Source organism: Actinomycetospora chlora, assembly GCF_039542135.1.
In the GTDB taxonomy this organism is placed as follows: Bacteria; Actinomycetota; Actinomycetes; order Mycobacteriales; family Pseudonocardiaceae; genus Actinomycetospora; species Actinomycetospora chlora.
This window is the reverse complement of record NZ_BAABHO010000010.1, coordinates 1-56,447: the sequence shown is the minus strand read 5'-3', so window position 1 is coordinate 56,447 and position 56,447 is coordinate 1. Positions and strand designations below refer to the sequence as shown.

General features: G+C 75.3%; 55 protein-coding genes (1 of these 55 running past the window's edge). 34 read left to right on the top strand and 21 right to left on the bottom strand.

The window, feature by feature from the left end; translation table 11 throughout:
* Positions 1–2,244, bottom strand: the 5' portion of a protein-coding gene (locus ABD994_RS08460) for an ATP-binding protein (RefSeq protein ID WP_345412911.1). The gene continues 432 nt to the left of window position 1, outside the view; the window shows 2,244 of its 2,676 coding nt (coding positions 1–2,244); its start codon is at positions 2,242–2,244; the stop codon falls past the left edge of the window.
* 127 nt (positions 2,245–2,371) lie between these two features.
* On the opposite strand from ABD994_RS08460, the gene ABD994_RS08455 reads away from it, so the two are divergent.
* The 3 genes from ABD994_RS08455 to ABD994_RS08445 are packed head-to-tail and all read left to right on the top strand — an operon-like array spanning position 2,372 to position 5,157.
* Positions 2,372–3,313 carry a TIGR01777 family oxidoreductase gene (locus tag ABD994_RS08455; RefSeq protein ID WP_345412908.1) on the top strand — a complete coding sequence of 314 codons (942 nt, stop codon included), beginning with the start codon at positions 2,372–2,374 and terminating at the stop codon, positions 3,311–3,313.
* Positions 3,301–4,059 (top strand): SDR family NAD(P)-dependent oxidoreductase, encoded by a 759-nt coding sequence (locus ABD994_RS08450; protein ID WP_345412906.1) that lies wholly within the window; start codon positions 3,301–3,303, stop codon positions 4,057–4,059. The genes ABD994_RS08455 and ABD994_RS08450 overlap by 13 nt, the downstream gene beginning before the upstream one ends.
* Before the next feature lie 21 nt (positions 4,060–4,080).
* Positions 4,081–5,157, top strand: a complete 1,077-nt coding sequence (locus tag ABD994_RS08445) for a glycoside hydrolase family 172 protein (protein ID WP_345412903.1) — start codon at positions 4,081–4,083, stop codon at positions 5,155–5,157.
* A 5-nt stretch (positions 5,158–5,162) separates the two neighbouring features.
* On the opposite strand, the gene ABD994_RS08440 is transcribed toward ABD994_RS08445, so the two are convergent.
* Positions 5,163–5,882: a DUF4253 domain-containing protein gene (locus ABD994_RS08440; protein WP_345412901.1), complete on the bottom strand. Its 720-nt coding sequence runs from the start codon at positions 5,880–5,882 to the stop codon at positions 5,163–5,165.
* 169 nt (positions 5,883–6,051) lie between these two features.
* On the opposite strand from ABD994_RS08440, the gene ABD994_RS08435 reads away from it, so the two are divergent.
* Positions 6,052–6,414, top strand: a complete 363-nt coding sequence (locus ABD994_RS08435; RefSeq protein WP_345412898.1) for a hypothetical protein — start codon at positions 6,052–6,054, stop codon at positions 6,412–6,414.
* Positions 6,415–6,417: 3 nt separating this feature from the next.
* Here ABD994_RS08435 and ABD994_RS08430 read toward each other — a convergent pair whose 3' ends face one another.
* Positions 6,418–6,741, bottom strand: a complete 324-nt coding sequence (locus tag ABD994_RS08430; protein WP_345412896.1) for a hypothetical protein — start codon at positions 6,739–6,741, stop codon at positions 6,418–6,420.
* A 157-nt stretch (positions 6,742–6,898) separates the two neighbouring features.
* On the opposite strand from ABD994_RS08430, the gene ABD994_RS08425 reads away from it, so the two are divergent.
* From ABD994_RS08425 to ABD994_RS08415, 3 genes are read left to right on the top strand one after another with little or no spacing between them, the layout of a single operon-like run.
* Positions 6,899–7,222: a hypothetical protein gene (locus tag ABD994_RS08425; protein WP_345412894.1), complete on the top strand. Its 324-nt coding sequence runs from the start codon at positions 6,899–6,901 to the stop codon at positions 7,220–7,222.
* Positions 7,222–8,325 carry a WXG100 family type VII secretion target gene (locus ABD994_RS08420; protein WP_345412892.1) on the top strand — a complete coding sequence of 368 codons (1,104 nt, stop codon included), beginning with the start codon at positions 7,222–7,224 and terminating at the stop codon, positions 8,323–8,325. The genes ABD994_RS08425 and ABD994_RS08420 overlap by 1 nt, the downstream gene beginning before the upstream one ends.
* Before the next feature lie 2 nt (positions 8,326–8,327).
* A complete protein-coding gene (locus ABD994_RS08415) occupies positions 8,328–8,705 on the top strand; it encodes a DUF7674 family protein (protein WP_345412890.1) in 378 nt (125 codons plus the stop codon).
* Between the two features lie 90 nt (positions 8,706–8,795).
* Here the strand turns inward: ABD994_RS08415 and ABD994_RS08410 are convergent, their stop codons facing one another.
* A complete protein-coding gene (locus ABD994_RS08410; protein WP_345412888.1) occupies positions 8,796–11,843 on the bottom strand; it encodes a DEAD/DEAH box helicase in 3,048 nt (1,015 codons plus the stop codon).
* An 86-nt stretch (positions 11,844–11,929) separates the two neighbouring features.
* The gene (locus ABD994_RS08405; protein WP_345412886.1) at positions 11,930–12,835 is read right to left on the bottom strand and encodes an HNH endonuclease; all 906 of its coding nucleotides are present in this window, start codon (positions 12,833–12,835) and stop codon (positions 11,930–11,932) included.
* A 125-nt stretch (positions 12,836–12,960) separates the two neighbouring features.
* Here ABD994_RS08405 and ABD994_RS08400 point away from each other — a divergent pair, with 125 nt between their 5' ends.
* From ABD994_RS08400 to ABD994_RS08380, 5 genes are all read left to right on the top strand, one after another.
* A complete protein-coding gene (locus ABD994_RS08400; protein WP_345412884.1) occupies positions 12,961–13,464 on the top strand; it encodes a hypothetical protein in 504 nt (167 codons plus the stop codon).
* Positions 13,465–13,474: 10 nt separating this feature from the next.
* Positions 13,475–13,840, top strand: a complete 366-nt coding sequence (locus ABD994_RS08395; protein WP_345412881.1) for a hypothetical protein — start codon at positions 13,475–13,477, stop codon at positions 13,838–13,840.
* 121 nt (positions 13,841–13,961) lie between these two features.
* Positions 13,962–14,603: a hypothetical protein gene (locus tag ABD994_RS08390; RefSeq protein ID WP_345412879.1), complete on the top strand. Its 642-nt coding sequence runs from the start codon at positions 13,962–13,964 to the stop codon at positions 14,601–14,603.
* 70 nt (positions 14,604–14,673) lie between these two features.
* Positions 14,674–15,216, top strand: a complete 543-nt coding sequence (locus tag ABD994_RS08385) for a YbhB/YbcL family Raf kinase inhibitor-like protein (RefSeq protein WP_345412877.1) — start codon at positions 14,674–14,676, stop codon at positions 15,214–15,216.
* 14 nt (positions 15,217–15,230) lie between these two features.
* Complete coding sequence (locus ABD994_RS08380; protein WP_345412874.1) at positions 15,231–15,842, top strand: TMEM175 family protein; 612 nt, start codon at positions 15,231–15,233, stop codon at positions 15,840–15,842.
* Between the two features lie 3 nt (positions 15,843–15,845).
* Here ABD994_RS08380 and ABD994_RS08375 read toward each other — a convergent pair whose 3' ends face one another.
* The gene (locus ABD994_RS08375; protein WP_345412871.1) at positions 15,846–16,049 is read right to left on the bottom strand and encodes a hypothetical protein; all 204 of its coding nucleotides are present in this window, start codon (positions 16,047–16,049) and stop codon (positions 15,846–15,848) included.
* A gap of 45 nt (positions 16,050–16,094) precedes the next feature.
* Here ABD994_RS08375 and ABD994_RS08370 point away from each other — a divergent pair, with 45 nt between their 5' ends.
* Positions 16,095–16,670 (top strand): YdeI/OmpD-associated family protein, encoded by a 576-nt coding sequence (locus tag ABD994_RS08370; protein WP_345412869.1) that lies wholly within the window; start codon positions 16,095–16,097, stop codon positions 16,668–16,670.
* Here the strand turns inward: ABD994_RS08370 and ABD994_RS08365 are convergent.
* From ABD994_RS08365 to ABD994_RS08355, 3 genes are read right to left on the bottom strand one after another with little or no spacing between them, the layout of a single operon-like run.
* Positions 16,664–18,289 (bottom strand): thiamine pyrophosphate-binding protein, encoded by a 1,626-nt coding sequence (locus ABD994_RS08365; RefSeq protein WP_345412867.1) that lies wholly within the window; start codon positions 18,287–18,289, stop codon positions 16,664–16,666. The genes ABD994_RS08370 and ABD994_RS08365 overlap by 7 nt on opposite strands.
* The gene (locus tag ABD994_RS08360) at positions 18,286–19,062 is read right to left on the bottom strand and encodes a cyclase family protein (RefSeq protein ID WP_345412865.1); all 777 of its coding nucleotides are present in this window, start codon (positions 19,060–19,062) and stop codon (positions 18,286–18,288) included. The genes ABD994_RS08365 and ABD994_RS08360 overlap by 4 nt, the downstream gene beginning before the upstream one ends.
* 28 nt (positions 19,063–19,090) lie before the next feature.
* Positions 19,091–21,358 carry a M20/M25/M40 family metallo-hydrolase gene (locus ABD994_RS08355; RefSeq protein ID WP_345412863.1) on the bottom strand — a complete coding sequence of 756 codons (2,268 nt, stop codon included), beginning with the start codon at positions 21,356–21,358 and terminating at the stop codon, positions 19,091–19,093.
* Positions 21,359–21,531: 173 nt separating this feature from the next.
* Here ABD994_RS08355 and ABD994_RS08350 point away from each other — a divergent pair, with 173 nt between their 5' ends.
* Entirely contained in the window at positions 21,532–22,632 is a 1,101-nt protein-coding gene (locus ABD994_RS08350; protein ID WP_345412861.1) for a DUF6777 domain-containing protein, read from the top strand.
* A 71-nt stretch (positions 22,633–22,703) separates the two neighbouring features.
* Here the strand turns inward: ABD994_RS08350 and ABD994_RS08345 are convergent, their stop codons facing one another.
* Entirely contained in the window at positions 22,704–23,915 is a 1,212-nt protein-coding gene (locus tag ABD994_RS08345; protein WP_345412859.1) for a DUF998 domain-containing protein, read from the bottom strand.
* 58 nt (positions 23,916–23,973) lie between these two features.
* Positions 23,974–24,945, bottom strand: a complete 972-nt coding sequence (locus ABD994_RS08340) for an AraC family transcriptional regulator (protein ID WP_345412857.1) — start codon at positions 24,943–24,945, stop codon at positions 23,974–23,976.
* Between the two features lie 171 nt (positions 24,946–25,116).
* Here ABD994_RS08340 and ABD994_RS08335 point away from each other — a divergent pair, with 171 nt between their 5' ends.
* The 6 genes from ABD994_RS08335 to ABD994_RS08310 all read left to right on the top strand — a co-directional run bounded on the left by ABD994_RS08335 (position 25,117) and on the right by ABD994_RS08310 (position 32,165).
* On the top strand, positions 25,117–26,862 hold the full coding sequence (locus tag ABD994_RS08335) for a PEP-utilizing enzyme (RefSeq protein ID WP_345412855.1): 1,746 nt from the start codon (positions 25,117–25,119) through the stop codon (positions 26,860–26,862).
* Complete coding sequence (locus ABD994_RS08330) at positions 26,859–27,674, top strand: inositol monophosphatase family protein (protein WP_345412853.1); 816 nt, start codon at positions 26,859–26,861, stop codon at positions 27,672–27,674. The genes ABD994_RS08335 and ABD994_RS08330 overlap by 4 nt, the downstream gene beginning before the upstream one ends.
* Positions 27,671–28,702: a cobalamin-independent methionine synthase II family protein gene (locus ABD994_RS08325; protein ID WP_345412851.1), complete on the top strand. Its 1,032-nt coding sequence runs from the start codon at positions 27,671–27,673 to the stop codon at positions 28,700–28,702. The genes ABD994_RS08330 and ABD994_RS08325 overlap by 4 nt, the downstream gene beginning before the upstream one ends.
* A gap of 1 nt (position 28,703) precedes the next feature.
* Positions 28,704–29,759: a cobalamin-independent methionine synthase II family protein gene (locus ABD994_RS08320; protein ID WP_345412849.1), complete on the top strand. Its 1,056-nt coding sequence runs from the start codon at positions 28,704–28,706 to the stop codon at positions 29,757–29,759.
* 127 nt (positions 29,760–29,886) lie between these two features.
* Positions 29,887–30,747 carry a coiled-coil domain-containing protein gene (locus ABD994_RS08315; RefSeq protein ID WP_345412846.1) on the top strand — a complete coding sequence of 287 codons (861 nt, stop codon included), beginning with the start codon at positions 29,887–29,889 and terminating at the stop codon, positions 30,745–30,747.
* Positions 30,748–30,860: 113 nt separating this feature from the next.
* Positions 30,861–32,165, top strand: a complete 1,305-nt coding sequence (locus ABD994_RS08310; RefSeq protein ID WP_345412843.1) for a hypothetical protein — start codon at positions 30,861–30,863, stop codon at positions 32,163–32,165.
* Between the two features lie 7 nt (positions 32,166–32,172).
* On the opposite strand, the gene ABD994_RS08305 is transcribed toward ABD994_RS08310, so the two are convergent.
* Positions 32,173–32,850 carry a hypothetical protein gene (locus ABD994_RS08305; protein WP_345412842.1) on the bottom strand — a complete coding sequence of 226 codons (678 nt, stop codon included), beginning with the start codon at positions 32,848–32,850 and terminating at the stop codon, positions 32,173–32,175.
* 102 nt (positions 32,851–32,952) lie between these two features.
* On the opposite strand from ABD994_RS08305, the gene ABD994_RS08300 reads away from it, so the two are divergent.
* The 8 genes from ABD994_RS08300 to ABD994_RS08265 all read left to right on the top strand — a co-directional run bounded on the left by ABD994_RS08300 (position 32,953) and on the right by ABD994_RS08265 (position 38,610).
* Positions 32,953–33,393: a DUF3293 domain-containing protein gene (locus ABD994_RS08300; RefSeq protein WP_345412841.1), complete on the top strand. Its 441-nt coding sequence runs from the start codon at positions 32,953–32,955 to the stop codon at positions 33,391–33,393.
* Positions 33,390–34,706, top strand: coding sequence for a serine/threonine-protein kinase (locus ABD994_RS08295; protein ID WP_345412840.1), 1,317 nt, complete (start codon positions 33,390–33,392; stop codon positions 34,704–34,706). Before ABD994_RS08300 ends, ABD994_RS08295 begins: the two co-directional genes overlap by 4 nt.
* 24 nt (positions 34,707–34,730) lie before the next feature.
* Positions 34,731–35,144 carry a nitroreductase family deazaflavin-dependent oxidoreductase gene (locus ABD994_RS08290; protein ID WP_345412839.1) on the top strand — a complete coding sequence of 138 codons (414 nt, stop codon included), beginning with the start codon at positions 34,731–34,733 and terminating at the stop codon, positions 35,142–35,144.
* Positions 35,144–35,875 (top strand): uracil-DNA glycosylase family protein, encoded by a 732-nt coding sequence (locus tag ABD994_RS08285; protein ID WP_345412836.1) that lies wholly within the window; start codon positions 35,144–35,146, stop codon positions 35,873–35,875. Before ABD994_RS08290 ends, ABD994_RS08285 begins: the two co-directional genes overlap by 1 nt.
* Positions 35,876–35,958: 83 nt before the next feature.
* Positions 35,959–36,363 carry a hypothetical protein gene (locus ABD994_RS08280; protein WP_345412834.1) on the top strand — a complete coding sequence of 135 codons (405 nt, stop codon included), beginning with the start codon at positions 35,959–35,961 and terminating at the stop codon, positions 36,361–36,363.
* A 2-nt stretch (positions 36,364–36,365) separates the two neighbouring features.
* Positions 36,366–36,932 carry a DUF3558 domain-containing protein gene (locus ABD994_RS08275; protein ID WP_345413105.1) on the top strand — a complete coding sequence of 189 codons (567 nt, stop codon included), beginning with the start codon at positions 36,366–36,368 and terminating at the stop codon, positions 36,930–36,932.
* Entirely contained in the window at positions 36,929–37,510 is a 582-nt protein-coding gene (locus ABD994_RS08270) for a uridine kinase family protein (protein ID WP_345412832.1), read from the top strand. The genes ABD994_RS08275 and ABD994_RS08270 overlap by 4 nt, the downstream gene beginning before the upstream one ends.
* A gap of 35 nt (positions 37,511–37,545) precedes the next feature.
* The gene (locus ABD994_RS08265; RefSeq protein ID WP_345412830.1) at positions 37,546–38,610 is read left to right on the top strand and encodes an EcsC family protein; all 1,065 of its coding nucleotides are present in this window, start codon (positions 37,546–37,548) and stop codon (positions 38,608–38,610) included.
* 135 nt (positions 38,611–38,745) lie between these two features.
* On the opposite strand, the gene ABD994_RS08260 is transcribed toward ABD994_RS08265, so the two are convergent.
* Complete coding sequence (locus ABD994_RS08260) at positions 38,746–43,281, bottom strand: AAA domain-containing protein (RefSeq protein ID WP_345412828.1); 4,536 nt, start codon at positions 43,279–43,281, stop codon at positions 38,746–38,748.
* A 125-nt stretch (positions 43,282–43,406) separates the two neighbouring features.
* On the opposite strand from ABD994_RS08260, the gene ABD994_RS08255 reads away from it, so the two are divergent.
* The 4 genes from ABD994_RS08255 to soxR are packed head-to-tail and all read left to right on the top strand — an operon-like array spanning position 43,407 to position 46,035.
* A complete protein-coding gene (locus ABD994_RS08255; RefSeq protein WP_345412826.1) occupies positions 43,407–44,579 on the top strand; it encodes a DUF2786 domain-containing protein in 1,173 nt (390 codons plus the stop codon).
* Positions 44,580–44,604: 25 nt separating this feature from the next.
* Positions 44,605–45,000 (top strand): hypothetical protein, encoded by a 396-nt coding sequence (locus ABD994_RS08250; RefSeq protein ID WP_345412824.1) that lies wholly within the window; start codon positions 44,605–44,607, stop codon positions 44,998–45,000.
* Between the two features lie 34 nt (positions 45,001–45,034).
* Entirely contained in the window at positions 45,035–45,577 is a 543-nt protein-coding gene (locus ABD994_RS08245) for an NADPH-dependent FMN reductase (protein ID WP_345412822.1), read from the top strand.
* Positions 45,574–46,035, top strand: coding sequence for a redox-sensitive transcriptional activator SoxR (gene soxR / locus ABD994_RS08240; protein ID WP_345412820.1), 462 nt, complete (start codon positions 45,574–45,576; stop codon positions 46,033–46,035). Before ABD994_RS08245 ends, soxR begins: the two co-directional genes overlap by 4 nt.
* Here the strand turns inward: soxR and ABD994_RS08235 are convergent.
* Together ABD994_RS08235 and ABD994_RS08230 are read right to left on the bottom strand one after the other, a co-directional pair.
* A complete protein-coding gene (locus tag ABD994_RS08235) occupies positions 46,032–46,922 on the bottom strand; it encodes an ABC transporter substrate-binding protein (protein WP_345412817.1) in 891 nt (296 codons plus the stop codon). The two genes, soxR and ABD994_RS08235, sit on opposite strands and share 4 nt — an antisense overlap.
* A gap of 50 nt (positions 46,923–46,972) precedes the next feature.
* The gene (locus ABD994_RS08230; protein ID WP_345412815.1) at positions 46,973–47,320 is read right to left on the bottom strand and encodes a nuclear transport factor 2 family protein; all 348 of its coding nucleotides are present in this window, start codon (positions 47,318–47,320) and stop codon (positions 46,973–46,975) included.
* A gap of 70 nt (positions 47,321–47,390) precedes the next feature.
* On the opposite strand from ABD994_RS08230, the gene ABD994_RS08225 reads away from it, so the two are divergent.
* Both ABD994_RS08225 and ABD994_RS08220 read left to right on the top strand, forming a co-directional pair.
* Positions 47,391–48,257, top strand: a complete 867-nt coding sequence (locus ABD994_RS08225; RefSeq protein WP_345412813.1) for a LysR family transcriptional regulator — start codon at positions 47,391–47,393, stop codon at positions 48,255–48,257.
* A 16-nt stretch (positions 48,258–48,273) separates the two neighbouring features.
* Positions 48,274–49,029 carry an EI24 domain-containing protein gene (locus ABD994_RS08220; RefSeq protein WP_345412811.1) on the top strand — a complete coding sequence of 252 codons (756 nt, stop codon included), beginning with the start codon at positions 48,274–48,276 and terminating at the stop codon, positions 49,027–49,029.
* On the opposite strand, the gene ABD994_RS08215 is transcribed toward ABD994_RS08220, so the two are convergent.
* From ABD994_RS08215 to ABD994_RS08190, 6 genes are all read right to left on the bottom strand, one after another.
* A complete protein-coding gene (locus ABD994_RS08215) occupies positions 49,002–50,225 on the bottom strand; it encodes a DUF2399 domain-containing protein (protein WP_345412809.1) in 1,224 nt (407 codons plus the stop codon). The genes ABD994_RS08220 and ABD994_RS08215 overlap by 28 nt on opposite strands.
* A gap of 92 nt (positions 50,226–50,317) precedes the next feature.
* Entirely contained in the window at positions 50,318–50,803 is a 486-nt protein-coding gene (locus tag ABD994_RS08210) for an SRPBCC domain-containing protein (protein ID WP_345412807.1), read from the bottom strand.
* Complete coding sequence (locus ABD994_RS08205; protein WP_345412805.1) at positions 50,784–51,146, bottom strand: ArsR/SmtB family transcription factor; 363 nt, start codon at positions 51,144–51,146, stop codon at positions 50,784–50,786. Before ABD994_RS08205 ends, ABD994_RS08210 begins: the two co-directional genes overlap by 20 nt.
* A gap of 38 nt (positions 51,147–51,184) precedes the next feature.
* The gene (locus ABD994_RS08200) at positions 51,185–52,345 is read right to left on the bottom strand and encodes a TIGR02678 family protein (protein ID WP_345412803.1); all 1,161 of its coding nucleotides are present in this window, start codon (positions 52,343–52,345) and stop codon (positions 51,185–51,187) included.
* Positions 52,342–53,823, bottom strand: coding sequence for a TIGR02677 family protein (locus tag ABD994_RS08195; protein WP_345412801.1), 1,482 nt, complete (start codon positions 53,821–53,823; stop codon positions 52,342–52,344). Before ABD994_RS08195 ends, ABD994_RS08200 begins: the two co-directional genes overlap by 4 nt.
* Positions 53,820–56,447: SbcC/MukB-like Walker B domain-containing protein (locus ABD994_RS08190; protein ID WP_345412798.1), on the bottom strand; the 2,628-nt coding region annotated here is incomplete at its 5' end. The genes ABD994_RS08190 and ABD994_RS08195, both read right to left, overlap by 4 nt.

The following is a 56,447-nucleotide window of genomic DNA, read 5'->3' as shown; positions in this document are numbered from 1 at the left end:
CGTCGCCGCGTGCTCCGCGTGCCCGAGACGGGCGGCGCTCTCGGCGAGGATCCCGATGCTCCCCAGCCACAGCGAGTCCCGGCGGAGGACCGCACAGCGGTCCGCCACGAGGCCGTCGAGCGCCGCGTGCGCCTCCGCCGTACGGCCGGTCTCGGCGAGCAGGAGCGCGAGCTGGCAGCGGAAGGTGACCAGGACCGGCCACCGGGCGACCTGCTCCCGCACGGCGTCCTCGACCTCGGCGATGCGGCCCGCCTGGCGCAGCAGCAGGAAGCGCTGCGCGGCGGCGTAGAGGCCCGCCGGCTGGACCCCGAGACGCCGGCCCTCGCCCTCCGCCCGCCCGACCTCGTCGAGGGCGCCGTCGAGGTCGCCGTCCATCGCCGCGCGGGTGGCGCGGAAGACCTGCCGGTACCAGCGGACCAGGGGGCGGTTGCTGCGCCGCGCCAGCGCCGCGAGCCCGTCGATCTCGGCGTCCGCGGCCGCGAGGTCGTGCTGGAGGCGGTCGGGCACGAGCATCCGGCGGGCGCCGAGCTCGAGGTCCTCGTCGTCGAGTGACCGCGCGAGGTCGAGCAGTTCCCGCCCGACGGCGAGCCGTTCGTGGAGGTCGTCGGGACCGCGCATGACGTACTGCCGCGCCGCCAGGGCGCCGGCGAGGCAGTGCGGGTCGCCCAGGGTGCGGGCGTCGTCGACGGCCTGGCGGGCCAGCGCGCGGGAACGCTCGAGGGCCGGGCTCCAGTAGAGCTCCGCGGCCAGCCGGGCCCGCAGCTCGACGTCGGTGACGGTGACGGCGTCGTCGGGTCGCCGGGCGAGGGTCCGCTCGAAGGTCCGCACGAGCGCGACGTCGACCGTGCCGGCCGAGAGGACCTGGTCACCGAGCTCGAGCGCCGCGGCGGCCATCGCGGCGTCCGAGCCGGCCCGGGCGGCGAGCTCCCACGCCTCGTCCAGGGCGCGGCGGGCCTCGGTCAGGTCCCCCGCGCGGCCGGACGCCCGGCCCAGCTTGATCAGCAGGCCGCCCCGGGCGGGGTCCCCGGGCTCGACCAGGGCGAGGGCCTGCCGGGCCCAGTCGGCGGCCGTCCCGTGGGCCGTCGTCGCCGCGGCCCGGTCGGACGCGCGCTCGGCGAGGTCGCGGGCCCGGGCGCGCGCCGCGGGTGAATCGATCGCCTGCACGGCGTGGTGGGCGATCACCGCGGCGTAGGCGGGCTCGTCCGCGAACGGGGCGAGCGCGGCGAGGGCGCGGGCGTGCAGGACCACCCGCTGCGCGGGCGGGATCTGCTGGTAGAGCGCCTGCTGCACAAGGACGTGCCCGAAGCGGTAGTACGCGGTCCGGCCGGCCGGCGGGGTCAGCAGGCCCCCGCGGACCGCCGGGGCGAGGGCGGCGGCGACGTCCTCGGTCCCGGTCCCCCGCATCGCGGCGAGCAGGGACGGCACCACCTCGCGCCCGAGCACCGCGGCCTCGCCCAGCGCCTCACGGGTGTCGGCGGGCAGGCGCTCCACGTGTGTGCGGATCGCCGCCTCGGCCGACACCGGGACGGCCTCGGCGTCGCCGAGCCGCAGGACCTCGCCGAGGAAGAACGGGTTGCCGCCGGTCCGGTCGTGCAGCAGGTCCACGTCGAGGTCGGTGGCGCGGTCGGCGACGGCCCGCACGAAGGCCGCCGTCCCCTCCCGCGACAGACCCGCGAGCCGGAGCACGTCGGCGCCCGCCTCGCCCACGAGGGCGGCCACGGGGTGGTCGGCGGGCACCTCGCCGTCGCGGTAGGTGCCGACGCACAGGACGGGCTGGTCGAGCGTGGTGGTCACGGCGAAGCGCAGCAGCGCGAGGGACGCCTCGTCCGCACGGTGCAGGTCGTCGAACACGAGCACGGCAGGGCGGGCCGCCGCGGCGTCGGCGAGCAGCTCGGTGACCGTGTCGAACAGGCGGAAGCGGTCGCCGTCCGGCGCCGCGCCGGTCAGGGCCTCGAGCGCCGTCGTCCAGCGCTCGCTGCCCGCCGTCCGCGCGAACGACCGGAACACCTGGATCCACGGCCAGAACGGGGGTGCACCGTCGGTCTCCAGGCACCGGCCCCACGCGGCGACGTGACCGGACGCCCGGGCGTGCTCGACGGCGATCCGGGCCAGCGAGCTCTTCCCCACCCCGGGCTCGCCGGCGAGCAGGACGAGGCGGCCGTGACCGTCGGCGGCCTCGTCGACGCGCTGCCGCAGGCGGGCCTCCTCCCGGTCCCGTCCGATGAGCGCCCCGGCGGCCAGCACCTGCCTCAGCGTAGGTACTCCGACCCCGTCGACCCAGCCTCCTGCGCTGCGCGACGACACCGCTACCGCCCGCCACTACATGGTTTCCGGGATGTCGCGCCGCTCCCGCCGCGACCACGCTCGCACCATGACCGACCAGGTGGTGGTGACCGGGGCGAGCGGGTGGGTCGGCGGGCACGTGTGCCGGGTGCTCCACCGGCTCGGGTGGGACGTCGTCGGCGTCTCCCGCACGCCCGACCGGGCCCGCGCGGCGCACCCGTCGTGGCGGTGGATCGGCGTCGGTGACGAGCTCGAGTCGGCCGTCACCGAGGCCGGCCGCGTGATCAACCTGGCCGGTCGCAACGTCTTCGAACAGCCGTGGACCCCGGAGTTCGTCGCCGCGATGCGCGCGAGCCGGGTCGGGACGACGGCGCGGGTGGTCGACGCGCTCGGGCGCACCCGCGTCGCGAACCCGGTGCTGGTCAGTGCGAGCGGCTTCCTCGTCTGCGGCGACGGCGGCGAGGCGCCGCTCGACGACGACCGACCGGCGAGCCGCGAGCTCGTCCTCGGCGACGTCTACACCGACTGGGAGGCCACCGCCCGCGCCGCCGAGGGGCCGGCGCGGGTGGCGATCCTGCGGCTCGGAGTGGTCCTGGGCCCCGACCACGGCGCCTTCCCCCAGCTCCGGGCGCCCTTCGACGCCGGCCAGGGCGTGGTGCTCGGTAGCGGATGGCAGTGGGTTCCCTGGGTCCACCTCGTCGACGCCGTCGGCCTGCTCGTCGAGGCCCTGACCGACCCCCGCTACCGCGGCGTCGTCAACGCCGTGGCGCCGCAGCCGGCGCGGCACGACGACGTGGCCCGGGCCCTCGGCGAGGCGCTCGGCGTGCCCTGGCAGAGCTGGGTGCCCGACGACCAGGTCGTCGCGTCCCTGGGCGGGGCCGCCGAGCTGCTGGTGCACAGCCACCGCCTCGTGCCCCGCCGGGCGCTCGAGATCGGCTTCGAGTTCGCCCACCCCGACATCGCCGGCGCGGTCAAGGACCTCGTCGCCGCCGCACCACCACACACCGAGGAGAAGTCATGGACCGACTGACCGGCAAGGTCGCGATCATCACCGGCGGCGAGAGCGGCATCGGGCGGGCGTCCGCCGCCGCGATGGTCGACGAGGGCGCGCAGGTGCACCTCGTCGGCCTCGACGCCGACGCCCTCAAGCAGGCCGCCGCCGAGCTCGGCGACGAGCGCGCGGCGTTCACCCGCGCCGACGTCACCGACGAGGAGGCCGTGCGCCGGGCCGTCGGCGAGGCCGTCGAGCGCTTCGGGCGTCTCGACGTCGTGTTCTCCAACGCCGGCAACACCGGCGCCGTCGCCCCGATCGAGGACTACCCCTCCGACGAGTTCGCCCGCACCCTGCAGATCCACGCCCTCGGCGCCTTCCACATGATCAAGCACACCTCCCCGCACCTGGTTGAGGGCGCCAGCATCATCATCACCTCCAGCGTCGTCGGGCTCATGGGCTTCGCCGGCATCAGCGGCTACGTCGCGGCCAAGCACGCCCAGGTCGGGATGATGAAGGCCGCCGCCAAGGAGCTCACCCCGCGGCGCATCCGCGTCAACTCCCTGCACCCCGGGCCGACCTCGACGCCGTTCCAGGACTCCATCGAGATGCGCGCCACCGGCCTGCCCCAGCAGGAGGCCGCCGCCGCGTTCGACGACCTCGTCCCGCTGGCCCGCCACGCCACCCCCGCCGAGATCGCGAAGACCGTCGTCTACCTCGCCTCCGACGACAGCGCCTACATGACCGGCGCGACCGTCGCCGTCGACGGAGGTCTGACGATCTGACCGCAGGGGCAGGCTGGGGCCATGACCGTCGACTACGGCCCCCACGGATCGAGCCTGCGCGACCTGCCGCGGCTGCGGCGGACGCGCCGGCGCCGGTCGTCGAGCTGGGACCGCACCGGGGGCAACGACGACCGCGCGACCGTCCGCCCGGGCGGGACCGTGACGCTGCTCGACGTCGCCGGTGCCGGCGTCGTCACCCACGTCTGGATCACGGTCGCCGGCTCGCGCAGCCTGCGGCACCCGACGGGCCACGTCCCCGACCTCCTGCGCCGCCTCGTCCTGCGCGCGTGGTGGGACGGCGAGGAGCACCCCAGCGTCGCGGTCCCGCTCGGGGACTTCTTCGGCGTCGGGCACGGGCGGACCACGAACTTCGTGTCGCTGCCCCTGCAGATGAGCCCGGAGGACGGCAAGGCGTTCAACTGCTGGTTCGCCATGCCGTTCGCCGCGGGCGCGCGGATGGAGATCACGAGCGAGGTCGACGACGCCGACGTGCTCGTCTACTCCTACGTCGACTACGAGGAGCTCGACGAGGTCGGCGACGACGTCGGGCGCTTCCACGCGCAGTGGCGCCGGCAGCTGACCCAGGGCGTCCGGCCGGGCCCGTCGAACGCGGACTACCAGTTCGGGGGCACCAACCTGACAGGAACCGACAACTACACGATCCTCGAGGCCGAGGGGCACGGGCACTACGTCGGCTGCGTGCTCAACGTCCAGAACCGGCGCCGGACCCGGAAGTGGAACTGGTACGGCGAGGGCGACGACATGATCTTCATCGACGGCGACGTCTGGCCGCCGACCCTGCACGGCACGGGCACCGAGGACTACGTCAACACCGCCTGGTGCCCGACGCAGAGCTACTCGGCGCCCTACCACGGCGTCACCCTGACCGGCGGCAAGAACTGGCGCGGACCGGTGAGCCTGTACCGCTTCCACATCGAGGACCCGGTGGTGTTCCAGCGCTCGATCCGCGTGAGCATCGAGCACGGCCACGCCAACCGCCGCAGCGACGACTGGTCGTCCGTCGCGTACTGGTACCAGGCCGAGCCACACGTCCCGTTCGACCTGGCGCCGGTGGCCGAGCGCCTACCGCTGCGGTGAGCCCGTCAGTCCCACCAGAACTTCCACAGCCGGGCCCGGCGGATCTCGCGCGCGTACGAGCGCGGGGAGTACGGCTCGCGCCCGTCCTGTGGATCGATCTGGTCGGGGCAGAAGGCGAAGTGCTCTGCGGCGACGCGCTCCGACTCCTCGCGTGTCCGCGGTGGATCCGCCACGACGAGGACCAGCGTGAAACCGCCGATCCAGACCAGGGTCGCACCGAACCGCTCCTCCCAGCTCCGCAGGACCGCGCTGAGCCCGACGAGGTCCTGGTGTGGATAGTTGATGACCCCGCACCAGCCGAGCGCGGCCGGAACATCGGCCGGACGTTCGGCGTCGACGACCGCGAGAGAGGCGAGGTCGCCGGCCTCGCGCCCGAAAGACACCGCTTCGGCCAGCGTGGCGCGGCGCCGCGAGCGGTCGGTGCCCGACGCGCGGATCAACGGCGGGAACGCGCCGGTATAGGGGTCCAGGCACGCGCAGCCGTCGGGGCAGGGTCCAGGCCACCAGCGGGACAGCACCTCGGCGGGGTCGTGCTCCCCGACCGCGACCGCGAGGTCTGAAGGAACGGGCACCTCGCCGAACCACTGCGTCGTGTCGGGTCCGAACCAGACCGGAGAGCGTTGCGTCCTCGGGGCGGCCCGGAGGAGGTCCTCGTACGACCGTGCCGGATCGTCGACGTCGAGGTAGCGGAACGGGGTGGCTGAAGCAGGATCATCGATCGTCACACGAGGTTGGACGGTGCCCGCGTCCCCACGGTTCCGAGGACCTGGCGGGTGTGGACGTGCCCCGCGGCGACCGAGGTCACTGGCCGTTCGACGAGGGTCACACCCCTCCGAAGTGGCAGGGCGACCCCGGCTCCACGCACCATCGGGCATCCGAGAGAGAGGTGCCCCCATGGACCCCCAGGAGCGCTACGACCGCTTCGTCTCCGCCCTCGGCTTCCGTGCCGGCATGGCCGACACGGCGACGCCCGGACTGGAGCTGACCGACCTCGACGGCGAGCCCGTCGACCCGACCGTGCACCTGCACGTCTGCCCCCAGACGCTCGCCGAGCACGTGGGCGTCGACGACGTCGAGACCCCCGCGGTGCCCGAGGCCGGCGACGTCGAGTCCGACGAGCTCGACGACCCCGAGGCCGCGCGCCTGCAGACCCTCCTCGCCCAGATCGAGGAGGCGATCCTCGTCCGCGAGCCGGGGCACGACCACCTCGTGCTCGTCGACGGCGGCGTCAGGGCCGTGACCTCGGCGGACGCCTGACGCTCAGTTCCGCGACGCCCGGCGGGCCTCGATGTCGTCGGCGCTCAGCGCGACGGCGACGCAGAACGTCTCGGACGCCTCAACGGCCGTCCTGGCTCGCTGTAGGTAGGCGGCCGCCGGGTGGCGTGCGCACAGCATCGCCACGGCACGTCGCACGTTGTCGGCGGTCCGAGCGATCTGCTCCTCGAGCGGCGCGCCGGCCACGGGAACGATCTCGGCGCCGTGGTGGCGCTGTGCCGCGATCACACACATCGCCACGGTCTTCGCCCGGACCCCGGTGAGGGGGCAGCGCGCGCGGAGGAAGCTCGGCTCGTCGTCTCCGGTCATCGGCGCTCCCTCCACGACGGTCGTTGAGCATCGCCGGGACGGACCTCCGAAGCGCCGTGGCGCGCCGGTGGAGAACCGGACATCCGGCGCAATCATCCGAACGCCTGCGGGCAGGAGCGCGGGGTCGCCACGCTGGTCCACCGGGAGGTGGCGCCGCGTGTCCGATGGCTACCAGGTCGACGTCACCGCGCTGCGGGCCGCCGCCGACGGCATCGCCCGCACCGTCGGGCAGGTCAGTGCCCACCCCGTGGCGGGGCTGGCCGACGGCGGGGACGCCCTCGGCCACCCACGTCTGGCGACGAGCCTCGCCGCGTTCTGCGAGCGCTGGCAGGCCGGGGTGACGCGGCTGGTCGAGGACGGCCGCGCCGCGGGCGACCACCTCGGCCAGGCCGGGGCGGCCTACTCCCGCGCCGACGAGGCCGGCCACCAGGGCCTCGACGGCGTCGTGCGCGGCACGGGCCCCGACCCGGCGCCGCGCTGATGGCCGAGCTCGGCGAGTCGATCGACCCACGCGCCCTCGTGCCGGGCGAGCCCGACGCCGCGCGGGCGATGGCCCGCTCGATGAGCGCCTACGCCGGCAACCTGCACCAGGCCGGCGACGGCCTGGCGGCCATCACCACGCCGGAGGGCTGGACGGGCGAGGCCGCCGACGCGTTCCGTCAGCGGTTCGCCGTCCAGCCGCCGGCGTGGCAGGACGCAGGCGACGCCTTCACCACCGCGAGCCGGGCCCTCGACGTCTATGCGGAGACCCTGGAATGGGCTCAGCGCCAGGCCGCCGAGGCCGTCCGTGTCTCGGGCGAGGCCGGGCCCCAGGCCCGTGATCTGCTCAACCGGGCTCGGGGCCAGCTCGTCGTTGCGGGTGACGACGCCGCTCGCGCGCTGGACGAGGCCGCCGCCATGGCGCCGGAGCAACACGGCGTCTGGGACGGCGTCGGCGCCGTCCTCGGCGATATCGGTGACGCCGCCGTCGACGTCGGGCGCAACGTCGTCAACGCCGCGGCATCACTCGGCAACGCCGCCGTCCACCATCCCGCCGACGTCGCGGCGATGTTCGGTGGTGCCGGGTTGATGCTCGTCGGCGGGGCCGGTGAGGTCGGTGGTGTGGCACTCGACGCCACCGGCGTGGGCGCCCCGGCCGGCCTGACGCTCAACGTCGCCTCGGCCGGCCTCATCGCGACCGGTGCCGGCATCGCGGGCGCGGGCGCGATCTCGGTGGCGATGAACGCCAGCGGCGAAGACCGTGTCGAGCCCCTGGGTTCAGGTGACAGGCAGCCTCACTTCCCACAGCGTCCGTCAGCACAGCAACCGGCGACAGCGAACCCCCGCTTGACCAACATCGTGCGACGTCTGTACCGAGGAGCAGACTCACCGACTCGCACAGGGGACGGCACCACGGCCGACGCGATCCGTGCCGAGCGAGCCACCGGCGACCGTGTCGGGAACAAGCTCCACACGAGGAAGGGGAACGAGTCCGTTCGAGCCCTTCGGAACTGGCTACGCCGCAACCCTGACGCGTCGCCCGAGGATCGGGCCGTCGCCACAAACGAGATGAACAATCTCCTCGACGCCCTCGGGAGGAACTGACATTGGAGAACGAGGACGTTCCCATCAACGAGGAGAACGGCCGTCGCGTCGCCGACGCGGTCGCCGCAACATCGTCCACGGCTGCCCAGATGGTTCGACAGCACGAGGCAGAGCACGGAGAGGTGCTGCCCACGATCCTGCTCGATGAAGTCGGGGGCTGGTTCGTTGCCAGCCACGGGGCCGACACCGACGCGATCCGCGCCGTCGACGCAGTCAACGAACTCCACCAACACGGCGACGACGACATCCAGACCATCGTGATCACCGGTTTCCTCGAAGCCATGCCACATGTCGGTCACGCCGATCGAGGGGTCGTCGAACTCCTCCCGACGCCTCTTCGAGCAGAGCTACGACGGATGGAGGACGGAAGCACGGTCTGAGAGCGCAGAACGGGCTGGCCGACCCCGACGCGCCGGGCAGGACGTCGTGGCCATCCGGAATCGGACACCGAACTGACCAGCGCGAACTTCTCAGGCCGCGTCCAGTGCCCCCGCCTGGAGGACCTGCTGCGGCATGGGGCGGTCGAGTGACCAGGTGATCGAGATCGGCCGCTCGCCACGGTGGTCGACGGGTCGGGCAGTGCCCAGACAGAGGAAGGGTGCCCCGCCGCCGAACTCGTCGCTGCGGGCTGTACGCACGAACAGCACCACGTGGCTCGTGCCCTCGACGTAGCGACGGCCGACCGCTGACGCGAGCGTCGTCGAGTTCTGCGATTCCCAGTGGAACAGCTCGTGGGACATCGGGTAGTCGCGGTAGCGCGTCGAGGGCGCGAACTCCTTCTCCTCCTTCCGGAGGGTCACCAACAGCGCGTCGACGTTCGTCGCCTCCGAGTAGACGACGCCTGCGGCCTGACCCCGCGTCTTGCGCCTGCCATCGGCCCACCCGATGCCGGCCAGGACCTCGTCGCGGCGGTAGGTGCAGTGCGATCGCAGTTCGACGCCCGGGATCTCCAACGGCCCGGGGACCGTCCGCGCCGCGTCGGCGCCGAGCGCCATCAGCACCCCGGCCTCCTCGACGACGGCAGGGTGCGCGCGCAGGGTCTCGAGTGCGTCGTCGATCGAGCCGTGCCCGCCGAGGTCGGGCCAGACCGTGTACACGAGCATGTGGGCCAGCACCCGGTCCGCAGGCGTCAGATCGCCGAGTCCTGGGCTGCCGGGCTGCATCAGCCGCTGGTAGACGGCCGCCCGCTCCAGGTCGTCGACGTGGACGAGGCCGCTCACCCGCCGCAGCAGTTCGTCTTCTCGTGGTCCCGGCGAGGCGGTCGCGAATCCGGCGTCTCGGCGCAACGCCGTCCAGCTCTCGCCGGCCCTGCCGTAGACGTCAGACAGGTCGTGACCGCTCGCCTCGAGGTAATGCGGCAGTGAGAGGTCCCCGTGCGAGCGCACGTCGTCGACGAGCACTTTGCGACCACCGCGCAGCCCGTGCCGCACGTTCGCGAGGACGACCTCCTGCGCCACCCGGTCGAGCAGCAGGCGGCAGCCCGAGGGAAGGAACGGGAAGCCCTGCTCGACGTCGCGGACGAGCCCTGCGCGCGACGACCCGGTCAGCGCCCGGTAACGGACGTCGAAGCGGAACTCTTGGCGGTGCTGACCGATGAAGTCGAGCACGGTCAGGACGGCCTTGTCCTGCGCGCGGCGAAGACCGCGCCCGAGCTGCTGGAGGAAGATGGTCGCGCTCTGCGTGGGGCGGAGGAAGAGCACGGTATCGACGAACGGTAGGTCGACGCCCTCGTTGTAGAGATCGACCGTGAACAGGCAAGCGACCTCGTGATCGCGCAGCGCCGACGCGGCCTGCTGTCGTTCGTGCTCCGGGGTGTCCCCCGTGACCGCCCGGGCCGGGATGCCCGCGGCGGTGAACTTCTCGGCCATGTACCGGGCGTGGGCCACCGAGACGCAGAAGCCGAGCGCGCGCATCTGACGGACATCGACGACGCGTTCGATGAGTGCGTTGAGGACGATCCGGGTGCGCGCGTCGTTGCCGGTGTAGACGCGGTCGAGCGATGCGACGTCGTAGGACCCCCGCTTCCACTCGATCGCCCGGAGATCGGTGTTGTCCGCGATCCCGAAGTAGTGGAAAGGGCAGAGGAGGTCCTGCTCCAGGGCCTCGGCGAGCCCGATCTCCACGGCGACACGGCCGTCGAAGAAAGCGCGGACGTCGACGCCGTCCGCACGATCGGGTGTGGCCGTGAGTCCCAGCAGCTCGGTCGCCTGGAGACGATCGAGGAGGCGTCGGTACGACGGCGCTTCGGCGTGGTGGAACTCGTCGATGACGGCGACGTCGACGTTCGGGATGTCGACCTCTCGCAAGGACTGCACGGAGGCGAACACGTGCTTCCACGCGGTCGGGCGCTGCCCGCCGACGAAGAGTTCGCCGAAGGTGCCGTCGCCGAGCACCTCGCGGTAGGTGCGTCGGGCCTGCTCGAGGAGTTCCTTGCGGTGCGCGACGAACAGCAGGCTCTTTCCGGCACCACCGAGACTGCGGTAGTCGAGCGCAGCGACGACCGTCTTGCCCGTCCCCGTGGCGGCGACGACGAGGTTGCGGTGGCGGTCGTGAACGGTGCGCTCGGCGAGGAGCGCCTCGAGGATGCGCTCCTGGTGCGGGCGCGGTCGCACATCCAGGCCGGAGAGTTCGAGGACCGTGGCGCCGGAACGGCCAGCCTGGGCGCCCAGCGCCCGGTCGAGGAGTTCGGCGTCGCGGTCCGGGTCGTAGGGCCGGAACTCCGGGTTGTTCCAGTAGGTGTCGAAGGTGGCCTCGAACTTGCGGACGAGGGTCGGCGTCGCGATCGCGGAGATGCGGACGTTCCATTCCAGCCCGTCGACGAGTGCTGATTTCGACAGGTTGGAACTGCCGACGTAACCGGTGTCGTAACCGCTCTCGCGCCGGAACAGCCAGGCCTTGGCGTGGAGTCGGGTCGTCTGCTCCTCATACCGGATGCGGACCTCGGCGCCGTACCGCCGGACCAACTCGTCGATCGCGCGACGTTCGGTACCGCCGAGATAGGTCGTCGTGATGACGCGGAACGGCACGCCCCGCTCGTGCAGCTCGGTGAGCTCGTCGGTTAGCAGCCGGGTCCCGTGGAACTTGACGAAGGCGCACAGCAGGTCCACCCGATCCGCACTCGCGAGCTCGGCACGCAACTCGGCGCCCAGTGACGGCTCGTCGGGGGTGTTGGTGAGCAACGCGGTGTCCGACAACGGCACGCTCGGTCGCACGATCCGTCGCACACCGGGAGCGACCGCGACAGAGAGCAGCTGCTCGAGCGCGACGACGGCGTCCTCGTCACCCGCATCGAGGAGGGACACGACGCTGTTGGCGACGTCCTCGCGACGCCCGTCGTCGGACTGCGACGCGAGAGCTCGCCTCACCACCTCGGCGACGTGCCGGGCCAGCACGTCCGACACGGCTGCTCGATCGACCGGAGCGAAATGCGCCGTGCCTGCCGCCACAGCCCGGAGACGTCGCTCGAGCCCGCGAGTCCGCAGGGACTCGTACAGGCCTTCGCCCAGTCCGTCACTCACCGTCGCAGCGTGTCACGGCGCGATCATGAGGCTCGCACTCGTGCATTCGGTGTAGCAGCCTGCGTGAAGCGGGCTAGGTGTCGCTCTCATCCCGCTGCGAGGAACTCTTCGTAGCGCTCTTCCACCCGTTCACGGTCGGGGTGCTGGGCACGCTGCTTGGGCAGGCTCAACGACACTCCGTCCATGGCCTGCAGTCCGTGCTTGAGCATCGGGCCATCGATCTCGCCAAGGATGTCGCTTCGCACCGCAACGGTGTAGTCGGGCCGTACGCCGAGGACGTTGGCGTCGAATGCTCGGTGGTGGATGGAACAGAGCGAGAGGCCGTTGGGCACGATCGGCGTCCCGCGCTCCTTGCCGTCCGGGATGATGTGCGCCGCATCGAGGAGCTCCACGTGCCGGAGACGACACATCGCGCACGAGCGCTCGTAGGCGCCGAGGACCTGCGCGCGGAAGACCGGCTGGTGCAGTCGCAGTTTGGTGAGCCGCTGGACCGAGCGCCGTCGGTCGATCTCATCGGGCCGAGGGACCCCGAGGAATCGTTGGTCCTCATCGATCGCGAGGGCGACGCGTAGGTGTTCGGGCTCGTCTGCGACGACGTAGACGGGGTAGCGCGCCAGGTACACGCCTGGGGCCACGGCGACGAACCAGATCATCGGTAGCCGGTGCTCGAACGCGCGTCGGAGGGCACGGTTCTCGAAGAACTCGGGGTCCGTACCTCGGTACGCATAGCGCACCAGGCCATCGGGCCCTTCCACGTCCTCGTACGGAGGCTTGTCCCCCGGCCTGGTCCAGGTCGTCCTGATCGACAGCGCCGCGTCGAGCTGGCGCGGCTTGCAGATGCCCTGCTGGCGCAGCAGGAGCGCGACGTCCTGGCCCTGGAACGGGAAGTTCGCGACGTCGGGCTGGGTCACGGTGCGCGTTCCGAGTTGGGTGCGGTCGTCGAGCCACCGCATGGCTGCCTCCCGTGCGGCCAGCTCGTCGATGAACGCCACAGCTGAAGATCGTGCCACGGCGATCACAGGTCGATGGAACCGTTCAACCAGAGCGCGAGTCCAACCAGGTAGTGACGGTCCGCCTGGACCGTCGTCCCACTCCTGGAGGCGCGATGCCTTGCCCTGTGCGTTCGCTCGTCGTCCTCGCGTTCGTCGCGTTGAGCCTGTTCCTCGTCGAGGCGCCCTCCGCTGGAGCGACGTCGGCGGCGAGCAGCCAGGTGTGGGCTGCCCGCGGCACCAGCAGCCCAGCGGAGAAGCTCGTACGCCTGTTCCCGAGAGCCAGCTTCGTCCCGGGGCCGGCCGGCACCAACTCGCCGCTGTCCTGCGGTACCGAGGCCTTTGGGTACCGCCACATCAGCAACCGGCACGGCTCGGACTGGCAGAACATCGCCGTCTACACCGGGGAGAATTGGCGCGACCTCGCTGACTTCGCCATCGAGCAGATCCTGACCGCGCCGCAGCCCGGCTACCCGCGATACAACGACAAGAACGACACGTGGGCCTTCACGGCCCCGCTCGAGATCAGGGACGGCGACGGCCGGGTCCGGGACGTGTACCACCCGGTGGTCGTCGTCGCAGGGAGCGACGGGAAGGTCATCACGGCCTACCCGACGCGGGACCCCGCCTGAGGAGGACGGCGTGGAACCGAAGGACGCCGAGCTCTACGACCAACTCGTCGGCTACCTCGCCGCAGAGGGGGCCGTGGAGGAGGACACCGACGCCGGTGTGGTGACCCTGACCGAGTTCGACCACCAGCCGCTCGCACAGCCTCTGCACCTCCACGTCACCCCGACGTCCCTGGGCCGGCACCTGCGCACCGGGGCCTCGGACGCGGCGGTGGTGTGGGCCGACGTGCCGCCGGTCGAGGCGGCCTGGCGGCTCTTCCTCGTCCGCCTCGAGGCGGCCGTGCGGACGGCGAAGACCGGCGAGACGGAGCTCGTGCTCGATCCTTCCGGCGTGCGCTCGCAGCGGCCTGATCAGCCCCCGAGGAGGTCGAGCAGGTAGGTCGCCTCGCGATCACCCTGTTCTCGCCGACACGAACGGGTGATCTCGCCACGACGGATCTGTCCGGACCGCGACGGTCGCGCTGGGATGTGCGCTCCGGACACACGGCGGGGAGGCAGGCATGGCGGAGACGAAGATCGGCGGAGCGTGCGGGGTGCTGGCCGCCCTGGCCATGATTCCCGCGTACCTGGTGGGCACGCCCAACCAGCCGCGCACGCCCGAGGAGGCGGCCGGCTACTACGAGAGCGCGGCCGGGTTCGTCACCGCCAACGGCGCGCTGCCGCTGCTGCACGTGCTGCTGGGCCTCGTGTTCCTGGGCGTGCTGGTGCACGTCCTGCGGCGCGCCGCCGGCCCCTCGGGCGCGGTCTACCTCGCCCTCGCCGGCGGCACGGTCTTCTTCGCCCTCACCTCCGCCGGGTTCGCGGCCGAGGTGGCCTACCCCGCCGCGGCCGTGCAGTTCGGTGTGGTGCCGAGCAACCTCGCCCAGCCGCTGCTCGCGCTGGCGGTGTGGAGCTACCACTACGCGCAGATCGGCGCCGCCGCGATGATCCTCGCGACCTCCGCCGTGGTCTGGCGGACCAAGGTCCTGCCGACGTGGGTCGCCGGCGCCGGGGTGCTGGGCATCCTGCCGCTGCTGCACCTCTGGGTGCCGCTGGTCGGGGCGCTGAGCAGCCTGCTGTGGTTCGCGGTCATCGGCGTGGCGCTGCTCGTCGCGCCGCAGCCCGCCACCACCGATCGCGAGGGCACGCCCGCCACGGTCTGACGCGTGACCGGAGGACGCGACGCGGGTACTGGCGCCACGAGACCGTCACCCCACGAGGAGGCCCACCGCCGTGTCGCACCAGCCGCCCGACCCGTACGAGTTCCTGCCCGACGTCGCGACGTTCACCGTCACCAGCTCCGACGTCACCGACGGCCAGACGCTCCCGACCGCACAGGTCAGCGGGATCATGGGCGCCGGGGGCGAGGACGTGTCGCCGCAGCTGGAGTGGTCGGGCGCGCCCGAGGGCACGAAGAGCTTCGCCGTCACCTGCTTCGACCCCGACGCCCCCACCGCCAGCGGGTTCTGGCACTGGGCCGTCACCGGCATCCCCGCCTCGACGACGTCCCTGCCCGCCGACGCCGGCGACCCCGACAAGGGCCTGCTCCCCGACGGCGCGATCACCCTGGCCAACGACGCCGGCGCCAAGCGCTACATCGGCGCCGCCCCGCCCGGCGGGCACGGCGAGCACCGCTACTTCTTCGTCGTCCACGCCGTCGACGTCGAGGACCTCGGCGTGGGCGCCGACGCCACACCCGCGTTCCTCGGGTTCAATCTCTTCTTCCACAGCATCGGGCGGGCGATCATCACCCCGACCTACGAGGTGAGCGGCTGAGCGGGGAGGCGACGGTGGCGGGTGCGGACGAACGCCCGCCACCGAGCCTCGACCGCGTCGGGGCGTTCAGCGACGGCGTCTTCGCCATCGCGATCACGCTGCTGATCCTGCCGCTGACCGACGCCCAGATCCGCGACGGCCACGTCCGCGAGGACCTGCTCGCCCTGCAGCACGAGTTCTTCGCGATGGTGCTGAGCTTCGCGGTGATCGGCCGGTTCTGGCTGCTCCACCACGAGGACCTGCGGGCCATGACCGGGGCGGGGCGGCGCATGCTCGTCGCCAACCTGGTCTTCCTGTTCTTCGTCGTGCTGCTCCCGTTCCCCACCGCGCTGCTCGGCGACGGCTACAGCGTCACCGCGACGATCTTCTACGCACTGGCCATCGCCGCGACGTCGGCGAGCTCGCTGCTGCTGTGGTGGACCGCGGAACGCGACGGGGTCCTCGACGAGCGCGCGGCCGTGCGGGCCCGCTCGCGCTACTACGGCACGGTCGCGCTGATCGTCGCGTTCCTGCCCTCGATCCCGCTGACCTCGGTCTCCCCCGTGGGAGCGCGCCTGAGCTGGGCGCTGATCATCCCGCTCGGCCTGCTCGCCGGGCGGCTGGAGAAGAGCCGTCGCGCGGGCTGACCGTCAGCCGTCCCGGCGCATGAGCCCGCGCAGCACGACCAGGGTGTAGAGGGTCGCGGCCAGCAGCAGCACGCCGATCACCGTGGTGGCCGTGCGCGACGTGACGATCCCGTAGAGGACGCCCGCGCCGCCCAGGATCCCGGTGATCGCGGCGCTGAGGGCCAGCCGGCCACGGCGGCCGGCGCGGTCGGGACCCGGGGCTACCACGGGACGCACCGTACGCGGGACGCCCGCGGGTGGATGCTGTCGGCCGTGGTGAGCGACGAGCAGGTGCAGCCCGACGACGTCGACGCCTGGCGGGCCTGGCTCGCCGAGCACCACGACCGCGGACACGGCGTGTGGCTCGTGACCTGGAAGCCGCGTACCGGCCGCCCGACCGTCGGCTACGAGGAGTCGGTCGAGCAGGCCCTGTGCTTCGGGTGGATCGACAGCACCACCCGCTCGCTCGACGACGAGCGCACGGCGATGTGGTTCGGCCCGCGCCGGCGCGGCAGCGGCTGGGCCCGCTCCAACAAGCAGCGCATCGCCCGGCTCGAGGAGGCCGGGCTGGTGGCGCCGGCGGGGCGCGCGCTCATCGACGCGGCGAAGGCCGACGGCAGCTGGACGATGCTCGACGACGTCGAGGACCTCGTCGTCCCGCCCGACCTCGCCGCGGCCTTCGACGCCCACCCCGGCGCCCGCGAGCAGTGGGACGGGTTCTCCCGCTCGGCCCGACGGGCGATGCTCGTGTGGCTCGTCGAGGCCAAGCGCCCGGCGACGCGGGCCGGGCGCATCACGAAGATCGCCGACGCGGCAGCCGTCGGCGAGAAGGCCTTCCCACCTCAGTGACCCCGGAACGCCTCCGCCAGCCACCACGACGGCTCGTCGGCGACGACCTTCGCGTCCACCACCAGCGGCCGCCCGCGCGGCCCGTCGAGCCACTCGCGGACGCCGACGAGGTCGTCGACCGACCGCACCTCGAGCCCGTCGCACCCGAAGCCCCAGCCGATCCGGGCGAGGTCACGGTCGGGGAAGGTGACGGTGGTGTGGTCGGCGCCGGTGAAGTGGTGCACCTCGGCGCCGTAGGCGGCGTCGTCGTAGACCACGACGAGCAGGGGGATCCCGAGCCGGGCCGCGGTCTCCAGCTCGGCGACCCCCATGCAGAACCCGCCGTCGCCGACCGCCGCGACGGTCAGCCGGTCGGGACGGGCGATCGCCGCGCCGAGGGCGGTCGCGAGCCCGAGGCCCACCGACTGGAACGCCTGGGTGAAGCAGAAGCCCGCGGCGTCGGGCACCGCGAGATAGGCCGCCGGGTAGCCCATGAAGTTGCCGGAGTCGGTGGCCACGGTGCGCTCGGCGGGCAGCATCGCGTCGAGCCGGGCCGACAGGACGCGCGGGTCGATGCGACCGTCGTGCGAGGTGTCCATGGTCGGCAGCGCCGCCCACCGGCCCTCGGTCGCGATGCGCTCGGCCAGCGCCGGGCTGCGGTAGCCCTTCGACGCCGTCGCCACCTCCAGGACGTCCTGCGCCGCGGCGGCGACGTCGCCGACCACGCCGAGGTCGATCGGGTGGTTCGCGCCCAGGGCGGCCGGGTCGTCGTCGACCTGCACGACGGTGGCGTCGTCGTCGAGCAGCGCGCCGTGGCGGGTGGTCCACATCGTCAGCGACGCGCCCCACGCCACGACGACGTCGGCGTCCGCGACGAGCTCGGCCGCGAGCGGCGTCGCGAACCCGCCGCAGATGCCCAGCGACCACGGCGAGCCGGCGAACAGGCCGTTGGCCACGGCCGACGTCGCGAGCAGGGCCCCGCACGCCTCGGCCAGCCCGGCCAGCTCGGGACCCGCGTCACGGGCACCGCGGCCCGCGATGAACACCGGACGCTGCGCCCCGGCCAGGATCGCCGCGAGGGAGGCGACCGACGCGGCGTCCGGGCGAGCCGGGCCCCACGGCTCGATGGCCTCCACCGGCCCGGGGTCGGGGCAGGACTGGGCCTGGACGTCGAGGGGCAGGTTGAGCACGACCGTGCGCCGCTGCTGGCGGGCCGTGCGGAAGGCGCGGACGGTGTCGGCGACCGCGCTCGCGGCCGAGTGCACCCGCTCGGGCACGGCGCCGACCGCGCGGGCGAGGGCGTCCTGGTCGACGCGGAAGTTCGACCGCACCGCCGCCCCGGCCGGCTCGGCGGCCAGCACGATCAGCGGGGTGCGGCTCTTGGCGGCCTCGGCGATGCCGGTCATCGCGTTGGTCAGCCCGCAGCCCTGGTGCACCGACAGCGCCGTGACCTGCCCGGACGTGCGGGCGTGGGCGTCGGCCATGGTCGCGGCACCGCCCTCGTGACGCGCCGCGGTGAAGCCGACGCCGGCGTCGCGCAGGGCGTTGGTGACCGCGAAGTTGCCGCTGCCGACCACGCCGTAGACGTGGGCGACCCCGAGGTCGGCGAGCACGCGGCCGACGACGTCGGCGACGCTCACCGCTCGACCAGCGCGTACACCCTCGCCGGGCTGCCCGACCCGCCGACGATCGGCAGCGGCGACACCACCACGACCGCGCCGGTGGGCGGCAGCGACGCGAGGTTCTGCAGGCTCGTCAGCCCCCACTTGCCCGCGCCCATGAGGAAGTGGTGGCACGAGAACGGCGGGTCGAAGCCGCCCGCGGCGCCGGCGTCGGTGCCGACGGTCTCGGTGCCGAACCCCGCGACCGGCGACTCCTGCGCGATCCAGCGCGCGCACTCCGCCGAGACGCCGGGGGTGTGGGGACCGTTCTCGTCGGCGTTGGTGAACGCCTCCTGGTCGTGGCTGCGGGCGTCCCACCCGGTGCGGTAGAGCAGCCACCCGCCCTCGGGCAGCGGGCCGTGCTCGTCGCTCCAGGCGCGGACGTGGTCGACCTCGAGCAGGAAGTCGGGGTCGTCGGCCACCTCGGCGCTCTTGTCGATGACGGCGGCCGGGCCGATCAGCGTGCGCAGCGGCGCCTGCGAGACGTCGAGCCCGTCGCGGCCGGTGACCCAGTGGTTGGGGGCGTCGAGGTGGGTGCCGGTGTGCTCGCCGGTGTGGATGTCGTTCCAGTACCAGGCCGGGCCGCGGTCGTCGTAGCGGCTGAGCTCCTCGAGCCGGAAGCCGCTGGTGTTCGCGAACGGCTCGGGCAGCTGCAGGATCGGCGTGGTCTCCGACAGCGGCGCGGTGAGGTCGATGGCCTCGACCGATCCGCCGCGCAGGGCGTCGACGAGGGCGGGCAGCAGGGCGGTCACGCCCGAGATGATCGCGCCGCGAGCCCGCTCAGGGAACCGCCACCTGTCGCGACACGACGACGAGATCGCTCTGGTTGCCCCGCGCCTGGCGCAGCTCGGGCGGGCGGGGGCTGAACCCGGGGACGCCGGCGAGCCCGAGGGTCTGGTCGCCGACGCGCAGGGCGAGCGGGCCCGTCGCCACGAGGTCGACGACGACCCCCTCCCGCGGCACCGCGTCGAGCCGCAGGCGCAGGGGGCCGGGCGACGGCGGCAGCGCGAGCGCGGCGAGGCCGGGGTAGGTGATCGTGCCGGCGGGGACGGGCAGGTCGCCGGCCAGCGTCATCGTGGTCGCGCCGCGCGGGGAGGCCAGCAGCAGGCGGACGCGGTCGGGCGTGCGCTCGAGCACCGTGGCCGCCGGTCCCGGGACGGGCAGCACCGGGCCTGGGCCGCTGCGGACGGGCTGCTCGCCGGGCCACTCCGGGTCGGTGACGGGCGGGCCGTCGGCGTAGCCGCGGGTCCAGTCGGCGGGGGCGGTGTCGGTGGTGATCCAGCGCGCGGCGCCGCCGCGGTCGGCGTCGGCGACGAGGGCGAGCTGGCTGCCCTGCGGGGTCCGGTCGTCGGGTCGGTCGAGCAGCAGCCCGCCGCCGGCGAGGATCAGCACCCAGACGAGGGCCAGGATCGGCAGCGCGTAGCCGCGGACCGCGCCGGGCCGCGGGAAGCCGGACAGCCCGGCCCCGATCGGGACGCCGAGCAGCACGAACACCGCGACGGCGAGGCCGTCGGAGATGCCGGCGACGCCGAACGAGGCGACCGCGAACGGCACGAGCAGCGCCACCGCGGGCACCGCGCCGAGCACGAACAGCGGCGTCGCGAGCCAGAGCCGCTCGCCGGCCAGCACCACGAGCAGCAGGCCGAGCGCCAGGCCGACCACCGGCCACCCGAGCAGGAACACCGAGCCCGGCGCGACGACCGCGAGCCCGGCCGTGAGCAGCGCCAGGACGAGCAGCGCGCCGGTGGCGAACGCGATCCCGCCGGGGCGGCGCCGCAGCAGGCTGACCACGAGCGTCGTCACCAGGAACGCGAGCACGCCGGCGGCGACCTCGTAGAGCAGCGGCTGGCCGAGGAACGGGCCGGTGTCGGCGTAGGACGGGCGGGTCCAGACCAGCCCCTGCCAGAGCCCGACGCCCGCGGCGACCGCCACGGCGAGGGAGAGCAGGTAGACCAGCGCGCCGCCGAGGACGCCGCCGACGGTGGCCTTCCGCCGCACGCGGGCGACGACGACCAGGGCGAGGACCAGCACGATCGCGAGTCCGGCGAGCGGCCAGGCCCAGGAGCTGTCGTAGGTGACGAGGTGGCCGAGGGCCGAGAAGTAGGTCCGGTCGCCGGTGGGCGGCTGGCGGCTCGCGATCGGGTCGAGCGGGGCGAGGTCGCGGTCGCCGAGCGCGCGGGTGAGGGCGAGCGCGTTGCCGCCGTGGTTCTGCAGGGACTCCCGGCTGAGGTTCGCGGGGACGTCGCCGGGCGAGTGGTACTGGTACGGGTCGCCGATGAACGCGGCGTTCATCCCCGGGCGGCCGGCGTCGAGCACGGGCGTGAGGTCGGTGTCGTTGGGCAGGAAGCGGTAGACCTCGACCAGCGACGAGTCGCCCCGCGGGTAGGGCACCGACCGCGCCCAGGCGTCGACCAGCCCGGCGTTGCCCGGCGAGGTCTGGAACAGCAGCGACGGCCCCTCGACGCCGCGGGCCTCCCAGTTCAGGACCACGGTCGGGCGGTCGCGCGGGAGCCGGTCCCGCACCCAGGCCCGCGCCCCGAGCAGCCCGGCCTCCTCGCCGTCGGTGAGCACGACCGTGACGTCGTTGCGCAGCGGCGGCCCGGACCGCAGGGCCCGCACGGTCTCGAGGACGGTCGCGACGCCCGACACGTCGTCGGCGGCGCCCGGGCCGGCGGCCACCGAGTCGTAATGGGCCATGAGGACGACCGAGCCGGAAGGGGCGCTGCCCGGCAGGGTGGCGACGACGTTCTCGACGCGCGCGCCCCACGTCCGCCCGTCGCCGGCCTCGAGCGCGGCACCCGGCTCGACCTGCGCCGGGAGGCCCAGGGACTGCAGACGGGAGACGAGCGCGTCGCGGGCGACGTCGGAGGCCAGGCTGCCGACGGGCCGCGGCTCGCGGGCCAGGGCGTCGACGACCGTGCCGGCGCGCTCGGCGCTGAACTCCGCGGGCGGCGCGGACGCGGGGACCGGGTCAGGGGGGCGCTCGACGAGCACGGCGTAGACGCCGATCACCGCCAGCAGCACCACCGCCAGCAGTCGCCCGATCACGGCGAGCACCGTGCCGTACCGGCGGCCGGTGCGCCACCGAGCTCGGGCGTGCGGGCCCGAGATCGAGAACGGGGGTCTGCCCCCCCTCGGTGCGAGGGCGCACTCCCTGCTCGGCGAACGGCGGAACGGCGATCGTTCTCCTCGATCAGGACAGCGCCCCCGAGGGAGACATCATGGACCGCTTCGCCCCCCGTTCCGGGGCCGCACACCCGCACCCCGGCTTCGTCCCGGGCCCGGCGCGACCCGGCGCCCCGCGCCCCGGCTACGTGCCCGCTCCGCCGCCGCCGCTCGCCGCCGCGCCGGCGCCCGCCGCGGCCTCCTCGTCGGCGCTCGGCCGCCTCTCGACCCGGACGAAGATCGTCGCCGGGCTGGTGGCGGCGAGCGCCCTCGTCGCCGTCGGCGCCGGGCTCGCGTCCGGCGGGTCCCCGACCAGCACCGCGGCGGTCGCCCCGGTGTCGAACAGCTCCAGCGACTCCGGCAGCGCCGCCGAGTGCTCACCGTCGGCGCTCGTCGCCCAGCTCCAGGCCCACCAGGACCGCGCGGACGCCTGGGCGGGGGTGTTCGGCCTGTCCCGCAACGACGTCCCCGGCTACGTCCAGGGTTTCCGGGCGACGACGCTGTCGCAGGACACCGCGGTCGTCGACCACGTGTGGAGCGGCAACACCTACGTCGCGAGTGACGTGACCCTGCCGCAGGGCACCGAGGTCCTCGTCGACGAGTCGGGGACCGCCACCGTCAAGTGCGCCGACTACGACCCGCTCACCCACTACACCGGCTCGGGCTCGCCACGGGTCGTCTACCAGCCCAGCTACTACGTCGGGTGGGAGGACGAGCACTGGTGGAGCGGCTGGTTCGACGGCTGGGGCGGCGGCGACACCGACGACCACTCGGGCGGCGGCGGGGGGACGACGGACCCCTGGGGCGGCAGCGGCGGCGGTGGCACCACCACCGGCACGGGCACCACCACCGGCACGGGCACCGGGACCGGGACCGGCACGGGCACGGGCACCGGGACGGGCACGGGCACGGGGACCGGCACGGGGACCGGCACGGGGACCGGCACGGGGACCGGCACGGGAACCGGCACGGGAACCGGCACCAGCACCGGCACGGGAACCGGCACCAGCACCGGCACGGGAACCGGCACGGGCACGGGCACGGGCACGGGAACCGGCACCGGCACCGGGACCGGGACCGGTACGGGCACCGGGACCGGCACGGGCACCGGCACCGGCGGTGGCGACGACGGCGGCGTGTTCGTGCCGCCGCGGTAGCGGTCCCGGACACCCGACGGCACCACGTCGACGGCCCCTGCACGCACTGCGTGCGGGGGCCGTTCGCGTGCTCAGGGGCGTCGCCGACCGAGCACCGCGGAGGCGACGACGACCGGCCACACCGCCTGGGCGAGGACGACGACGCGCTGCGAGACGCCGTACCAGGGCCCGGTGGTGATCAGCTCGACCGCGAACCAGGCGACGAGCAGGGCGAGGACGACCACCGCCAGGGCCGACGCGCGGCGCAGCCGCGGGTTCACCGCGGGCGAGAGGGCGAGGCCCAGCGGCCAGAGGGTGAAGGCCAGCCAGGCGAGACCGGCCGCGCCCATGTGGACCGGGTTGTAGCCCCCGACGGGCTGGGGCTCGAGGCCGGCGAGGGTCAGCAGGGCGCCGCCGGCCCCGAGGACGAGCCAGGCCGGCGTCGGGACGCGGGGCCGCAGGCCGCCGGCGACGAGGACCAGCAGGACGCCGACGAGCCCGAGCGTCACCGACATGATCCAGCGGTCGGTGGCGCCCAGGCCGGCCAGCGCGGACAGGGACTGGTCGACCGGATCGGGCCCGGGCCAGGCGTGCTGGGCCCACAGCAGGCCCGTGACCAGCACGATCGGGGCGAGGACCGCGATCCCGAGCGTGGCCCACCCCGTCGCCGCGGCGGGTCGGTCGCGGGCCGGGCCGCGCGCGGTGGCGACGGCAACCCGGATCGGCCAGACGGTCTCGAGGAGCATGAGGACGCGCTCGGCGACGCCGAGCCACGTCCCGTCGGTCCAGGCCTGGGCGCACAGCCAGCCGAGGGCGACGGTCATCGCGGCCACCGCCACGAAGGAGTCGCGCCGCAGCCGCGGCGCCAGGTCGCGGTCGGCGACGAGGGGCAGCGGCCAGAGCACGAACAGCACGGCGGCGATGACGGTCGCGGTCATGTGCACCGCGGAGCTGCCGTGCGCGGGCTGCGCGGCGAGCGCGGCGACGACCGCGGCCACGCCGCCGACTCCGAGCACGGCCCGCGCCGCGCGGGGGACGCCGCGCAGCCCGAGCGCGACGAGCACGAACAGGGCGCCGACGACGGCGAGGGTCGTCGCCATGATCCAGCGGTCGGTCGCGCCGAGCCCGGCGAGCGTGCTGACGGTCTGCCGGACGGCGTCGTAGGCGCCGGGCGGCTGCGCGAGCTGCGCGACGGTCCCGCCGACGACGAGGACCACCGGGGCCGCCGCGGCCAGCGCCACGACGACCGGCCCACCCGCCCCGCCCGGACCCCGGAGCTCCGGGGCAGGCGACGTCGTCACCACGCCCCCACGCATGGTCGACGTCTACCCGATATCGGCACCGCCACGCCGAGCGACGCGCCTATCCCCCGCTCGCCAGCGTCGTGCTCGGCGTCTCCCCGAAGCGGGCCCGGTACTCGGCGGCGAAGCGGCCGGCGTGGGCGAACCCGTGCCGGTGCGCGACCTCGGCGACGGTGGCGCCCGCCGGGTCGAGATCGGCGAGCTCCCGGTGCACGGCGTCGAGGCGCCGGCGCCGCAGGTAGGTCACCGGTCCGACGCCGAACTCGGTGTGGAAGACCGTCCGCAGGGTCCGCTCGCTGACGCCGGTCAGGCGCGCGAGCTCGGGCGCGGTCGGGGGCCGGGCGGGGTCGGCGGCCGCGCGATCGAGCACCCGGCGCACCACCGTCGACGACGCCGGCGGGGCGGGCGCGCGCAGCGCGTCGGTGAACGAGTGCGGGTGCCCGAGCAGCAGCGCGGTCGCCGCCGCGTTCTTCAGCGCCGCCCACACCCGCGGCGGCGGCCCCTCCGGCCCGGCGGCCGCGCACGTGCTGCGCACCAGCTCCGCCGCCCCGCTCACGGTGCCGCCGGCGCGCGGCATCTCGAGGTCGAAGGCCAGCGGGCCGTCGGGTGGGCGGCCGAGCAGGGCGCCGAGCTCCCGCTCCAGGTCCACCCGGTCGATCTTGAGGACGAGCAGGTCGAGGCCCGCGTCCCACCGCATCGTCAGCGGCCCGGACGACGAGAACACCGCGCCGTACGCGGTGTCGGCCCGCACGCGCATGCCCCGGTGCTCGGCACGGAAGCCGCCCCGGACGGGCAGGTGCACGGTGGCGAAGGCGTCCAGGGGGTAGGAGCGGATCTCGACGGCGGCGCCGTAGGAGAACCGCAGCAGCCCCAGGCCCTCCCCGGCCACCCACCGGACGTCCGCGGCGAACGCGGCCCCGTCGCGGCTGACGGTCATCCGGTGACCGGTCATGAGCGCCTCGGTGCGCTCGTGGGCCTCGTCGGGGTGGCCGGTGCGGAAGCCCCCGCGGAGGACCGCCGCCGCACCCTCCACGCGCCGCACCTCCTCGTGCCGCGCCCGACGCTGGCCGGGCCCGCCGGGGGTGTCAAGGCCCACATCCCGTCCGCCGGAACCGGACGCCCTCGCCGGAAGCGGCTACCGGCCGGCGGCGTCCGGCTCCTAGCGTCCGTCGACACCGCACCCCAAGCACGAGGACGTGAGCCGGTGACGACGACGGAACCGTCCGCGACGGTGATCCCCCTCGGCGAGTACGCCGACGGCGACTTCTACCCCGGCTACGAGCCGCGTCTCGAGTCGCGGCCCTTCCTCGCCGAGCCGCTCGCGCCGTTCACGCGCGCCGACGAGGGCCGCTTCTGGATGCGGGACTCGCAGCACTTCGCCGAGGGGATCACCCCGGCGAGCATGGCGCTGCTCGAGGACGCGCAGACCTGGGGCACGCAGTACGGCGCCGAGATCGTCGGGATCCCGCCGACCGCCGGCATGGTCAACCGGATCGCCGGCGTGCACGTCTACCTCGGCCAGTGCCCGATCACGTCGCTGTGGCAGATGGGGGCGCGCGCCGAGCGCTTCGGGGCCTTCGCCGGGCCGCGCCTGGCCGACTTCGAGGGCTACTGGGCGGGCTACCGCGCCGAGCTCGAGGCCGCCTACGCGCACTTCGACGGGCTCGACGTCGACGCCCTGGGGCCCGCGGAGCTGCACGCGGCACTCGTCGACGCGATCGCCTTCCACCGGCGCGGCTGGGGCGTGCACTTCGAGGTCATGTACCTGCTCGCGGCCAACTACGTCGCGCTGTTCCAGCTGGTCACCGACCTCGGGCTGGAGACCGGGCAGATCCCGAAGTGGCTCGCCGGCGAGGAGACGGCCTACCTGCAGACCGACGAGGGGCTCTGGCGCCTGGCCGGGCGCGCCCGCGAGCTGGGCGTCGCCGGGGCGTTCGCCGCGCCGACGGTCGAGGGCGTCCGGGCGGCGCTGGAGGGGACGTCCGGCGGCGCGCAGTGGTGGTCCGAGCTGGAGGCGTTCCTCGCGGTCTGGGGTCAGCGCACCGACGAGACGGCGACGATGGACCGGCCCTCGTGGGCCGAGCACCCGGCGACGCCGCTGGGCACGATCCGCGAGTTCCTCACCCGCCCCGAGGGCCACGACTTCGCCGCCGCCCGGCGCGAGGTGCTCGCCGAGCGCGACCGCCTCGTGGACGCCGCGCGGGCGGCGATCCCCGCGGAGGACCGCGCCCGCTTCGACGAGGCCCTCGCCTCGAACCGCTCCGCGAACTTCGTGTGGTGGAACGAGGAGCACAACTTCCTCATCGACCGCCGCATCCACCTGCCGATCCGACGGCTCACGCTCGCCGCGGCCGACCGGCTCGTCGCCGGCGGGGTGCTCGACGTCCGCGAGGACGTCTTCTTCCTCTTCCGCCACGAGCTGCTCGACCTGCTCACCGGCGACGGCCCGGCCGACTGCCGCCCGCTGGTCACCGCGCGGCGCGACTACTACGACCACTGGTCGGCGCGTGGCAGCGAGCTGCCGCCCGTGGTCGGAACCGTGCCCGACGCCGTCAACGACCCGATCATGACCGAGCTGTTCGGCCTCACCCCGGACTACTTCGCGACGATCAAGGGCCAGCAGGCGACGGCGACGCTGACGGGGTTCGCCGCCGCGCGCGGCACCGTCGTCGGCACCGCGCGGGTCATCCGCGCCGCCCAGGACATCGACCAGGTCCGCGACGGCGACATCCTCGTCTGCGGCGGCACCACCACCGAGTGGACACCCGTGTTCGGGCTGGTCCGGGGGTGCGTCACCGACACCGGCGGCACCCTGTCGCACACCGCGATCATCGCCCGCGAGTACGGCCTGCCCTGCGTCGTCGGCACGGGCGTCGCCACCTCGACGATCACGACCGGGGACCGTGTCCGCATCGACGGCGACCGCGGTGTGGTGGAGGTGCTGGGATGACGGACGATCTCTCCGAGCTGGCCGGTGTGGCCGAGCGTGCCGCCCGGGCCGGGGGCGCGGTGCTGCTCGAGTACCAGGACAAGGTCCTCGAGGTCACGCTCAAGGACGCCCGCGTCGACGTCAGCTCCTCGGCCGACCTCGCCGCCCAGGAGGCCGTCATCGCGGCGATCCTCGCCGAGCGGCCCGACGACGTCGTGCTCGGCGAGGAGGACGCCCCGGACACCAGCGCCCCGGCTGCGGGCCTGCGCTGGTGGGTGGACCCGCTCGACGGCACGCGCGCGTTCATCGACGGGTTCCCGTGGTTCGCGACCGCCGTGTCGGTGACCCTCGACGGCGACCCGGTCGTCGCGGCGGTCTACGACCCGCTGCGCGACGAGCTCTACGCCGCGGTCCGCGGGGGCGGCGCGACGTGCAACGGGCGACCGCTGCACGTGTCGCCGGCCGACGGCGCGGCCGAGGTGGTCGTGGTCGTGCAGGCGCAGTCGTCCGACCCGGTGGTCATCGCCGAGTTCGCCCGGCTGATGCGCGCGATGCTCACGGTGTCGGGCGGCGTGCGCTTCCCGGGCGCCCCGGCACTGGTCATGGCCCACATCGCCGCCGGGCACCTGGGCGGCTACGTCGAGCGCGACATGCCGCCGTGGGACGTCGCGGGCGGCCGCCTGCTCGTCGAGGAGGCCGGCGGGCGCGTGACCGACTTCGAGGGCCGGCCCCGCGACGCCTCCACCCGCTACGACGTCGTCGCCAGCAGCGGCGGCGCCGTTCACGACCAGCTCGTCGCCGCCACCGGCATGCGCTTCGAGGAGGGCCGATGACCGTCCACACCGAGATCGCGGTGACGACGACCGGCGGCTGGGCACGTCCGGGGTGGTGGGACGTCGTCGAGCCGGCGGAGGCCGCGGGACGCTTCGGGCCCGACGACGAGCGCGAGCTCTACGACGACTACTGCCGGCTGGCGATCGACGACCAGGAGCGCTGCGGGCTCGACATCGTCACCGACGGGGAGCACCGGCGCCGCGGCTGGATCGAGAACATCACCGCCGCGCTGCCCGGCCTCGAGCTGCAGCCCGCGCCGCGGCGCCTCGGTGCGCTGGGCTACGACATGCTCGACGTCTGGAAGGTCACCGAGCCGCTCGACGGGCTCTCGTGGATGTGGGACTTCGTCGGCGAGTACCGCTTCCTGCGCGCCGCGACCGACCGGCGCCCGCGCGTCGGCATGCCGGGGCCGTACGGGATGACCACGGAGCTGGACTTCCGCGACGTCTACCCCTCGCGCAAGGCCTGCGCGGAGGCGCTGGTGCCGGCCCTGCGCGGGCACATCCGCGAGCTGCTCGACGCCGGCTGCGACCACATCCAGCTCGAGGAGCCGATCACCCCGGCCGTCGCCGACGACGACCGGAGCCCGGCGTCGATGGTCGAGATCATCAACAAGGTCGTCGACGGCTTCGACGGCTGCACCTTCACCGTGCACATCTGCTTCGGCTCGTTCCGCCGCCTGCCCTACGCCAAGCGCACCTACCGCTGGCTGTTCCCGACGCTGCTCGACGCCAACGTCCACGGCTTCAGCCTGGAGTTCGGCGGGCGGGAGATGGCCGAGATCGACCTCGTCGGCCAGTGGGACCCCGGCCGGATCCTCTCGGCGGGCCTCGTCGACATCAAGACGCACTACGCCGAGACACCCGACGACCTGGTCGAACGCCTCCGGACGTGCCTGAAGTACCGGAGCCCGGAGGCACTGGAGATCTCGACCGACTGCGGGCTGCGGCGGGTGCCCCGCAACCTCGCGATCGCCAAGATGACGGCCGCCGCCCAGGCCGCGGAGAGGGTGCGTCGGGATGGCTGACATGACCATCAGGGCCGAGACCGTCGGCAGCTTCCTGCGGCCGCCCGAGCTCCGGGACGCGATGTCGACCGGCGTCGGGGACCTGCGCGGGATCCAGGACCGGGCGGTGCTCGAGGTCCTCGAGCTGCAGCGGTCCGTAGGGCTGCCGGTGGTCGGGGACGGCGAGATGCGCCGGCGCATCTGGCACGGCCCGGTCCTCGACGTCACCGACGGCTTCGACCCCGAGGGCTTCACGCGGACGTGGACGAGCGAGGACGGGCGCACCGCCTCGCACACGTCGCCGGTGGTCGCGTCGCGGCTCACCGGACGCGGCAGCCTCGTCGACGTCGAGGCGGGCTTCGTCCTGGCGCACGCCGACCGTCCGGTGAAGGTGACCCTGCCCGTCCCGACCAACTTCCTGAGCTACTGGACCCCTGGTGTCTCCGACCGCGCGTACCCGGACCCGCGGGAGTTCCTCGACGACCTCGTGGCGATCATGAACGCCCAGGCGCGGGCGCTCGCCGACGCCGGGGTGCGCTACCTGCAGCTCGACGCGCCCAAGTACACGTTCCTGGACGACCGGCGGCTCTTCCCCGACCCGGACCGCCGGCAGGAGCAGCTGGCCGAGTACGTGCGGACCGACCGGCGCGTGTTCGACGGGCTGCCCGAGGGCGTCGTCACCGGCATCCACATCTGCCGCGGCAACTACCGCAGCATGTACGAGAGCACGGTGCCCTACGACGCGTTGGGCGAGGTCCTCTTCTCCGAGGCGCGCTACGACCGTCTGCTGCTCGAGTACGACGACGCCCGGGCCGGCGGGTTCGGCGCGCTGCGCCATGTGCGGCCGGAGAGCACCGCGGTGCTCGGGCTCGTCACGACCAAGCGTCCCGAGCTCGAGGACGTCGACGACCTGCGGCGACGCATCGACGAGGCGGCCGCGTACCTCCCGCTCGACCGGCTCGCGCTGAGCCCGCAGTGCGGCTTCGCCAGCACGTGGGAGGGCAACGAGCTCGGCCAGGACGACCAGCGCCGCAAGCTCGAGACCGTGGTGCGGACCGCCGAGCTCGTCTGGTCCTGACCACCCATCGGGGTGTCAGCGCCGAGCGAACGACACGGACGTGGTTCGCGCGGGTGACAGACGGGTCATCTCGATGACCCGGAGCGGGCTCCCCGACGCGCGAACGGGTGAGTTATGGTCCGCGTTTGTGAGCCAGTCGGGGGACGCCGGTCAGACCAATGTGTTCGACCTGACGAAGCGGGGTTACAACCCGCACCAGGTCGACGGGCACGTCCAGGCGCTCCTGGAACGTGTCGAGGTGCTCGAGCACGCGCACCGCCGCGAACAGCAGCGCGCCGAGGACGCCGAGGCCGAGCTGTCGCGGGTGCGGACGCGCCCGGACCGCTCCGCGGACAGCGGCGACCCCGGCGACTCCACGGTGCAGCAGGGCTTCGGGCACCGCGTCGAGCGCGTGCTGCGCGTGGCGGAGCAGGAGGCCGCGAACGCCCGGGCCGCCGCCGCCCGCGAGGCGTCGGCGCTGATGGAGCGCACGCGCAAGGAGGCCGAGACCCACCGCCGCGAGGTGGAGCAGAACCTCGGGGCCCGCCGCGCGGCGCTCGACGAGGAGGCCGCGCGTCGCCGCGCCGCGCTCGACGAGCGGGAGCGCGAGCTCGACGAGCAGGCCGCGTCGACCCGGGAGGAGGCCGAGCAGACGCTCGCCGAGGCCCGGACCGGCGCCGAGCAGATCACCCGCGACGCCGAGGCCGAGGCCCAGCGCCGCCGTGAGGACACCGAGACGCTCCTGCGCCGCCGCCACAGCGAGGCCGAGCAGGAGCTCGAGCGCCTCGAGGGCCTCCACGACGGCGTGCGCACCGACCTCGGGCGGTTGCTCGAGTCGCTGTCGATCCAGCTGCCGGGTCGCGAGGGCCAGCGTCACCTGGCGGTGGCGGTCCCCGCCGGGGCCGAGCAGGACGGCGACGCCCGCTCGCAGCTGCACTTCGGCCCCGAGGCCGGCGACGGCGACGGGCGGGCCGCCCACGAGGCGCCGGGCGAGGCCGGGGCGTCGTGACCCCGGGGCGGATGGCGGCCCCCGCACCCGGCGTGGCGCTGGGTGGCACATGGGCGCGCCGTCACGCGATCACACCGGTGGCCGCGTCGGTGACCTCGTCGGGGGACACCCGGGTGACCCCGACCGCCCCGCCGGCCCTGACCGCGCTCGACGCCCTGCCCGCCGTCCAGCGTCGTGTCCTCGTGATGCGCCACGTCCGCGGGATGGCGGTCGAGGAGATCGCGGCCGCCGACCGCGTCGCCGCCGAGGTGGTCGCGCGGCGCCTGGCCCACGGTGAGCTCGCGTTCGCCCACCACCTCGGCGCCCCGCGGGGACCGGAGACGCCCGGCGCGATCGCCGCCCGCGAGCTCGCGGCCCTCGCCGACCTCCCGGATCTCCCCGGCGCCCCGGGGTCCGGCCCGGTCCTCGCGCCGCTGCACGCGCCGCGGTCGCGGCTGACGTTCGGGTGGGCGGACGACACGCCCGACGAGCCCGCGACCGTCGTGACGCCCGTGCCGGTCGCCCCCGAGGCCGTGACCTCGCGCTACCGCCGAACCGGGGTCGCGCCCGACGCCGACGCGGTCACCGCCGCCACCCGCACCTCCCGCGCCCCCGGCCCGACCACCCCGGCCCGCGGCTGCGGCGGGGTCGCGAGGTCCGGCCTCGCCGCCGCGGCGTCCGTGCACCCCGAGACCCCGCCGGTCGCGCGCGACCCCGAGGCGCCCTGCGAGCGCCGCAGCCGTCTGCCCCTCGTCGCGGGCGCCCTGGCCGCGGCGTCGGTGGCCGCCCTCGGGGCCGCCGTGGCGACCTCCCAGATGGGCGACCCGGCCACCGCCGGCTCCACCGCCGCCACCCCGCCCCCGTCCGGCCCGGCCCCCGGCCTCGCCGGCGCGCGGCCGCCCGCCGCCGGCCCCGGCGTCGCGGGCCCGGACGGCGCGTCCGGGGACGACCCCGTCCTCGATCTCGGCCTGCGGCCGTCGTCGGCGGCCGGGACCGGCCCGCTCGACCCGACCGTGCCCGCCGCCCCGTCCCTGCTGGCCGGCGTCGGGCACGTGCCGGCCGCCGCGCCCGGTGGCGGCACGCCGCCCGTCGGTCCACCGCGGGGACCCGCGTCCGGGTCGGGCGCGTCGCCGGCCTCCGGTGGCGGGGGGTCGTCGGGCAGCCCGTCGGCCTCGCCGTCGCCGTCGCCGTCGCCGTCGGCCCCGCCGACCTCGTCCCCGGCCGACCCGGATCCCGAGCCCGGCCAGCCGCAGGAGCAGCCCGCCGACCCGTCGGCGGGCGACAGCGGCGGCACCGGCACCGGCACCGACGACCCACCCCCGCGCGGCAATGCGTCGTCCGGCGGGCACGGGGGTCAGGGCGGTGACCGCGACGGCGACGGTCGTGGTGGGCGCGGTGGTGGACAGGGTGGCCGGCACGGTGGCGGCGCCGGCCGCTGACGTCGGATCACCGCTGCTCCACCGACCCGGCGCCCTCGGCCACGAGTGCCGGCGCCGCGTCGTCGACCAGCCGCAGGTCCGCGACGTAGACGGCGTCCTCGGAGACCTCGTGCGGCGCGGGCACGCCGTCGATCCGGACCGGTCCACCGGGCCGGTGCCCCGTCCGCCGGTAGCGGCGGAGCTCCCGCACCCGGTAGCGCCGGCGGCACAGCGCGACCGCCTCGCCGTGGGCCGTGCCGGCCGCCAGCTCGGGCTCGAGGTAGAGCGCGCCCTCGACCCACAGCCGGCCCTCCGCCGGCAGGGAGCCCGCCCAGTTGAGCGGGAAGAGCCGCCCGGCCACGTCGAGCACGTCGACACGGCAGGAGCACTCCTCCTCGTCGAGAGGGACGGTGAGGACCTCGCCCCGGCCGCCGAAGCAGCCGTACTCGTCGACCCACCACGTCTCGCGATCGGCGAGCGCGGGCAGGTGGTCGCTCGCGTAGATCGCCGGCGCGACGTCCAGCTCGGCACCGACCACGAGTCCGGGCAGCGCGCCCGCTGCGAGGTAGTGCGGCAGGAGCTGCACCGTGACCTCGCCGTCGGGACGGCGGCGCGGGATCGGGCGCAGCGCGCCCTCGACGTCCTCGCGGTGGCGTCCGGCCACCGTCCGTTCCTTGCCGCGGCGTGCTCGCGCGGGTTTCACCATGCCGGCCTCCTCGTGTCTCCACGGGGTCCGACGGCGGCGGGTCCCGGTCCGTTCCGACCGGTCCGCGCCTGTGGACAACTCGGCGGGCAGACTCGGACGGCGATGAGCCGGGCGGCACGGACCGAGGACTACACGCGGGCGGTGCTGCGCGTCCCCGACCTCGACGGCCGGGCGCTGGTGCTGCGGCCGCGGCCGGCGGGCGAGGTCGTCGGGACCTTCCCCTTCGACGCGCCGGTGCACGTCGTGACGGCCCACAACCCCGGGGCGGCACGCCCCGGCGACGCCGGGAACGCCGACCGCCAGGCCCGTCTCGAGGCCGACCTCGACGCGCGGGGGCTGCGGTGGACGCGGACCGTCGCGGGCGCGGAGGACGGCGGGCACGCCGAGGAGGGCGCGCTCGTCGTCGGGCTGGACGACGACGAGGCGCGCGCGCTGGGGGCCGCGTGGGGCCAGGACGCGGTGTTCCGGTGGAGCCGGTCGGCGTGGACGGTGCTCGCCTGCGACGATGCCCCGTCGGTGGCGATGGGCTGGGAGATCGTGTGAGCGAGCGGTTCGGGCCCTACGAGCTCGCCGAGCTCCTGGGGCGCGGTGGCATGGGCGAGGTGTGGCGCGCCACCGACACGCGCAAGGCGCGGACCGTCGCGCTCAAGCGCCTGCCCGCCGAGATGACGGGCGAGCGCGAGTTCGAGGACCGGTTCCGGCGGGAGGCGCACGCCGCGGCCCGGCTCTCCGACCCGCACGTCATCCCGATCCACGACTACGGCGAGATCGACGGCCGTCTCTACCTCGACATGCGGCTCGTGCACGGGCGCGACCTCGGCGCGGTGATCGACGCCGAGGGGGCGCTGCGGGTGCCCCGCGTGGTGTCGATCCTCGAGCAGGTCGCGTCGGCGCTGGACGCCGCCCACGACGACGGCCTCGTGCACCGCGACGTCAAGCCGTCGAACATCCTGCTGACGCCGTCGGGGCGCACCGTCGACGCCGACGACTTCGTCTACCTCATCGACTTCGGCATCGCGACCGGCGCCGCCCTCGGGACGCGCCTGACCCGCACGGGGCTCGCCGTCGGCACCGCCGCGTACATGGCCCCGGAGCGGTTCGTCGACGGCGTCGACGCCGACCCGCGCATCGACGTCTACGCGCTGGGCTGCGTGCTGCACGAGGCGCTGACGGGACGTCCGCCGTTCCCCGGACGCGACGTGGCCAGCCTGATGTACCAGCACCTCAACACGGTCCCGACGCCGCCGTCGCGCGTCACGTCGGGGCTGCCCGCCGGGCTGGACGAGGTCGTCGCCACCGCGCTGGCCAAGAACCCGGCCGAGCGCTACGCGCGGGCCGGTCAGGTCGCCGAGGACGCGCGGCGCGCGCTCGGCCGAGCGACCGCGGCGCCGCAGCGGCGGGTGGAGACCCAGGTGGGGCGCCCGCCGACCCCACCGTCACCCCCGCCGGCGCCCCCACCGCGACCGCCGACGGCGCAGGGCCCGCCCGCGTTCGTGGCGCCGTGGAACCCGGCGCCGGGCCGGCCGGCCCCGCCACCGCCCTACTCGGCGCCCCGGCCGGTGCCGAAGGGACGTCTGGCCGCGGCGATCGCGGCCCTGGTGTTCGGGGGGCTGCTCGGTCTGATCTCCCTGGTCGGCACGCTCGCCGAGCTCGGGAACTGCTCGACGCGCTCGGCCGCCTGCGGCTCGGGGACGATGGCGCTGCTGGCCACGATCGTCACCGGCATCGGCGGCGCGGTCGCCATCGCGGGCCTGACCGACGCCGGGCGGCGCACCACCCGGCGCGCCGGGGCGGCGTGGGCCGTGCTCGGTGTCGGGTTCGTCCTGCTCGTGATCGCGATCGCGCTGGATCCCTGACCGCGACCCGCCGTCGGGGGCAGGATGGCGGGGGTGAGCGACTGGAACCAGCAGATCATCGACGAGTTCCGCAGCAACTCCGGACGGGTCGGCGGCCAGTTCGAGGGCGCCCCGCTGCTGCTGCTGCACCACATCGGGCGGAAGTCGGGCACCGAGCGCGTGACGCCGATGATGTACCAGGCGGTCGGCGACTCCTACGCCGTCTTCGCCTCGAAGGCCGGCGCGGACACCCACCCCGACTGGTACCGCAACCTGCTCGAGCACCCCGACGTCGAGGCCGAGATCGGCACCGAGACCGTCCCCCTGCGCGCCCGCGACCTGCCCGCCGACGAGCGCGACCCCGTCTGGGAGAAGCAGAAGAAGGACTACCCGGGATTCCAGGGATACGAGGAGAAGACCGACCGCGTCATCCCGGTCGTGCTGCTCGAACGGCGCTGATGCCCCGCCCGGTGTGGAACCCGCTCGCCCGCAAGCGGGGCGAGCTGCTCGATCGCGACCTCGACCCGGACGTCCACGCCGAGCGCTGGGCGCGGCGCTACGACGGGATGATCGGGGAGCTCAACCGCTGGGTCGACCATGTCCGGGACACCACCTACGAGAACGTCCCCTACCTCGACCCGGCGTGTGCGGCGTCCGGCGCGCGGGTGCTGGTGCTGATGGGGGACCCGCCGGGCGAGGCGGAGGACGGCTCGGGGTTCGTCAGCAAGCACAACAACGACCCGACCGCGCACAACACCTACGTCGCCACCGACCGCGCCAAGCTCGGCTACGACATCAGCCTGCACTGGAACGTCGTGCCCTGGTGGGTCGCGAACCCGTCCAAGCCCGTGCGGGCGCTCGAGCGCGAGGCCGTGCGGGCGCAGCCCTACCTCGCGGCGCTGCTGGAGATGCTGGACCCGGCGCCGAGCGAGGTGGTGCTCCTCGGCAGGCCCGCCGCCCGGGCCTGGACCCGCCTGACCCGCGCCGGCCTGCCCGAGGCCCTGCGCGACGCGACCGTGGCCCGGGCCCCGCACCCGGGGCCGCTGGTCTACCCGCGCGTCGACGCCGCGACCGGCCGCGGCAACAGCGACCTCATCGTCGAGACCATGCGCCTGGCGGGTCAGCGGGCCCGGGGCGAGAAGGTCCGGCCCCCCGCGGGCGGGCCGGCGGGGCGGCGCCGTCCGTTCTGAGTTGGTCGGAACGCGACGTCCCGGTGTGGGGATCTCGCTACGGTCGGGACCTGATCGGACCGAACTCGCGGTGGGAGGGCGTCGTGACCGAACCCCAGCCCCCGCCGCTGCGCGCCGACTCGCCCGTGACGCTGTGGGACGGCCGGGTCGTCCCGCGGTTCCGGCCGCCGGACGTCGGGGGCGGGGCCTTCGACGTCGATCTGGACCAGGCGCCGCAGGCGATCCGGAAGTTGGAGGAGGCGCGCCGCGAGCTGGTCGGCATCCGACAGGACGCAATGGATCTGGCCCGGGTCACCCCGCCGACAAACGACCAGGTCAGTAAAGACGCCGCCCTGGCTCTGGGGGCTGCTGCCACCGGCGGCCCCGGATCGTTCGTCAATGCGCTCGACTCTGGGATCGCCGAGTTAGAGTCCATGATCGCCTCGCTCCAAGCGGGCCTGCAGCGCTACCGGGGCCATGATGAACGCGCTGCGTCGGACCTGAGTTGACCGTGCTTCGAGCCGTCGCGCTGGCGCTCCTCGTCCTGATACCTCTCGCCTGTTCGGGACCAGCCCCTGCTCCAGCGCCGCAAACGATCGATCGCTATGGCGCACCTTCTGTCTCGTCGCCCCGCACGGTGACGTCGATGGCCAACAATCCCTGCGAGGGGCCGCTGACGCGCCAGGAGTTGCGCACGCTCGGAATCACTGTCGATGGCGAGCCGCGCTCGGTGCCCAGTGGGGCACGAGCTTGCACCTGGACCGACCGGAACACACTCAACGAGTTCAGCAACGTCGTCTATCCGGCCCGCGACATCCTCGTCGACACCTATCGGGTCCGGCTGTTCCCGGTCTTCGACGCCACGACGATCGGAGGCCTCCCGGCGACGATCGAGCAGTCGACCCAGGACTCGATCACCTGCACGATCACCGTCGGCACAGACGCGGGTCAGGGCTTCGTCGCCACCTACACACAGCTCGAGGTCCCGGCAGGTCAGAGGCCCGACGACCCGTGCGGCCGAGGCCAGCGGATCGTCGAGGAGATCGTCGCTAAGCTCCCGCCGGCCCCGACACGGTGACGGTCGACGAGTTCGTCGCCCGGCTCCGCGCCCTGCCGCCGTCGGCCGGGGACACCGTCCTCGTCGGCATCGACGGCTTCTCCGGCGCCGGGAAGACCGCGCTCGCGCAGGACCTCGCTCGCCACGAGGACGTCAGCGTCGTCTCGATCGAGGAGTTCTACCTCGGCTGGGAGGGCCTCGAGGTCGGCCCGGAGCGGGCGCGGGCGGGGCTCGTCGAGCCGCTGCGGGAGCGTCGGACGCCGCGGTGGCGGGCGTGGGACTGGGACCACGACCGGGAGGGTCCGGAGCGCGACCGCCCCGTCCGGACGCCGGTCGTCGTGCTCGAGGGCTGCGGCGCCGGGGCGCGGGTGCTGCGGGAGCACCAGGCGCTGACGGTGTGGGTGGACGCCGACCCCGACGAGCGGGAGCGGCGCCTCCGCGCCCGCGAGGACTGGGCGCTCTACGCCCCGCACCGCGACGTCTGGAGGGCCCGCGAGGAGGCGCTCGCGGTCCGGGAGGGGCTGCCCGAGGGCGCCGACCTGGTGGTCCGTCGCCACCCGGATGGCCTGCTGGACACCCGCGCGTCACCTCGTCGATGACGTCGTGTGGCCTCCTGGTGGGTACCGTCCGGGTTGTGAGCACGACGACGGACGACGCGCCCGGGACGACGCCGGAGGTCTCGGCGGTCGACGCCGAGCGCTGGCGCGAGGTCGTGCAGTGGAAGGACCGCGAGCTCGGCGGGTCGAACAACCTGCTCAGCCCCGTGTTCAACGGGCTCGCGGGGGTGCGCGCCGAGGTCACCGGGCTGCTGCGGCGCATCCCCGGCGTCTCGCAGGTCGACGACGGTGTCCAGAACGTGCTGCACCAGCTCGCGGCGGCCGGCGCGGGTGCGGGGGCGGCGACCCTGCGGCGCGACGCGGTGTTCGCCGACTTCCGCGCGCAGGGCCACGACGTCACCGACTTCAAGCACATCCGGGCCCTCGACATCGGCCAGGTCGAGGCCGTCATGCCGCGGCTCGACCTCGGCTACACCGTGTTCGCGGGGCTCCAGGGGGGCGTCACCGGCTTCCTGACCGGCACCGGCGTCACGGCCGTCGCCGGCGGGACGGGCGCGGCCGGCATCGGGAGCCTGCCCGGGATCGCGGTGACGGTCGCGACGCTGACGGGCGACGCGCTGCTCACCGTCGCCTCGTGCACGCGGGCCGTCGCGCACGTCGCGGCCTACCACGGCTACGACGTCACCAAGCGGTCCGAGCAGATCATCGCGCTGGCCGTGCTGTCGGTCGGCCTGTCCAGCGACGACGACGCGCCGGGCGCCTACCAGGAGCTCACCGAGCTGATCACGGCGAAGACGCAGGAGAACCAGAAGCGCAAGCAGCAGCAGGTGCAGATCAAGCGCCTGGGCCACGCCGTGCACCAGCGGCTGCTGAGCCAGATCGGGCAGCGCGAGCTCGCCCAGCTCGTGCCGATCCTCGGCATCGGCGTCGGGGCGGTGCTGTCGGCGCGGCTGCTGGCCGGCGTCGTCGACACCGCCGAGCACCTCTACCGCGAGCGGTTCTTGCACGACAAGTACGAGCTGCCGTTCGGTGTCGACCTGCCGTTCGACCCGGCCACCTACGCGCCCTACGTCGACGGTGAGCCCGACGACGGCGGCGACGACATGGACGACGAGGGCGACGAAATCTTCGCCGGCGCCTGAGCCCGGTGATCGTGGCGGATTTGCTGACGCCCAGTGTCAGCGTGGACGCCAGGCTGACGACCCCGGTCGGCGTGTCGCGACGGCGAGGATGTGGCGATCCTGGCGTCCGGTGCCAGGAATGCCGCGTTGCTCGCACTACCGGGACGACTCCGCGACGTGGGCGCGGACGTCGGCGGTCGACGTGAAGACCTGGTAGCCGAGGTCGCGGAGGCGGTCGCGGGCGGGCTGGGCGACGTCGGGGTCGAGCACCACCGGCGGGGCGATGGCGCGGCGGCTGATACCGGTCGGCCAGAGCGTCGCGGCGGTGGTCAGGACGTCGCCGCCCCGCGGGTCGCGCACGCGCGCGTCGCGGCGCGGCGGCGGGAAGCCCTGGGCGGCGAGGTCGTCGACGAGGTCGTCCACCGTCTCCGGCGCCGCCTCCCCGAGCACCGCCCGCCCCGAGCGCCCCCGGCGCGGCCGGTACTCCGCGTGGTCGCCGGGCGCGGACTCGACGACCGCCAGCGGCCCGGTCGGCGCCGACGGGGTGATGCCCGCGGCCGCGGCGGCGTCGAGCACCGGCAGCAGGGCGCCCTCCGGGTCGGTGACGTAGCTCGACTCCGTGACCCGCACGACCGGCCAGCCGCACCGGCGCAGGTCGTGCTCGGCCTCGACGTCGGCGCGGGTCGCGGGACGGCGCTGCTCGTCGCCGTCGCACACCACCGCCAGCCGCCCGTTCGCGCCGGTGACGACGAGGTCGAGCGTCCGCCCGTGCACCTCCACCTGCGGCACGACCGCGAAGCCGCGCTCCGAGAGGTCCGCGAACACCCGCTGCGCGAACAGGCTCCCGAACGCGGGGTGGCGGTGGTCGCGGTCGACCTCGGCGGGCGCGGGCCGGTTCTCCGGCGCCCCGGCGGACCCGTCGGGCTCGCTGGCCGTGACGTGGGCGAGGAGCTTGCGGCGCAGGTCGGACTCGGCCAGGTCGTCGACGCCGACGGAGTGGAACAGCCACGTCTGGTCGCGGGCCCGGGAGGCGGCGACGTTGAACGCCTGGCGGTAGCGCTCGGCGGTCAGCGCCACCAGCCGGTGCCCGGGCGCCACGACCATCGAGAGCCAGACGACGTCGCGCTCGTCGCCCTGGAAGTCCGCGGCGACGCCGACGCGCAGGCGCCGCGCCACCCACTGGTCGACGTCGAGCCGCTCGCGCAGCATCGCCTCGATCAGCTCGACCTGCCCGTGGCCCTGCAGCACGACCACCCCGAACGTCGCGCCCGCGTAGGCCGGGTCGGTCGCGCACCGGGCGACGGCGTCGACCAGTGCGCCCGCCTCGGCCTCGTTGGCCAGCGACGACCCCGTCCCGCGGACCTCCGCGCCCGGCACGAACGTGGCCCGCAGCGGGGGCAGGCGGTCCGCCCCGAACTGCCGCAGCGGCACGAGCGGGGCGTCCCCCTCGCCCGGCCCCGAGTAGAACTCGCGCGACGACCACCCGACGATCTCGGGCATCGACCGGAAGTGCTCGCGCAGCCGGATCGGCGGCCCGAACGTCGCCCGGAACACCGAGAACACGCTGGCCCGCGCCGTGAACTGGCTGCGCAGGTAGGACGGCACGTCGGGCAGGTCGGTGTCCAGGCGCGCGAAGGCCGGCTCGAGCGAGCCGGTGCCGACGTCGGCCGGGGTGCACTGCCGGTCGTCGCCGACGACGATCACCCGCGGGGCGAGCCAGAGCAGGAACAGGCTGGTCAGGTCGGCCTGGCTGGCCTCGTCGACGATGACGACGTCGAACGCGTGGGGCCGCGGCGGGACGGCGGAGAGCACCTCGCGGATCGGCATCACCCAGGCCGGGACGGCCTCGCGGGCGACCTCGACGGCCTCGCGCGCGGCGGCGCGGTAGCGGTCGGCGTGGCGTCCGGTGCCCCGGCCGACCGCGGCGACCGACGCGCGGTGGCTCTGCAGCGCGCGCATCTGCTCGGCGGTGATGCGGATGAGGCACTCCTGCCAGGCCCGGGCCGCCGCGAGCCCGGTGGTGGCGCGGGCGAGCTCGACGTCGAGGTCGGCCAGACGGTCCGGTGCGGCGTCGGCGGCGGCCCACGCCGCGACCTGCGCGGCCGCCCGGGCGTACGCCCACGCCCGCTCGAACCGCTCCTCGCGCTCGGGCCACGGCTCTCCGGCGTGGGCGCGCAGCAGGTCGGCGAGGCCGGGCGCGGCCGCGTCCAGGCGGGCGGCGAGGGCGTCGGCGCGGCGCTGGGCGCGGGCCTCGTCGTGGGCCGCCTCCACCGCGAGCACCGCCTCGGCGTAGGCGTCGGCGTCCCGGCGGCGCAGCGCATCGACGACGGCCACGAGCTCGGGCGCCCGACGCTCGGCGGGTCCCCCGCCCTCGAGCCGCTCGATCGCCTCGTCCAGCTCGCCGCGGGCGAGCTCGGCGGCGCGGGTGTCGTCGACGTCGAGGGTCAGCGTCGTCAGCACCCGCAGGCGGGCGACCGAGTCGATGCGGGGACGGTCCGGCGGCGCGAGCGCCGAGAGCAGCCGCCGCACGCCGACCGCCGCCGTCAGCACCCGCCCGACCGACAGGCACGTCGCCCGCAGCGCCAGGACCTGCTCGACGAGCAGCGACCGGTACTCGGCGCGGCGCAACGGATAGCCCAGCGGGGCGAAGCCCTCCGCGAGGCGGTCGGTGATCTCGAGGATGCGCAGGTGGTGAGCGATCGCGGTGGCCCCGGAGACCGTCGCCGTGTCCGCGCCGTGCACCGCGATGCCCGCGAGGAGGGGCTCGACGGCCTTCTGCTCGTCGGGCTTGAACATCCGCCGTGTCTGGCCGCCGTCGGCCAGGAACGCCGCGAAGCGCTCGAACACCGGCGCGGCGGCCGCGACGTCGACGCCGTCCTCGACGCGGACCTGCGCCGACCCGGCGCGCCGGTCGTGCTCGAGCACCGCGTCGACCGCGCGCAGGCCCTCGGTCGCCCGCCCCCACAGGTGCCCGGCACGCCCCGAGAGCACGGCGTCGGTCACCTCCCGGGCCCACTCGGCGTCGTCGCCGGTGTCGTCGAGCTCGGCGAGCGCGTCGGCGACCCGCCGGCTCACCGCGGGCAGGTGCGCGGCCGCGTCGGCGGGCAGGCGGCCGAGCGCGGCGACCATGTCGCCGGTGTCGCCCGACGTCGCGTCGAGCCCGCGCAGGACGGTGGCGGTGAGGTCGGCGACGTGGTCCTCGGGCGGCAGCTCCACCGGGGGCGGCAGCACCTGGCGGCCGCGCTCGCGCCGGGCCGGCGTCTCGGCGGCGAGCAGGCCCCGCAGCTCGGCGAAGGCGGCCGCGGTCAGCGGCGGCGACGCCGGCAGCTCGGCGTCCGGGCCGACCACGTCGGCGATCCAGCCGTCGCGCTCGTGGTCGTCGCGGACGCGGCGGGCGATCTCGGCGCGGGTGCCGGTCAGCCCGGGGCCGAGGTCACGGTGCACGGCCGTCTCGGCGGCCCGCTCCGCGACGAGCGCGTCGAGCGCGGCGTCGCGCTCGGCCAGCAGCTCGGTGCGGCGCTCGGCGAGGTCGGCGACGGCGAGCGCCGCCTCGTCGGGGTCGAACTCGGTGCTGCGCGCGGCCAGCCCGGCGATGCCCGGCTCGTCGGCGGAGTTCTCGCCGTCGTCGGCCAGCGAGACGCAGAGGTCGCGCATCTCGGCCGGCAGCTTGTCGCGCAGCACCCGCAGGGCCTGCGCCTTCTCGCTGGTCACGAGCACGCGGCGTCCCTCGGCGAGCAGCGCGCAGAGCAGGTTGGCGATGGTGTGCGTCTTGCCGGTGCCGGGCGGGCCCTCGACGACGACGCCGGAGTCGCGGCCGAGGCGCGCGAGGATCCGGCCCTGCGCCGCGCCGACCGGCAGCGGGAAGAGCGGGTCGGTCACGGGCGGCTCGGCGTGCCCGGCGCGGGCGAGCCAGGCCGCGCGGTCGGCGGGCTCGATCGCCGCGACGAGCTGGGCGAGCCCGACCGGCAGGGGTCGGTCGCCGGCGACGTCGGCGGCGATCGCGTCGTAGAACGCGCGCAGCGCCCCGGCACCGCGGCGCCGGGCGACGAGCGTCGGTGCCGGGACGAGCGCGGTGCCCGGTCCCGTCGGGCCGATCCAGTCGTCGCCGCGGCGGTGCTCGACGCGCAGGTGGCGGTCGGCCCAGCCGGCGAGGAGGCCGGCGAGGTCGGGGTCGAGCGGCGACGCCGGGGCGGTGTCCTCGGCGGGGGCCGCGTCGTCCACGAGCCCCGTGCCGGTGAGCAGCTCGTCGTCCTCCCAGCGGGCGGCGTCGCCGGCGAGGGTCACGACCATCGCGTCGTCCCGGTGCTCGATGCGCACCGGCCGGGTCAGGAGGTGGACGCGGACGTCGTGGTCGGGGGCGTGGAGCAGCCCGCCGGCGAGGACGAGCTCGACGGCCTCGGGCTGGTCGGCCGCGGCGCGCATGAGGTCGAACAGGGCCTCGAACGTCGCGTGCAGGGGCCCGTCGGCCGGCGCGCGGAGGATCTCGTCGCCGGCCTCGCGGGGACGGCGGACGGCCGACTGGTCGGCGACGTCGACGAGCGCGAGCTCCCCGACGTGGTGGCGGGTGTGGCGGACCGGCCGGGCGCGGGCGAGCGCGACCCGTCGCAGCACCCCGACGAGGCGCTGGACCCGGTCGCGCAGGGCCGGGTCGTCCTCGGGGCGCTCGACGGGTGCCTCCTGCGGCACGACCACGCCCCCTCTCCGCTCCCGACACGGACGGCCCAGAATCGCATCCCGTCCACCGGATCGTCCCGGCAGGGAACCGTGGCGGGCCCGGCGGCGTCGAAGCCCGTGACGGAACACCCAGAGGGGGCGCGATGGCGGGGAGGACGGACGACCCGGGGGAGGCGGCACGCTTCCTCGCCGGGCTGGCGGCGGCCGGGGGCCGGCCGGAGCAGGTGGTCGACGTGCTGCGGACGCGGTACGGACGCTCGCGGGCGCTGCTCGCGGGCGCGGAGCTCGCCCTCCTCGACGCGGCCGACGTGCTGCACGAGCGCGGGTGGGGGCCGAGGGACGTCACCGAGGTGGTGCGCCGGCGGCTGTCCGCGGGGCGGGTGCTGCTCGCCGTCGACGTCCTCGGCGCGGCGGCCGCGCGGCGGCCGCGAGGGGACGTCGACGTCGACCTCGCGGAGCTCGGGCCGCCCCCGGCCCGCGACGTCCCGCTCGTGGCGCAGTGGAGCGAAGTGCGCGGCCTGGCGCCGGACGACGCGCTGGCGGCGACGGTGGCGCTCGTCGCGCTGATGCGCTCGCTGCCGGCGCTGCCGCGCCTCGGAGAGGAGGCGCGCCCGCCCGACGGGGTCGACGCGCGGGTGCTCGCCCGGGTCCGCGCGCTGCTGGCGAAGGCGGAATCCACCGAGTACCCCGAGGAGGCCGAGGCGCTCTCGGCCAAGGCGCAGGAGCTCATGGGTCGGCACGCGCTGGAGCAGGCCGTGGTGGGCGCGCCGGCCGACGCCGCGCCCCGGGCCGCCGCCCGGCGGCTGTGGCTCGACCCGCCGTACGCGAGCGCGAAGTCGAGCCTGGTGCACCAGGTGGCGACGGCGAACCGCTGCCGGGCGATCAGCCTGTCGGCGCTGGACATGGTCACCGTCGTGGGACACGCCGCGGATCTCGCGACGGTCGAGCTGCTGGTGACGTCGCTGCTCGTGCAGGCCGACCGCGCGATGCTCGCGGCCGACGACGAGACGGTGCCGCGCGCGCGGCGGCGCTCGTTCCGCCACGCGTTCCTGCTGGCCTACGCCACGCGGATCGGCGAGCGGCTCGCCGCCGCCGCGCACGAGGCGCAGGCCCACGCCCGCGCGGAGCTGGGCGAGGAGCTGCTGCCGGTGCTGGCCGCGCGGGCGGAGGTCGTCGAGCGCACGGTCGGCGAGCTCTTCCCGCGGCTGACGCGACGGCGGTTCAGCGTGGGCAACGGGGCGGGGTGGGCGGCCGGGCGTGCCGCCGCGGACGCCGCGAGCCTCACCCCGGGACGCGACGCGCTGGCGCAGGGGTAGACGGCGAGGCTGCGAGGATGGGCCCGTGCCCAGCAACCGCGAGCGACGTGCCGCCAAGCAGCGGCGTCGCGACGCGAAACGGGGCCACACCACGGACGTCGCGCCGCGCCCGGTCGACCCGGGGCTCCCGCCGGCGTCGCTGCAGGCGCTGCTGCGCCGGGCCGCGGCCGACCTCGCCGACGGCGACGAGGGCGCGCTCACCGAGCTGCGCCACGTCCTCGCCGAGCACCTGGCGCGGCGCCGGGAGCGCGTGCTCGAGGCGTGCGACGCGGTGACCGCCGGCGTGGTGGTGGACGGTGCCGCGGGCGGTCTCGCCGCGGCGCTCGCGGCGGGCGGGACCGTGTCGTCGTGGGCCGACCGCGAGGGCGCCCGCACCGAGGAGGCGGCCGTGGCGACCGTTCGGCTGCTGGCGAACGCTTGACCTGAACAATGGTCGAGCTTCTAGCGTCGACGCCATGAGCGACACCTCGATCCACCTCGCCGTGGTCGTCGGCAGCGTCCGCGACGGGCGCTTCGGGCCCGTCGTGGCGCAGTGGTTCGCCGAGCGGGCGAGGCAGCGTCCGGAGCTGGTGGTCGACGTCGTCGACCTCCTCGAGACCGGCGCCGGACCGGCGTTCGCCGACCGCATCGGCGCGGCCGACGCCGTCGTGATCGTGACGCCCGAGTACAACCACAGCTTCCCGGGGCCGTTGAAGACCGCCATCGACGAGACCGGCGGGCAGTGGCGCGGCAAGCCCGTGGGCTTCGTGGCCTACGGCGGGCTCTCGGGCGGCCTGCGGGCCGTCGAGCAGCTGCGCCCCGTCCTCGCCGAGCTGCACGCGGTGGGTCTGCGCGACACCGTGAGCTTCCACGGTGCGGCCGCCGCCTTCGACGCGTCCGGCCGCCCCCGCGAGGACAGCGCCGACGCCGCCGCGACGGTGCTGCTCGACGCCGTGGTCTGGTGGGCCCGCACGCTGCGCCGGGCGCGGGAGGAGCACGCCGAGGGGGCCCTGACGTGAGCGACCACCACGCCCTCCCCCATCCCGGGCAGGAGCTGTCGGTCGGCGAGGTCGCCGAGCGCAGCGGCGTGCCCGTGTCCGCGCTGCACTTCTACGAGCGCGAGGGCCTGATCCAGAGCCGGCGCACCCCGGGCAACCAGCGCCGTTTCCGCCGCGAGGTGCTGCGGCGGCTGTCGTTCATCCGCATCGCGCAGCGGGTCGGGATCCCGCTGGCCGAGATCCGCTCGGCGCTGGACTCCCTGCCCGACGGCCGCACGCCGACCCGCGCGGACTGGGCGCGCCTGTCCGAGCAGTGGCGCACCGAGCTCGACGACCGCATCCACCGTCTCCAGCAGCTGCGCGACGACTTCACCGGCTGCATCGGCTGCGGGTGCCTGTCGATCGACCGCTGCGGGCTGGTCAACCCGCACGACCGGCTCGGCGAGGACGGCCCCGGGCCGCGCCGGCTCGTCGGCTAGGACGGCTCGAGGCGCCGCACCCGTCCCGGTGGGGGCGCCGGCACGGCGTCGGGGTGCAGGGCGTGCGCGATCGCCTCGATGCCGTCGACCAGGCGCGGGCCGGCGCGGACCACGTAGGACGCGGAGTCGACGGCCACGAGCGCGACGTCCGGGAGCTGCTCGCGGACCACCGCGGCCTGCGCCACGGCGTCGTCGAGCCCGAAGCCGCACGGCGCGACGAGCACGACGTCGGGGGCGAGGGCGCGGGCGTCGTCCCAGCGGGTGGCGACGCTGCGGCCGCCCTCGACGCCGGCGAGCGGCTCGCCGCCGGCGCGACGGACCATCGTCGGCACCCAGTGGCCGGGCAGGAAGGGCGGGTCGACCCACTCGAGGGCGAGGACGCGGGGGCGGGGCCGGTCGGCGAGGACGTCGTCGAGGTGCCGCAGCCGTGCCCGCAGGTCCCCGACCAGCTCCTCCCCGGCCGGCTCAGCGTCCGCCGCCCGGGCCACGGCGGCGACCGCGTCGAGGACCTCGTCGAGGGTGTGGGGGTCGACGGTCAGGACGTGGGCGTCGATCTCCAGGTCGGTGAGGGCCTCCGCCACCGTCGACTCCGGCAGGGCGCAGACGCGGCAGAGGTCCTGGGTGAGGACGAGGTCGGGCGCGGCGGCGTGCAGGGCGTCGCGGTCGAGCTCGTACTGCGGGAGTCCCCTCGCGGCGCGGTCCCGGACCACGGCGTCGATCTCGCCCGGCGTCAACCCGGACGGCAGCGCGGTGTCGACCACCACGGGGCGCCGCTCGCGGATCCCGGCCGGTTCGTCGCACTCGAACGTCACGGCGACGAGGTCGTCGGCGAGCCCGAGCGCACCGACGATCTCCGTGGCCGCGGGCAGCAGCGACGCGATCCGCACGCCGTCGACCCTATGTGAGCAGTTGCGGCCCCTATGAGGGCCGCAAATGCTCACGTACCGAGGAGAGGGCGGGGGTCGAAGATCGCGCGGATGGTCCGGGCCCGGCCGTCGACGACGTGGGCCAGGTTGACGGTCGGCAGCGGGGTGTCGGTGGCGCTGGTGTGCAGGTCGTAGACGGTGCAGACGTCGGGTCCGTCGACGAAGACGTGCCGGATCTCGACGTCCCGGACGATGCCCAGCAGGCCGTGCAGCGCCGCGACGTTGTCGTCCACGCCCTCGACGTGACCCATCGGTCCGTCGAAGACGACGTCGTCGGCGAGGACCTCGCGCAGCGACTCGGCGTCGTGGCGGCGCCAGCCATCGAAGTAGGCGGTCATGGTCTCGGCGGGGGTGCGCATGTCCCCAGCGTGGAGCGCGCCGAGACAGAAGTCGAAGAGCTGTCACTGGTCGCTCCGATAACCTGTGGTGATGGAGCTGCACCAGCTGCGCTACCTCGTCGCCGTCGCGGAGGAGGGCGGGTTCACGCGGGCGGCCGCCCGTGAACACGTCGCCCAGCCCGGCATCAGCGCGCAGATCGCGCGGCTGGAGCGGGAGCTCGGCCAGGTGCTCTTCGACCGGTCGGCCCGCGGCGTGCGTCTGACGGCCGCCGGCGAGGCCGTCCTCCCCCACGCGCGGGCCGCGCTCGCCGCCGTCGCCGCCGTCCGCGAGACCGCCGACGAGCTCGCCGGCCTCGTCCGGGGCCGGGTGTCGGTCGGGATGGTCCGCGGGGGCGGGGTCGTCGACCTGCCCGGCCTGCTCGGCGAGTTCCACCGCGCCCACCCCGGCGTCGAGATCCGGCTGGTCGAGGCGGCCACCGACGCGCTCCTCGACGGGCTGCGCACCCACGACCTCGACCTCGCCTGGGTCGGGCGCGACGGCGAGGCGCCGGCGGACCTCGAGGTCGACGTGGTGCTCGACGTCCCGCTCGTCGCCGCCCTGCCGCCCGGCTCGCCGCTGGGCGACACCGTCACCGCGGCCGAGCTCGCCGAGCACCCGGTGATCGCGCTACCGGTCGGGGCCGGGGTGCGGGCCGCGCTGGACCGGGCGGCCGCCGACGCCGGCGTCGTGCTGCGGCCCGCGCTCGAGGCGGGCTCGCCGCCAGTGCTGATCGACCTCGCGCGGCAGGGTCTCGGGGTGGCGGTCGTCCCCGCGCCGGCCGTGGCGGGGCGCGACGACGTGCGCGTGGCCGCCCTGGTCCCGGAGGTGCGGGCGCGGATCGACCTCGCCCGGCGACGGGACGCCCCGCTCGGGCCCGCGGCGCGCGCCCTGCTGGCCCGCGCCCGGGAGTGGACGTAGCCGACAGAATGCCCGCGTGGACCTCCTGCTCGGGGTGCGGCTGTTCGTCCGCGGGGCCGTGACGGTGCTGCGGTCGCCCCGCCTGCTGCTGCTCGGCGCGGTGCCCGCGCTGATCGTCTCGGTGGTCTACGTCGCGGCGATCGCCGCGCTGGTCGCCTGGCTCCCCGACCTCGCGGCCGGCCTCACGCCGTTCGCCGACGGCTGGTCCGAGAGCGGGCGCACGGTGGCGCGGGTCGCCGCCGGCGCCGCGCTGGTCGGCGCGGCCGGCGCGGTCGCCGTCGTCACCTTCGTGGCGGTCACCCTCGCCGTCGGCGGACCGTTCTACGAGCGCCTCGCCGAGATCGTCGACGACGAGGCCGGGCCGGTGCCGGCGGCGCTCGCGCCGTCGTGGGCACGGTCGGTGGTGCGGGGGGCGCGGGACGGTCTGGTGCTGATCGGGCTCTCGGTGCTCACGGCGATCCCGCTGTTCCTGCTGGGGCTCGTGCCCGTCGTCGGGCCGATCATCGCCCCGGTGGGCGCGGCGCTCGTCGGCGGGCGCCTGCTGATGATCGAGCTCAGCGCCCCGGCCCTGCAGCGCCGCGGCCTGGCCTTGCGCGACCGGCGGCGACTGCTGCGGACCCGGCGCCTGCTGACCTGGGGCGTCGGGATCCCGACCTACCTGCTCGCCGCCGTCCCGCTCGTCGCGATCGTCGCGATCCCCGCGGGCTCGGCGGCGGCGACGCTCTTGGCGCGGGAGCTAGCCGATCAAGAACGCCCGGCCTCGGTGACGTGAGCGGCGAGGACAGTGTCCATCACCCGCTCCTGCTCGACCGCGACCCCGGCGCGCTGCACGTCGTGCTGCAGGTCCGGGTCCCACGGCGTAGGCGGGACACCGGCCGGGTCGACAGTCGGGAGCTCGACAGCCGCAACAGCGATCGCCGCGCGGTAGTCCGCAGCGGTCATCCGCCACGGGTCCACGCCGTGCTCGTACAGCCGCGCGGTGATGCGCAGACCGCCCGCGTCGACGTCGCCGTGGTGGCGGACCACGGCGCCCGCGTCGCGAAGGGCCTCGAGCAGGGCGAGCGCGCCCGACGTCGGCTCTCCGCTGGTACAGACGAGCGGGGCGGCGAGACGTTGCTGGACCGCGGCCTCCAGGAGACGCGGGTTCTCCACGGACAGGATCACCGTGCCCGGCGGGACGTCCACGACTAGGTCCCGGATGCTCAGAGTCGTCAGCGCCGTGGGCGCACCGGCGGCGGTGAAGGCGCGAACACCGGTCGCCACGCCGTCGCCAAGCAGCGGCAGGTGCCAGGTCAGGACGGGCTTGGAGACGACGTCGCCCGGCAAGCCGGCCGCTTCCCACAAGGATGGCTCATCGGCCGCAGTCGGTTCACCCGCTCGATGAGCGAGGGCGGTCCGGATCCAAGTCCGAGCAGGGTTCCCGCGGTCGAGCCCATGCGCCCCGCCCGGCACCACCAACGCAGCGATCTCGCCTCGGCTCCGCCGACCCCGTGCGAGATCTGCCTCCTCGAGCACGCGATGGACGACATCAATCGCCCGACGCGCCTCTTGAGCGTTGGTCACGTGTCGCCGCATTGCTCGCGCCCAGTCGGAGACCCATGGCCGGTCTCCGAGCCGCTCACGCGCGAGGCCATCCAGCGCGTCGTCGCGTTCGCCACGACGCGCCTGTTCGGCCTCTCGGGCCTCCTTCCGTCCAGTCGGCGCGCAGCCAGCTGCTTCGAGCACCGCGAATAGATCAGTACCGAGTCGCCTCAGCAAATCCTCAAGCTGGGCGAGGTCGATCTCCCGTAGAACGATCTGCCGACGGTGCCCCAAGAAGGCGATGAGGTCGCGGTGCACCGATCTGTCGAGCTCCCCGCGAAGGCGCACGCGCCCGCGGTCCGCGAGGCCCCGCCTGTCGAGGGCCGCGGATACCTGTCGCCAGACCGGCGCGAAAGCAGGCGCGAGCAGCGCGTCAGGAACGCTCACGGAGGGACCTCAACACACGGCCCCGACAGCGAGCTGGTGGATTTCCTGATGTCCAGTGTCAGCGTGGACGCCACGCCGAGACACCCCGTGCCTCAGGTCGGGGCGTAGGCCTGCCAGTCGGGCATGGGAGTGCCGGCGAGGGACGCCCCGAAGCGGTCGAGGTACCAGCGCCAGCCGGCATCGACGTCGGCGCTGCTCAGGCCCTCGGGGAGCGACTGCGCGAAGACCAGGACCGCGCCGGCGTCGGCGGGCTCCACCGTCAGGTCCAGGTGCCACACGCGGTCGGAGCCGGTCTCGGGGAGGTCGACGACCAGGCGGTGCGGCGGGTCGCACGCGACGATGCGGGCGTCCACCGGCTCGGCGACCTCGCCGCCCGCGTCCACCTCTCCGGTCACCGTGAACGCGACCGTCCCGCCCACGCGCGGCGTCCCGGTCCACGTGCCGATCCAGCGCCCGAGACGCTCGGACTCGGTGATCGCGGCCCAGACGTCCTCGACCGGATCGGGGTACCCGCGGCGCCAGACCAGGGTCGTGGAGCCGTCGGGCTCGGTACGCGTCTCAGCCGGCGGCGTGCTCATCGTCGTCTCCCTGCTCCCCGCGGCGGGCGCGTCGCCCGCGGCGGATCTCGGTGTCGAGCGCGTCGAGACGGCTCGCCGGACCGGCGACCGGCAGCGGGCGGAACCGCTCCAGCCACGCGTCGAGCTCGGCCAGCGGGCGCCGGTCGAGGGCGTAGATGCGGTGCTGCCCCGCGACCCGGGACGTCACGAGTCCGGACTCGCGCAGCACCCGCAGGTGGCGGCTGATGGCCGGCCGGCTGATGGGGAACGCCTCGGCGATCTCCCCCGCCCCGACCTCGCCGTCCGCGAGGCGCTCGACGATGGCCCGGCGGACCGGGTCGGCGAGGGCCTCGGCGGGGAACACACGTCAATATGTAACCAGAGCTTTCATTAACGAGCAAGTTACAGAAGTGTCGGCTGCTCGTCCTCGTCGTCGCCGTCGGTCACCGTGACCGCCGGGACGTAGCGCGCGGCCGCGGGCAGCACCCGCAGGGCGCCGTCGACCCCGCGCGCCACGAGCCGCATCGACTCGAGCAGCCCCACCACGTCGAGGGCGAAGCGCTCGGGGTCGGCGATGGCGGCCTTCGACCAGTACCGCCCGTACTCGCCGACCAGCTCCCCCAGCACCTCGCGCACCGACGGCCAGGGGATCGGTTCCGGGTCCTCCGCCGGGCGGAACTGGTAGATGAGCTCGCTGACCAGCAGCAACGCCGCGTGCGCCACCGTGCCGCCGCCGGGGAAGGCGGTGTCGGAGCAGCCGCCGTCGACGTCGAGCGCCGCGATCCCCTCGGCACGCGCCTCCAGCACGAGCCCGGTGCGCGCCTCGATCCGGCGGGCCTCGTCGCCGGCGCGGCGGCGCAGCTCGGCGAACCGCGCCGGCTCGAGGTCCTCGGCCAGCACCACCGGGTCCTCCACCAGCCGGCGCCGCACCGCCGTCGTCGCCGACCCGCGCTCGGTGGCGCGCCCGACCAGCTCGTCCGCGGTCTCCGCGCCCACGAGGGCGGCGGTCGGCAGCAGCGCCATACGGTCCTGCCGCACCTCGAGCAGGGCGTCGGCGTCGGCGTCGTGCTCGTAGCCCGCGACGCCGCGGTCGAGCTCGCGGAGCATCCCCTGCGCGATCAGCCAGCGCAGCGCCGTCACCAGCGCGCGCCGCGACGCCGGGTCGGTGTCCTGGACGACGCCCGCCTCGGCCGCCGCCGAGTGCACGGCGTTGACCAGGTCCCGCAGGCTCGTCCGGTCCGGGCCGCTCGTCGTCGCGGCCAGGACGAGCGCGAGCGCGGTGTACTCCGCCGGCGTGAACGCCCGCGGCGTCGTCGCGACGGTGCGCAGCGGCCGGTCGGTGGGCACGTGCCCGGTCTTGACCAGCCGCGCGGTGTCGGCGGTGACGACGAGCCGGTAGGTCAGCTCGGTCGAGAACCACGCGTCGAGCGCGTCGGCGTGCCGGCGGATGACCGCGAGCAGATCCGGGTCGGACTCGGCGGTGCGCCACGGCCGCGCGAGCAGCGCCCGGGTGGCGACGACCAGCTCGGTGTCACGCTGCGGGTCGCTCACCAGGGAGGTCACGACGCGGGCTCCACCGTCAGCGCCAGCCCGTCCAGCCGCAGCGACCCGGCGTGCGTCGGCACCGTCGTCGTCTCGCCCGGGGTCCGCGTCACGACGCACCGGACGCCGTCGATCGCGACCGACCCGGACGCCGCCGCCGGCCCGAGGTCGGCGACGGCGCGGGTCAGCACCCGCTGCAGCTCGCGCAGGGCGGGCTCGGAGAGCCGGTCGGTGAACGCCGCGGCGCCCGCCTCGAGCAGCTCCGCCCGCGCCGCGGCCGCCCGCTTCTCCAGCTCGGCGCGCCGCGCGAGGAGGTGGCGACGCTCCTGGCTGCGGTCGGCGACCCGCGACGTGCGCCCGCGGCTGGTGGTGTCCCCGCGCTCGCGCAGCGACACCGGCACGTTGGCGACCGGCGCGTCCCACCACGAGATCGACGACGAGACCGGGTCGGTGTCGTCACCCCCGGCGACGCCGAGGTGCCGCGCGCCGTGGAGCCCGAAGGCCGCCGACGCCAGCTCGTGGGCGCGCGCGGGGTCGGAACGCCCGAAGAACAGCGCGAGCCGCAGGAAGTCGACGCGCCGCGACGAGCCGGCCGTACCGGTGCGCGAGAGGCGCGTGAGGTTCTGGGTCAGGGTGCGGACGGCGTCGACCGCGTCCCGCTCGAGCGTCTGCACCCGGCTCGGCCGCCCGGGCGTCGAGACGAACCACGACGCCAGGTTCTCCCAGTCCGCGACCTCCGCCCCGGGCGCGCGGCGCACGCGCACCGCCGAGAGCCCCGCGGCCGCCACCCGTGCCGCCAGGCCGTCCGCCGCCCGGTCGACGATGGTGGCGACGCGCGGCCCGACCTGCTCCAGCAGCGCCGCGATCGGCCTTGCGGACCGGCGCAGCGTCTCCAGCCGCTCGCCGACGTAGCCGACCAGCACCTCGGAGAAGAACGCGAACTCGTCGGCGTCGAGGTCGAAGCGCGACTGCCACTGGTTGATGGCCGCGAAGAACTGCGTGATCTCCGCGGAGAACGCCACGTGCGGGTCGAACACGGCGCGGACGGCCTCGGCGAGGCGGTCCGGCGGGGCGGTCGCGGGGTCGAGGCGCGCGAGCGTCTCCAGCGCGGCCCGCAGCTGCTCGAGACGCCCGAGCGAGACGTCGCGCACGTCGTCGACCTGCGCGAGCACGCCCTCGACGAGGTCGTGGACCTCCTGCCCGACCCGCGTGATCAGGTAGCGGTTGCGGCGGCGGTAGTAGTCCTCGACGGTGCCGACCTGCCCGACCGACGCCGAGACCTCGAGGTTCCCCCACGCCCGCAGCTGCTCCAGGCGCAGCGTCACCGTCTGCTCGTCGATCGCCGTCCCGGCCTCGGCCAGGCGCCCCGCGACGTCCGCGGGCGTCAGCTCGGCGAAGAAGGTGCCGGCGAACACCCCGAGGATCGCCCGGTGGTCCGGCGACTCGGTGACGTAGGCGAAGACCGAGGTCCGGACGCCGTCCGGGAGGGTCGAGCTCACGCGGACACCGCCAGCTCGGAGCCGTTCCAGCGGTAGTGCACCAGCGCGATCGCCCGCAGCTCCGGGTCGCGCAGGACCTCGGTGATCGCCAGCGCGGGCACGTTCGCGTGCGTGCCCCACAGGCGCTCGGAGGTGACGACGAAGTCGACGTCGAGGTCCACGAGCAGGCCGAAGAGCTTGGCGTGGTTGTCCTCGGACACCTTGGCGAAGGCGTCGTCGAGGAGCACCAGACGCGGGGCGCCGACGCCGTGCGGGTCGTGGGCCGCCGCGCTCGCCGCGGCCGCCGACGCCATCGGCAGCACCGTGACCAGCTTCTTCTCGCCCTCGGACAGGGTGGTGCGGCGCGTCAGCAGCTCGTCGGAGCGGCCCGGGCGGCGCAGGTAGATCCGCATCTCGTGCCAGGTGCGGTAGTCGAGGATTTCGCCGATGACGGTCCGGTAGGACGCCTCGGGGTTCTCGGCCCGGGCCTGCTCGACGAGGCCCTTGACGGCCTCGCGGACACGGTCGTCGTCCTCGGGCTCCCGCAGGTCGGGGTGCGTGCCCAGGAGCTCCAGCGCGGTCGCGGTGTCGGCGTCGAGGTCCGAGCGCGGGCGCCACTGCAGCCGCACGCCGATGCCCTGGCTCGACGTGACGCCGCGCAGGATGCGGTTCATCCGGTCGACCAGCTCGCGGGCGGCGAACAGCGCGTCGGCGACCTCGCGGGCGATCCGGCCGTGCAGCAGGTTGCGCAGCGCCTGGTCCTGCTGGGTCGACAGCAGCCCCTCGGCCTGGCGCTGCTGCACGGCGACGCGCAGGACCATCTGCGCCAGCGTCGCCCGCGAGCCGCTGGTGACGAACACCGCGACCGGCATCCCGTCGGCCGACCGGCGGCTCTCGATGTCCCGACCGCCGCCGGTCAGCGCGTCGCGCGCGGTGCGCAGCGCCTTCTCCAGCGCGTCCTCGCTGACGTTCGAGCGCGGCGCGGGGAGGCGCTCGCGCAGGGCCGCGACCAGCTCCTGGGCGCCGTCGAGGGTGTCGGCGGTGGCGGGGACGGGCTCGTCGTCCCGGTCCACCGCCCGCTCGGCGGCCGCCAGCAGCCCCGGGGTCTCGACGACCTCGGCCAGCCGCCGCCGCCCGGCCCGCACCGCGGTCTCGCGCTCGGCGGCCGTCGCCGTCGCCGTCTCCACCTGGCCCTCGGCCTGCGCCACCGCGACCGCCGCGGCCTCCTTCTCCCCGCGGGCCGCCTCGAGGCGGTCGACGAGGTCGCGCAGCTGGTCGTCGAGCTCCGCGACCCGGGCCGCCACCTTGGCGGGCTCCTCGCCGAGCGCGGCCTCGATGGTCTCCAGCTCGGTGCGCACGGACACGGCGTGCTCGTCGGCCGACCGGTGGGCGGCCAGGGCGGCGGCGTGGTCGGCGCCGTCGCGCTCCCACGCGGTCACGGCGTCGCGCCAGGTCCGGACGCTGCGGTGGGTCCGCTCCCGGGCGGCCTCGACGGCGGCGAGCGCACGCTCGGCGTCGCCGACGGCCTCGCCCATCTCCTCGAGCCGGGCCGGGTCGGTCGGCAGCCCCGCCCCGCCGGCCTCCTGCCGCAGGCGGGCCTCCGCGTCGTCGGCGCGGCGGCGGGCCTCGACGGCCGCCGACGCCTGCTGCGCCGCCCGGGCCTGCGCCTCGTCGGCGTAACGGACGGCGCCGGTCGCGGCGGCGACCGCGTCGTCGACGGTGCGGGTGGTGGGCAGCTCGCGGACCATCGCCCGCAGCGTCGCCGCGTGCTCGTCGAGCGCCGCGAGCACGGTGCGGGCGGCGCTGAGCCGCTCCTCGGCCCCGGACGTGAGGGCGGCGAGCTCGGCGAGACGTCGCGCGCGGGCCTGCGCACGGGCCCCGGCGCCGACGTGCTCGGCGGCGGGCTTGGCGTGCCGGCCCCGCAGCGGGCCGGCGCCGAACGATCCGTCGTCCGCGACCCAGAGCCCGGGGCCGGGGGTCGTGCCGACGGCGGCCAGGACGCGGGAGACGACGTCGGGGGTGACGGCGCCGGTGTCGGCGGGGACGAGCCAGCGGTGGAGGCCGTCGTCGGCCCCGGCGTCACCCGGCGCCACCAGCAGCTCGCCGTCGGTGCCGCGCAGCGTCCCGTCGTCGCGGACGTGGGCGGTGAGCAGCCCGGACGCCTCGAGGGCGGCCTCGAGGCCGGCACGGGCCGCGTCGTCGACCTCGGGGCGGAAGTCGACGGCGGCGGCGAACAGCTCCGCGTCCGCGACGTGGGGGTCGGTGCGCCAGGACGCCCGCGGCAGGGGCAGCTCCGTCGCGGCCTCGACGCGGGCGTGCTCGGCGCGCAGCCCGGCGAGCTCGACGTCGACCGCCTCGGCGCGGGTACCGGCCCGCGAGCGCGCGTCGGCCAGCTCGGCGGACGCGCCGTCGGCCTCGGCGCGGGCCGCGCGGACGCACCGATCGGCGGCGCGGCGCAGGTCGTCGACCTGCTCGTCCCCCTCGTCGGCGCGGGACGGCGCCAGCCACCCGGACGGGCCGTCCGGCTCGGCCGGCGGGACCGCGACGACGTGCGCCCGGACCCCCTCGACCCAGGACGCGACGGCGCCGCGGTGCTCCTCGGCCGCGGCGCGGGCGGCGCGCCGGCCGGCGTCGGCCTGCTCGGC

What these genes read in the sequence shown, in the direction of transcription:
- ABD994_RS08390 (WP_345412879.1), top strand. Translation starts at nt 13,962, where the DNA reads ATGGCGGAGACGAAGATCGGCGGAGCGTGCGGGGTGCTGGCCGCCCTG.
- ABD994_RS08255 (WP_345412826.1), top strand. Translation starts at nt 43,407, where the DNA reads ATGGCGGGGAGGACGGACGACCCGGGGGAGGCGGCACGCTTCCTCGCC.
- ABD994_RS08245 (WP_345412822.1), top strand. Translation starts at nt 45,035, where the DNA reads ATGAGCGACACCTCGATCCACCTCGCCGTGGTCGTCGGCAGCGTCCGC.
- ABD994_RS08225 (WP_345412813.1), top strand. Translation starts at nt 47,391, where the DNA reads ATGGAGCTGCACCAGCTGCGCTACCTCGTCGCCGTCGCGGAGGAGGGC.
- ABD994_RS08430 (WP_345412896.1), bottom strand. Translation starts at nt 6,741, where the DNA reads ATGACCGGAGACGACGAGCCGAGCTTCCTCCGCGCGCGCTGCCCCCTC.
- ABD994_RS08305 (WP_345412842.1), bottom strand. Translation starts at nt 32,850, where the DNA reads ATGGTGAAACCCGCGCGAGCACGCCGCGGCAAGGAACGGACGGTGGCC.
- ABD994_RS08435 (WP_345412898.1), top strand. Translation starts at nt 6,052, where the DNA reads ATGGACCCCCAGGAGCGCTACGACCGCTTCGTCTCCGCCCTCGGCTTC.
- ABD994_RS08210 (WP_345412807.1), bottom strand. Translation starts at nt 50,803, where the DNA reads ATGAGCACGCCGCCGGCTGAGACGCGTACCGAGCCCGACGGCTCCACG.
- ABD994_RS08290 (WP_345412839.1), top strand. Translation starts at nt 34,731, where the DNA reads ATGGCGGGGGTGAGCGACTGGAACCAGCAGATCATCGACGAGTTCCGC.
- ABD994_RS08350 (WP_345412861.1), top strand. Translation starts at nt 21,532, where the DNA reads ATGGACCGCTTCGCCCCCCGTTCCGGGGCCGCACACCCGCACCCCGGC.
- ABD994_RS08230 (WP_345412815.1), bottom strand. Translation starts at nt 47,320, where the DNA reads ATGCGCACCCCCGCCGAGACCATGACCGCCTACTTCGATGGCTGGCGC.
- ABD994_RS08330 (WP_345412853.1), top strand. Translation starts at nt 26,859, where the DNA reads ATGACGGACGATCTCTCCGAGCTGGCCGGTGTGGCCGAGCGTGCCGCC.
- ABD994_RS08450 (WP_345412906.1), top strand. Translation starts at nt 3,301, where the DNA reads ATGGACCGACTGACCGGCAAGGTCGCGATCATCACCGGCGGCGAGAGC.
- ABD994_RS08420 (WP_345412892.1), top strand. Translation starts at nt 7,222, where the DNA reads ATGGCCGAGCTCGGCGAGTCGATCGACCCACGCGCCCTCGTGCCGGGC.
- ABD994_RS08455 (WP_345412908.1), top strand. Translation starts at nt 2,372, where the DNA reads ATGACCGACCAGGTGGTGGTGACCGGGGCGAGCGGGTGGGTCGGCGGG.
- ABD994_RS08445 (WP_345412903.1), top strand. Translation starts at nt 4,081, where the DNA reads ATGACCGTCGACTACGGCCCCCACGGATCGAGCCTGCGCGACCTGCCG.
- ABD994_RS08320 (WP_345412849.1), top strand. Translation starts at nt 28,704, where the DNA reads ATGACCATCAGGGCCGAGACCGTCGGCAGCTTCCTGCGGCCGCCCGAG.
- ABD994_RS08300 (WP_345412841.1), top strand. Translation starts at nt 32,953, where the DNA reads ATGAGCCGGGCGGCACGGACCGAGGACTACACGCGGGCGGTGCTGCGC.
- ABD994_RS08285 (WP_345412836.1), top strand. Translation starts at nt 35,144, where the DNA reads ATGCCCCGCCCGGTGTGGAACCCGCTCGCCCGCAAGCGGGGCGAGCTG.
- ABD994_RS08325 (WP_345412851.1), top strand. Translation starts at nt 27,671, where the DNA reads ATGACCGTCCACACCGAGATCGCGGTGACGACGACCGGCGGCTGGGCA.